This is a genomic window from Nostoc sp. FACHB-133, assembly GCF_014698055.1.
Classification (GTDB): Bacteria; Cyanobacteriota; Cyanobacteriia; order Cyanobacteriales; family Nostocaceae; genus Nostoc.
This window is the reverse complement of the sequence record NZ_JACJSH010000029.1, coordinates 1-57,671: the sequence shown is the minus strand read 5'-3', so window position 1 is coordinate 57,671 and position 57,671 is coordinate 1. Positions and strand designations below refer to the sequence as shown.

General features: G+C 42.2%; 47 protein-coding genes, 1 pseudogene and 1 riboswitch (1 of these 49 running past the window's edge). Of the genes and pseudogenes, 16 read left to right on the top strand and 32 right to left on the bottom strand.

Features of this window, described 5'->3' with window-relative positions:
- The 3 genes from H6G86_RS22405 to H6G86_RS22395 all read right to left on the bottom strand — a co-directional run.
- On the bottom strand, positions 1 to 972 hold the 5' portion of the coding sequence (locus H6G86_RS22405; protein ID WP_190936154.1) for a DEAD/DEAH box helicase. The gene continues 1,707 nt to the left of window position 1, outside the view; 972 of the gene's 2,679 nt are visible here — the first part of the coding sequence; it begins with the start codon at positions 970 to 972; its stop codon lies beyond the left edge, outside the window.
- A 199-nt stretch (positions 973 to 1,171) separates the two neighbouring features.
- Positions 1,172 to 1,990 carry a pyrroline-5-carboxylate reductase gene (proC, locus tag H6G86_RS22400; protein WP_190936153.1) on the bottom strand — a complete coding sequence of 273 codons (819 nt, stop codon included), beginning with the start codon at positions 1,988 to 1,990 and terminating at the stop codon, positions 1,172 to 1,174.
- A gap of 106 nt (positions 1,991 to 2,096) precedes the next feature.
- Positions 2,097 to 2,699, bottom strand: coding sequence for a cell division protein SepF (locus H6G86_RS22395; protein ID WP_012408387.1), 603 nt, complete (start codon positions 2,697 to 2,699; stop codon positions 2,097 to 2,099).
- Positions 2,700 to 2,767: 68 nt separating this feature from the next.
- Between H6G86_RS22395 and H6G86_RS22390 the strand changes: the two genes are divergently transcribed.
- On the top strand, positions 2,768 to 3,043 hold the full coding sequence (locus tag H6G86_RS22390; protein ID WP_190936152.1) for a hypothetical protein: 276 nt from the start codon (positions 2,768 to 2,770) through the stop codon (positions 3,041 to 3,043).
- A 134-nt stretch (positions 3,044 to 3,177) separates the two neighbouring features.
- Here the strand turns inward: H6G86_RS22390 and H6G86_RS22385 are convergent, their stop codons facing one another.
- The 6 genes from H6G86_RS22385 to psaK all read right to left on the bottom strand — a co-directional run bounded on the left by H6G86_RS22385 (position 3,178) and on the right by psaK (position 9,388).
- On the bottom strand, positions 3,178 to 3,846 hold the full coding sequence (locus H6G86_RS22385) for a YggS family pyridoxal phosphate-dependent enzyme (protein ID WP_190936151.1): 669 nt from the start codon (positions 3,844 to 3,846) through the stop codon (positions 3,178 to 3,180).
- On the bottom strand, positions 3,843 to 4,121 hold the full coding sequence (pipX, locus tag H6G86_RS22380) for a transcriptional coactivator PipX (RefSeq protein WP_012408389.1): 279 nt from the start codon (positions 4,119 to 4,121) through the stop codon (positions 3,843 to 3,845). Before pipX ends, H6G86_RS22385 begins: the two co-directional genes overlap by 4 nt.
- 798 nt (positions 4,122 to 4,919) lie before the next feature.
- The gene (locus tag H6G86_RS22375) at positions 4,920 to 5,840 is read right to left on the bottom strand and encodes an energy-coupling factor transporter transmembrane component T family protein (RefSeq protein WP_190936150.1); all 921 of its coding nucleotides are present in this window, start codon (positions 5,838 to 5,840) and stop codon (positions 4,920 to 4,922) included.
- A gap of 176 nt (positions 5,841 to 6,016) precedes the next feature.
- The gene (gene der / locus H6G86_RS22370) at positions 6,017 to 7,387 is read right to left on the bottom strand and encodes a ribosome biogenesis GTPase Der (RefSeq protein ID WP_190936149.1); all 1,371 of its coding nucleotides are present in this window, start codon (positions 7,385 to 7,387) and stop codon (positions 6,017 to 6,019) included.
- 248 nt (positions 7,388 to 7,635) lie between these two features.
- Positions 7,636 to 8,832, bottom strand: coding sequence for a site-2 protease family protein (locus H6G86_RS22365; RefSeq protein ID WP_190936148.1), 1,197 nt, complete (start codon positions 8,830 to 8,832; stop codon positions 7,636 to 7,638).
- A 301-nt stretch (positions 8,833 to 9,133) separates the two neighbouring features.
- Complete coding sequence (gene psaK, locus H6G86_RS22360; RefSeq protein WP_179071331.1) at positions 9,134 to 9,388, bottom strand: photosystem I reaction center subunit PsaK; 255 nt, start codon at positions 9,386 to 9,388, stop codon at positions 9,134 to 9,136.
- A 123-nt stretch (positions 9,389 to 9,511) separates the two neighbouring features.
- On the opposite strand from psaK, the gene H6G86_RS22355 reads away from it, so the two are divergent.
- A complete protein-coding gene (locus tag H6G86_RS22355) occupies positions 9,512 to 10,138 on the top strand; it encodes a phosphoribosylanthranilate isomerase (RefSeq protein ID WP_190936147.1) in 627 nt (208 codons plus the stop codon).
- A gap of 125 nt (positions 10,139 to 10,263) precedes the next feature.
- On the opposite strand, the gene folE is transcribed toward H6G86_RS22355, so the two are convergent.
- The 5 genes from folE to H6G86_RS22330 all read right to left on the bottom strand — a co-directional run bounded on the left by folE (position 10,264) and on the right by H6G86_RS22330 (position 15,093).
- Positions 10,264 to 10,971, bottom strand: a complete 708-nt coding sequence (folE, locus tag H6G86_RS22350; RefSeq protein ID WP_163930364.1) for a GTP cyclohydrolase I FolE — start codon at positions 10,969 to 10,971, stop codon at positions 10,264 to 10,266.
- Positions 10,972 to 11,070: 99 nt separating this feature from the next.
- The gene (locus tag H6G86_RS22345; RefSeq protein WP_190936146.1) at positions 11,071 to 11,796 is read right to left on the bottom strand and encodes an SDR family oxidoreductase; all 726 of its coding nucleotides are present in this window, start codon (positions 11,794 to 11,796) and stop codon (positions 11,071 to 11,073) included.
- 354 nt (positions 11,797 to 12,150) lie between these two features.
- Positions 12,151 to 13,131, bottom strand: coding sequence for an acetyl-CoA carboxylase carboxyltransferase subunit alpha (locus tag H6G86_RS22340; RefSeq protein ID WP_190936145.1), 981 nt, complete (start codon positions 13,129 to 13,131; stop codon positions 12,151 to 12,153).
- Positions 13,132 to 13,251: 120 nt separating this feature from the next.
- A complete protein-coding gene (locus H6G86_RS22335) occupies positions 13,252 to 14,271 on the bottom strand; it encodes a long-chain acyl-[acyl-carrier-protein] reductase (RefSeq protein ID WP_114080902.1) in 1,020 nt (339 codons plus the stop codon).
- Positions 14,272 to 14,394: 123 nt separating this feature from the next.
- Positions 14,395 to 15,093 (bottom strand): aldehyde oxygenase (deformylating), encoded by a 699-nt coding sequence (locus H6G86_RS22330; protein ID WP_163930369.1) that lies wholly within the window; start codon positions 15,091 to 15,093, stop codon positions 14,395 to 14,397.
- Between the two features lie 180 nt (positions 15,094 to 15,273).
- Here H6G86_RS22330 and H6G86_RS22325 point away from each other — a divergent pair, with 180 nt between their 5' ends.
- The 5 genes from H6G86_RS22325 to H6G86_RS22305 all read left to right on the top strand — a co-directional run bounded on the left by H6G86_RS22325 (position 15,274) and on the right by H6G86_RS22305 (position 22,626).
- A complete protein-coding gene (locus H6G86_RS22325; protein WP_190936144.1) occupies positions 15,274 to 16,101 on the top strand; it encodes a carbohydrate ABC transporter permease in 828 nt (275 codons plus the stop codon).
- 137 nt (positions 16,102 to 16,238) lie between these two features.
- Complete coding sequence (locus tag H6G86_RS22320) at positions 16,239 to 16,529, top strand: hypothetical protein (protein WP_190936143.1); 291 nt, start codon at positions 16,239 to 16,241, stop codon at positions 16,527 to 16,529.
- Positions 16,530 to 16,693: 164 nt separating this feature from the next.
- A complete protein-coding gene (locus H6G86_RS22315; protein ID WP_190936142.1) occupies positions 16,694 to 19,141 on the top strand; it encodes a filamentous hemagglutinin N-terminal domain-containing protein in 2,448 nt (815 codons plus the stop codon).
- A gap of 509 nt (positions 19,142 to 19,650) precedes the next feature.
- Positions 19,651 to 19,923 (top strand): hypothetical protein, encoded by a 273-nt coding sequence (locus H6G86_RS22310; protein ID WP_190936141.1) that lies wholly within the window; start codon positions 19,651 to 19,653, stop codon positions 19,921 to 19,923.
- Positions 19,924 to 20,271: 348 nt separating this feature from the next.
- Positions 20,272 to 22,626, top strand: coding sequence for a two-partner secretion domain-containing protein (locus tag H6G86_RS22305; protein ID WP_190936140.1), 2,355 nt, complete (start codon positions 20,272 to 20,274; stop codon positions 22,624 to 22,626).
- Between the two features lie 105 nt (positions 22,627 to 22,731).
- Here H6G86_RS22305 and H6G86_RS22300 read toward each other — a convergent pair whose 3' ends face one another.
- Positions 22,732 to 23,763, bottom strand: coding sequence for a hypothetical protein (locus H6G86_RS22300; RefSeq protein ID WP_163930380.1), 1,032 nt, complete (start codon positions 23,761 to 23,763; stop codon positions 22,732 to 22,734).
- Between the two features lie 161 nt (positions 23,764 to 23,924).
- Here H6G86_RS22300 and moaA point away from each other — a divergent pair, with 161 nt between their 5' ends.
- Complete coding sequence (gene moaA, locus H6G86_RS22295) at positions 23,925 to 24,911, top strand: GTP 3',8-cyclase MoaA (RefSeq protein WP_190936139.1); 987 nt, start codon at positions 23,925 to 23,927, stop codon at positions 24,909 to 24,911.
- A 120-nt stretch (positions 24,912 to 25,031) separates the two neighbouring features.
- Here the strand turns inward: moaA and rpsD are convergent, their stop codons facing one another.
- A complete protein-coding gene (rpsD, locus tag H6G86_RS22290) occupies positions 25,032 to 25,640 on the bottom strand; it encodes a 30S ribosomal protein S4 (protein ID WP_012408407.1) in 609 nt (202 codons plus the stop codon).
- A 456-nt stretch (positions 25,641 to 26,096) separates the two neighbouring features.
- Here rpsD and H6G86_RS22285 point away from each other — a divergent pair, with 456 nt between their 5' ends.
- Positions 26,097 to 26,768 (top strand): hypothetical protein, encoded by a 672-nt coding sequence (locus tag H6G86_RS22285; protein ID WP_190936138.1) that lies wholly within the window; start codon positions 26,097 to 26,099, stop codon positions 26,766 to 26,768.
- Between the two features lie 503 nt (positions 26,769 to 27,271).
- On the opposite strand, the gene hetR is transcribed toward H6G86_RS22285, so the two are convergent.
- The 6 genes from hetR to H6G86_RS22260 all read right to left on the bottom strand — a co-directional run bounded on the left by hetR (position 27,272) and on the right by H6G86_RS22260 (position 36,475).
- The gene (hetR, locus tag H6G86_RS22280; RefSeq protein ID WP_163930386.1) at positions 27,272 to 28,171 is read right to left on the bottom strand and encodes a heterocyst differentiation master regulator HetR; all 900 of its coding nucleotides are present in this window, start codon (positions 28,169 to 28,171) and stop codon (positions 27,272 to 27,274) included.
- A gap of 2,129 nt (positions 28,172 to 30,300) precedes the next feature.
- Positions 30,301 to 30,423 carry a hypothetical protein gene (locus tag H6G86_RS39625; RefSeq protein WP_275941784.1) on the bottom strand — a complete coding sequence of 41 codons (123 nt, stop codon included), beginning with the start codon at positions 30,421 to 30,423 and terminating at the stop codon, positions 30,301 to 30,303.
- Entirely contained in the window at positions 30,424 to 32,763 is a 2,340-nt protein-coding gene (locus tag H6G86_RS22275; protein WP_190936137.1) for an EamA family transporter, read from the bottom strand.
- Positions 32,764 to 33,623: 860 nt separating this feature from the next.
- Positions 33,624 to 34,916, bottom strand: a complete 1,293-nt coding sequence (locus tag H6G86_RS22270; protein ID WP_190936136.1) for an inorganic phosphate transporter — start codon at positions 34,914 to 34,916, stop codon at positions 33,624 to 33,626.
- Positions 34,917 to 34,967: 51 nt separating this feature from the next.
- Positions 34,968 to 35,354 carry a hypothetical protein gene (locus H6G86_RS22265; protein WP_190936135.1) on the bottom strand — a complete coding sequence of 129 codons (387 nt, stop codon included), beginning with the start codon at positions 35,352 to 35,354 and terminating at the stop codon, positions 34,968 to 34,970.
- 74 nt (positions 35,355 to 35,428) lie between these two features.
- Positions 35,429 to 36,475 carry a zinc-dependent dehydrogenase gene (locus tag H6G86_RS22260; RefSeq protein ID WP_190936134.1) on the bottom strand — a complete coding sequence of 349 codons (1,047 nt, stop codon included), beginning with the start codon at positions 36,473 to 36,475 and terminating at the stop codon, positions 35,429 to 35,431.
- A 228-nt stretch (positions 36,476 to 36,703) separates the two neighbouring features.
- On the opposite strand from H6G86_RS22260, the gene H6G86_RS22255 reads away from it, so the two are divergent.
- Positions 36,704 to 37,210: a GNAT family N-acetyltransferase gene (locus H6G86_RS22255; protein ID WP_190936133.1), complete on the top strand. Its 507-nt coding sequence runs from the start codon at positions 36,704 to 36,706 to the stop codon at positions 37,208 to 37,210.
- Positions 37,211 to 37,278: 68 nt separating this feature from the next.
- On the opposite strand, the gene H6G86_RS22250 is transcribed toward H6G86_RS22255, so the two are convergent.
- The 4 genes from H6G86_RS22250 to dacB all read right to left on the bottom strand — a co-directional run bounded on the left by H6G86_RS22250 (position 37,279) and on the right by dacB (position 42,130).
- Positions 37,279 to 38,697: a TerD family protein gene (locus H6G86_RS22250; RefSeq protein ID WP_190936132.1), complete on the bottom strand. Its 1,419-nt coding sequence runs from the start codon at positions 38,695 to 38,697 to the stop codon at positions 37,279 to 37,281.
- Positions 38,698 to 38,802: 105 nt separating this feature from the next.
- Entirely contained in the window at positions 38,803 to 39,375 is a 573-nt protein-coding gene (locus tag H6G86_RS22245) for a TerD family protein (RefSeq protein WP_163930402.1), read from the bottom strand.
- A gap of 70 nt (positions 39,376 to 39,445) precedes the next feature.
- Entirely contained in the window at positions 39,446 to 40,048 is a 603-nt protein-coding gene (locus tag H6G86_RS22240; protein WP_114080884.1) for a TerD family protein, read from the bottom strand.
- Positions 40,049 to 40,657: 609 nt separating this feature from the next.
- Positions 40,658 to 42,130 carry a D-alanyl-D-alanine carboxypeptidase/D-alanyl-D-alanine endopeptidase gene (gene dacB / locus H6G86_RS22235; protein ID WP_313931351.1) on the bottom strand — a complete coding sequence of 491 codons (1,473 nt, stop codon included), beginning with the start codon at positions 42,128 to 42,130 and terminating at the stop codon, positions 40,658 to 40,660.
- Between the two features lie 237 nt (positions 42,131 to 42,367).
- On the opposite strand from dacB, the gene H6G86_RS22230 reads away from it, so the two are divergent.
- Positions 42,368 to 42,964 carry a hypothetical protein gene (locus H6G86_RS22230; RefSeq protein ID WP_190936131.1) on the top strand — a complete coding sequence of 199 codons (597 nt, stop codon included), beginning with the start codon at positions 42,368 to 42,370 and terminating at the stop codon, positions 42,962 to 42,964.
- A gap of 240 nt (positions 42,965 to 43,204) precedes the next feature.
- Here H6G86_RS22230 and H6G86_RS22225 read toward each other — a convergent pair whose 3' ends face one another.
- From H6G86_RS22225 to H6G86_RS22205, 5 genes are all read right to left on the bottom strand, one after another.
- Complete coding sequence (locus tag H6G86_RS22225; RefSeq protein WP_190936130.1) at positions 43,205 to 43,663, bottom strand: tellurite resistance TerB family protein; 459 nt, start codon at positions 43,661 to 43,663, stop codon at positions 43,205 to 43,207.
- Between the two features lie 261 nt (positions 43,664 to 43,924).
- On the bottom strand, positions 43,925 to 44,089 hold the full coding sequence (locus H6G86_RS22220; protein WP_190936129.1) for a hypothetical protein: 165 nt from the start codon (positions 44,087 to 44,089) through the stop codon (positions 43,925 to 43,927).
- 393 nt (positions 44,090 to 44,482) lie between these two features.
- Positions 44,483 to 46,396 (bottom strand): biosynthetic-type acetolactate synthase large subunit, encoded by a 1,914-nt coding sequence (ilvB, locus tag H6G86_RS22215; RefSeq protein WP_190936128.1) that lies wholly within the window; start codon positions 46,394 to 46,396, stop codon positions 44,483 to 44,485.
- 132 nt (positions 46,397 to 46,528) lie between these two features.
- Positions 46,529 to 47,791, bottom strand: coding sequence for an MFS transporter (locus H6G86_RS22210; protein WP_190936127.1), 1,263 nt, complete (start codon positions 47,789 to 47,791; stop codon positions 46,529 to 46,531).
- A gap of 155 nt (positions 47,792 to 47,946) precedes the next feature.
- On the bottom strand, positions 47,947 to 48,561 hold the full coding sequence (locus tag H6G86_RS22205; RefSeq protein ID WP_190936126.1) for a hypothetical protein: 615 nt from the start codon (positions 48,559 to 48,561) through the stop codon (positions 47,947 to 47,949).
- A gap of 388 nt (positions 48,562 to 48,949) precedes the next feature.
- Positions 48,950 to 49,025, top strand: a riboswitch (Fluoride riboswitch).
- Between the two features lie 420 nt (positions 49,026 to 49,445).
- On the opposite strand from H6G86_RS22205, the gene H6G86_RS22200 reads away from it, so the two are divergent.
- Together H6G86_RS22200 and H6G86_RS22195 are read left to right on the top strand one after the other, a co-directional pair.
- Positions 49,446 to 50,783 carry a chloride channel protein gene (locus tag H6G86_RS22200; RefSeq protein ID WP_190936125.1) on the top strand — a complete coding sequence of 446 codons (1,338 nt, stop codon included), beginning with the start codon at positions 49,446 to 49,448 and terminating at the stop codon, positions 50,781 to 50,783.
- 148 nt (positions 50,784 to 50,931) lie between these two features.
- Entirely contained in the window at positions 50,932 to 52,050 is a 1,119-nt protein-coding gene (locus tag H6G86_RS22195; RefSeq protein WP_190936124.1) for a ferrochelatase, read from the top strand.
- A gap of 44 nt (positions 52,051 to 52,094) precedes the next feature.
- On the opposite strand, the gene H6G86_RS22190 is transcribed toward H6G86_RS22195, so the two are convergent.
- Positions 52,095 to 52,640, bottom strand: coding sequence for an NADPH-dependent FMN reductase (locus tag H6G86_RS22190; RefSeq protein WP_190936123.1), 546 nt, complete (start codon positions 52,638 to 52,640; stop codon positions 52,095 to 52,097).
- Positions 52,641 to 52,970: 330 nt separating this feature from the next.
- Here H6G86_RS22190 and ftsH point away from each other — a divergent pair, with 330 nt between their 5' ends.
- The 3 genes and pseudogenes from ftsH to H6G86_RS22175 form a co-directional block, all read left to right on the top strand.
- On the top strand, positions 52,971 to 54,899 hold the full coding sequence (gene ftsH / locus H6G86_RS22185; RefSeq protein WP_190936122.1) for an ATP-dependent zinc metalloprotease FtsH: 1,929 nt from the start codon (positions 52,971 to 52,973) through the stop codon (positions 54,897 to 54,899).
- A gap of 432 nt (positions 54,900 to 55,331) precedes the next feature.
- Positions 55,332 to 56,246, top strand: coding sequence for a DUF928 domain-containing protein (locus H6G86_RS22180; protein WP_199338390.1), 915 nt, complete (start codon positions 55,332 to 55,334; stop codon positions 56,244 to 56,246).
- A gap of 776 nt (positions 56,247 to 57,022) precedes the next feature.
- Positions 57,023 to 57,571, top strand: a pseudogene (locus H6G86_RS22175) (LLM class flavin-dependent oxidoreductase); the annotation flags it as partial.
- Positions 57,572 to 57,671: the final 100 nt, after the last annotated feature.

Genomic DNA, 57,671 nt, shown 5'->3' with positions numbered 1-57,671 from the left:
AATTCCTCGGTATAGGGGTGCAATTTGTCCAGAACGCCCAGCTTCGGGATTGCGGGCTAAAAAGTCATCAATCTGTTGCCGTAAAATCTGGGATTCTTCATTATTTACCAGCCATAAATCACCCACTTCCGCCACCGCTTTATCACATCCCCGGCGACTGAAGATAAAGTAAATTGCTGGTAGCATATCTCGTTGCTCTAACTGGCTCAAAGTATAAATTATGCCAGGAGCTTCCGGTCTACCACTTCTTCCCCTGTCCCTTTCTCCCCCTCTCCCCTTCTTCTTCTGAAGAAGGCGGGGGTTAATTTTGGTTTTGCTATCATTCAACAGAGGAAATAACCCTTTGGGATTGCAAAAGTGAAATTCTAAGGGAACTGGGCGAAAATCGGAGTAAATCAGGTCTGTTGGGCCGTGAACGCGATTTAACCAATCGGTGAGTTGATCGCTGTTGGCAACCGTTGCTGAGAGGGCTGCTAGTTGCACTTCCCGGGGACAATAGATGATGGATTCTTCCCAAACTGTACCGCGCTGGCGATCATTCATGTAGTGGCACTCATCAAGTATCACTGCTTCCACGTCTACTAATGAGATGCCGACTTGCCCGATGGGCGTGCCATAGAGCATATTTCGGAAAATTTCTGTGGTCATCACCAAAATCGGTGCATCCCTGTGAATGGAGGCATCTCCAGTTAACAGCCCGACTTGATCAAACCCGAATTTTTCTCGAAAGTCACGTAATTTTTGATTCGACAGCGCCTTTAGGGGAGTAGTATAAAATACACGTTTTCCTCGCGACAGGGCGCGATAAATGGCGTATTCCCCAACTAATGTTTTGCCCGAACCTGTGGGCGCACACACGACTACGGAGCGTCCAGCGTTTAGGGACGCGATCGCTTCTTTTTGAAACTGATCCAGATCAAAGGGAAATATAGACCCTAAGTCAAGTTCTGGAGACGGCGCAGGATAATTCACTCAATCACATTTGCAACCAGATTGTTTACTATACTAACGAGTCTTTTGTCAACTTCGTTAGGGGGAAGTGGGAATTGGGGATTGGGCATAAGAAAGACTTATTCAAATTCTCACTCAAGTTACCTTGTCCCCCTGCTCCCTAGCTTCTTCCCATTCCCCATTCCCCATTCCCCATTCCCCATTCCCCATTCCCCATTTTTTATTTTCCCAGTTCTTGCGATCGCTCTGTGGCAGCTTTCACTGCTTCAATTAAAGCTGAACGAAATCCTGCCTGTTCTAGCTTGGCAATTCCCGCAATGGTTGTACCACCGGGACTGGTAACGCGATCTTTAAGTTCTGCTGGGTGCATTTTGGTTTCATACAACAGTTTCGCTGTTCCCAGTACGGTTTGCAATGCTAATTGATTGGCAATTGCTCTAGGTAAACCTACGGATACTCCGCCATCAGCAAGTGATTCTACTAGCAGCGCCACGTAAGCGGGGCCGCTACCAGATAGCCCTGTAACTGCATCCATCAGCCCTTCTGAGACTTCCACAACTTCGCCCACAGCAGAAAAAACTTGTTGTGCTATTTGGTGATGCTTGGTATTGGTATATGCACCTAAACAAATGGCGGTAATTCCTGCTCCCACAGTGGCTGGGGTGTTGGGCATTGCTCTGATAACTGGCAATTGCACAAATGCAGCTTCTAGCTGACTTAAGGGCACACCCGCCAATATGGAAATTATTAGGGGTGATTGTTCTCTATTAATAATATCAATATCTGCTAATTCTTGAGCGATCGCGCTGAACACCTGCGGTTTCACTGCCAAAAATACAACTTCTTTAGCTTGGGTGAAAACCTCACTATTATCTGTCGTCACAGCAACACCGTATTGCTGTTGCAAAAAATCTAGGCGTGAAGGTAGCGGTTCGCTAACTATGACTTCTGATGATTGATAAATTCCACGCGCGATAAGGCGGGATAAGAGCGCTTCTCCCATTACCCCACCACCAATTAAACCAAATTTTATAGTCATTGATCGTTAGTCATTTGTCATTAGTCCTCTGTCGTTTGTCATTTGTCACTACGATCAAAACCCGAGATAAATGACAAAGGACAAAGGACTAACAACTAATTTAACTCTATTGTGCCATCCGGTTAGTTTCGTTGCCCCAGGTTTGATTTGGAGAACCTGTAGGCCGAGAAGGACGTGCTGGCGGTTGTGGTACTTCATGAAGAACGCCACCTTGGGTGCTAACTTGGACACAGCTTGGTGTAAACAAGAAGATGCTCTCACCGATGCGCTCTTGATGTCCATCTAGTGCGTAAGTACCACCTGCAACAAAATCTACTGCTCGTTGAGCTTGGTCTGGGTCCATGATTGTCAGATTTAATACCACTGACTTCCGTTCTCGCAACGCTTGAATTGCCTGGGGCATTTCTTCAAAGGTGCGTGGTTCGAGGACTAAAACTTCCGAAATTCCGTTAATTGCTCCTGGCATACCAATCACATTCCCCATTGGCTTTGAACCTGCTGCGATATCATCTCCCATTGTAGGCACTGGTTCCCGCCAGCGTCGATTCTGAGCGGTTGCGCTCTCTTGTGGGGCTGGGGGTTGGGGATTTTCTTGCTGATACAGATTTTGGTAATTATTATCTGTTTCTGGTTCTTCTTCGTAATATTCGTATTCCACTTGCTCATTTAGACCTACAAAGTCTCTGAGTTTAGAAAAGATGTTGTTCATTGTCTGTGTACTCTCCTGGTGCGAATAGCCTATATTGACTTGGCTTAGGATTTATTGAGATAGAAGCGATGCCTACGGCCGCAAACTACGCTACATCGGTGGATACTTCAGCAAGTATATTGCTATTTGTAGCCCATACTACGGGTTTTGGCGATGAACCGACACTTATTGGAAAGGTCTGTGCATCGCCTAAACATAATAATGAGTCAAGATTATATCCTAAGGTTTGTCCGAAGGAAAGTTCTTTATACCCCATTTTCCCTTGGCGATTGCTCTTGTCAATACTATATCCTTTGTTTCTAATTGCACCAGTCCCTTACAAAATTCTTGTCATCAAATCCTGATCTCTATTAATACTGACCTGGAAACCTGACGTTCAAGGGCTAAGAGCGATCGCCAAACAATATTGTTACTAATCACACCCTCATTGCTCCTGTTTGTACTTGATACTCAACCGGAAGAGGGATGTGTAATATGCTTAAGAGCGATCGCCAAACAATATTGTTCCTAATCGTACCATCGTTGCGCCTGCTTGCACTGCTAGCTCGTAGTCGCCTGACATACCCATAGATAGTTGCTGCATTTTAATGTGCGACCAGTTTTGCTCCTGGATTTTCTTTGCTAGCTCACGATTGAGATTAAACACATTCAAAATTTCCGGATCGCTTAATCCTGAAGGTGGAATTGTCATCAAACCTTGAATTTGTAAATTTTTGTATTGATCGAGTATGGGTAAATCAGCCAAAAGTTCTGACACACTCCAACCAGACTTGTTGGGATCGGGGAGAATTTTGACTTGCAGGCAAACCTTGGGACTCACTCCTAGCTGTTGGGCTAATTGATCTAAGCGCTGTGCCAGCTTCAAATTGTCCACGGAGTGAATCCAAGAAAATTGTTCGATGGCTTTTTTGGCTTTATTGCTTTGCAAATGTCCAATAAAGTGCCAGGTAATATCCGGTAAGTCTTGCAACTCGGCTTGTTTGCTGGCGGCTTCTTGGATGCGACTCTCTGCAAAATCACGAATCCCTGCGGAGTATGCAGATCGAATGGCCTGGGCAGAAACTTGTTTGCTAACAGCAATCAATTTGACTGAAGTTGGTAGGGAGGAACGAATGGAAACAATACGTTCGGAAATCGAACTGTTCATTGGAAGGTGCGTTGGAAAACACTTTGAAGTTGATCGTACTCCTGAGAATGTCCACTGCGCCGCAGAGTACGTAAGCGATTTTCCAACATCATTCTAGCCTCAGTTCGTCCTATTGGCTGGAATTTGACACCTTTAACGTCATTTGCGACCAAAAAAAACAGGCGCTGGGCATAAAGTGTGGTGAACAAATCCTGGGTCTCATCAACCATACAGATTTTGTAGAGTAAACCCCAAGTTGGATGGTTTATGTAAGTTTCTGCGTTTTCTGGATTCATTTAAGAGTCAAGGTGTAGTCAAGGTGGGAGTATATATATCTTTTCGCAGTGAATTACAAACATTCAGACGATAATACCAACATTCGTCAGAATATTTGCTTAAAATGCAAAACTGCGGTTACGAAGACCTTGATCTAGTTTCTAATTGGCAGATGAAGCTAGTGGTAGTGAAGCGAAATGGTACAACAGAAGCCGCAAAGCGTGGATTCAGAGAGTAGAGGCTGGTTGAGAAACATCACCATCTGCTTTGGTGACTTCAATTTACCAATCTGTCGGAACAAGGTACAAGATAGTCCTGATCCTCTGGTTAAAAGTTCGACGTAGCAAGGGAAAACACCCTTTGAAGCTCCCAACGGCAACAGCGAACTTTTCAACTTCTTTCCATACTGCCACAACTATTGCTAAATGGCACAAAATAGCTAACTTAAGTGGGGATTGGGAATTGGGGAATGGGGAATGGGGAATGGGGACTAGAAAAAAACTATTCCCAATTCAGCATTGTCAATTGTGCCTGGGCTTTGTGCAGAGATTCATACCATTCTTTTGCGACACTTCTCGCAGCCACTTGCACACTGGGCGGCTAGCCAAAAACTTGTTGCACGCAATCTAAAACAGGAAAACAATCTGATTCAAACTAAAAAGCTACGTAAAATGGTATGGGATCAATTTTTTGGTGGGATAACTGTTCAATTTCCCATACCACATTGTAGTCTAGACAACCGAATCAAGCGCATGTGAAGGGGAGATGGGAAAGCGCGAAAAGAAAATACTACCTTTTACCATTTTCTCGGTACAAAATTAGACCTGAGTTCCTATAGCTAGCCGTATTCCCCAGAATACAATTAAAGTTGCAATAGCAAGCCAGTCACGCCCTTTGAATCGTAAGTCGTGCCACTGCACTCGATGCTCGTTGGGACTGGTAAAACCCCGCACCATCATTGCATTCGCCATTTGATCGGCTCGTAAAAGCAGATTTTCTAACAATCTCTCTGCGACTGTCATCCAAACTTTGAAGCCTCCTTTCAATCCCAGCTTTTTCCAGTTAATTGCCCTTGTCATCACAGAGCGAAATAAGTTTTGCACTTCTTCTAAAACTAGAGGAATAAAGCGCAAGGACAAGGTTAAAGTTAAAGCAATTTCTGTGACAGGCAACTTGAAGCGTCGTAGGGGTTGCATTAAGCTTTCTATGCCAGATGTGATTTCTTCTGGTGCGGTTGTTAGCAGATAGAGGTTGGTGCTGTAAATTACGGTAAATATAATTGTACTCAGCCGTACTGCCAAATCCAAGGAGCGGCGAGTTACTTTGATTGGGCCTTTCTGCAATAGCACATAGTTGTATTTTTTGTTATTACTTGCTTGCTCTGGAACAATATTCTTGGAGAATGCTTGCTGGGTTAATATTTGTTCATTAGCTGGCAGGCGTGGCTGATAATCTACACCCATTCCATCAGGACTGATGGCTCCGATCGCTAAGACAAAAAACGATAGCATTAATAGCCAGCCCATTTGTTGCTGCCATACTCGCCGGGGAATCCTAGCAATCAAGGTGGCAATAATCAACAGTACTACCAGCAGCACCCGCCAAAAGTTGTTAGCCAAAACATAGCTTGTTAAAAAGCTCATCAACCAGGCGAACTTGACTCGCGGATCGATTTTATGCAGCCAAGTTTGGGGTTGTTCTAAATAAAGTCCAAGTGGCAGCGATCGCAATAAATCCATTTTAGAGTTAAGAGTTAAAAGTAAGGAGTTAGGAGTAAGGAGTTATGAGTTTTGACTTAAACTCATAACTTTCTACCTTCTGCCGCTATCAAACTCTAGTCGATAGGGTTCTATAGTTAGCAAGCAATTTTGACTTTAACTCATAACTCTTGTACAGACGCGATTCATCGCGTCTCCTAACTTAATTTGACGCGAGTTGCTCTATTAACATTACCAATTTCGGCATCACGGACTTTTTTACTGCGCCACAGTAAAATAATTGGCGTGCCTTTAAATCCTAGCTGTTGACGGAATTGACGTTCAATGTACCGCCGATAGTTGTCATTGAAGCGTTTGGAATCATTGACAAATAGTGCGATCGTTGGTGGCTGGCTACTTACTTGTGTACCATAATAAATCTTGCCCTGACGACCACCACGGGATGCTGGCGGTGAATGCCAGCTAACGGCATCTGTCAAGACTTCGTTAATAACTGATGTGCTGACACGCCGTTTGTGTGATTCAGCCGCCGTTTTTACCAACTCTAGAATTTTTTCTACCCGTTGCCCTGACAAAGCACTCACAAAAATTGTTTCTGCCCATTCGGTAAAATGTAACCGTGATTGTAGAGTTTTTTCGTAGTCGTAGATTGTGTAAGAGTCTTTTTCGACAGCATCCCACTTATTAACGACGATGATGCAAGCTCGACCTTCTTCGATAATCCGCCCAGCTAATTTTTGGTCTTGCTCTGTGACTCCATCTACAGCATCTAGTACTAATAAAACCACGTCAGCGCGACGAATCGCTTTGAAAGCACGGTTAATACTAAAGAATTCTGTACCGTATTCTATGTGTTTCTTTTTGCGAATGCCGGCGGTGTCAATTAAGCGGTAGGTTTGTCCGTCTCGTTCAATGACGGTATCAATAGCATCGCGGGTTGTGCCGGAAATTGGGCTGACAATTGCCCTTTCTTCGCCGACAAAAGAATTGAGTAAGCTTGATTTGCCCACATTTGGGCGACCCACAATTGCTACTTTGATTTCATTAGTTTCTGGGATGTCTTCAACAGCAGGTATGTGATTAACTAACTCGTCGAGTAACTCTCCTGTGCCACTACCATGAATCGCGGAGATGGGGTATGGTTCACCCAAACCCAATTCCCAAAACTCGGCAGCTTGCATTAAGCCTTGGTCAGGAGATTCACATTTATTTACAGTTAGTAGCACAGGTACGCGTTGTTGACGCATCCATTCGGCGATTTCTTGGTCTGCCGATGTGGGGCCTGTTTGGCCATCTACGACAAAAACTGCGGCACAGGCTTCTGCCAGGGCTGTCATTGCCTGCTGGCGAATCAGTGGTAGAAATTCGGTATCATCATTAAAGACTAATCCACCAGTGTCTACGACTAAAAATTCGCGACCATTCCAGAAAGCTGGCATGTAAGTGCGATCGCGTGTCACTCCCGGTTCATCATGGACAATCGCCGTTTGTTCCCCGGCGAGTCGATTAACCAGGGTGGATTTGCCCACATTTGGGCGTCCGATAATTGCAACAATTGGCAGTGCCATAAAACCAGGGTAAGTGAGAGACGTAGTATATCATGTACTTACATTTTACTCACTTTAAGTTTTAATTTAATTTTCCCATAATCTGAAGTGATGGGAGAGGTTTGTCGAATTCAAGTTAGTTGAAAAAATAAAAAAGGTAGGAAATCCTACCTCTTACCCAAAAAAAGCATTTTGTAACCAAATACCAAATTCAATATCACACAAGCTTTTGACAAATCTATTGCAAAACTATGACGAGGATATGACGTTTAATTTGCAATTGACTTCGCTATTACTCCCAGTTGCAATCCAGGCGGATAGCTACCTTCTTCTTTTATCCGCTTGATTTCTGCGTCTGTGAGCCGTAAATTTAACTTTTGGGCCAATGTTCGCACAATATCTCCCCGGTCAATTACACCGGCTACAGCACCAGCAGGAGAAAGTACGGTAATTCGAGGTAACTGCTCATTTTCCAGCTTGTTAATTACCTCAGCTATGGTTGTTGCTTCAGTAACAGTGGGTATTTCTGTTAGGGGATGCACAATGCTGTGTAAGGTTTGGGTTTCCCATTCACTCCTTTGGGTTAAACGAAAATCGTCAATGGAAACCAAACCCCGGTAACGTCCATCAGAAGCAGCAAAATAAACCTGTGAAGGAGCGGTTTCCAACAAGTATAAATCGGCAAAGGAGCGCAGTGTCTGGTCAGCATCGATAACCCGAAAGTCACGAGTCATGGCATCAGCCGCCACCACTTTAAGTAGGCTTTCCTGCAACGTAGTCATGTTGTCATAGGTGTTAGCGTTGCGGACAGCAAACCAACCTAACAGTGCAATCCACAAACCAAGTGCTAATTCCCTTGTCAAGAAATCTACAACAAATCCTAAAGCGATCGCACCATAACCCAAAATTTGCCCAGCCCTTGCAGCCCAGTGTACGGCTTGAAAACGATTACCTGTTATTTGCCATAGTGCTGCTTTTAACACCTGCCCTCCATCTAGAGGTAAACCAGGAATCATGTTAAATAGTGCTACCACCAAGTTAATTCTCGCCAAATCTCCAACCATGACACTGAGTGGACTAGTATCAGGGATGACAATAACTCCCAGACTGAGCAGGAAAAATAGGATGATACTCACCAATGGCCCAGCGATCGCTACTTGAAAGGCTTTGAAAGGAGTTTTAGATTCTTCTTCAATAGCAGCAATCCCGCCAAACAGAAACAGAGTAATTGAATTAACTTTAATACCTTGCGATCGGGCTACCAAGCTGTGACCCAACTCATGTAGCAACACCGAACCAAATAGCAGTAGTGCCATAACTATTCCAGCACTCCAAGCTATAGCAGTCCCCCATTCCTGGTAAGCTACCCCAAAGTTAAGGGTTGCCAACCCTAAAATCACAAACCATAATGGGTCTAAAAACAGGGGAATTCCAAATAAAGACCCAATTTTCCAATTTGTTTGCATTACATTGTCCTAAAACTAGATATCGCCAGTAGTTCCTATACTGCAATATTTGCGTATATACTTATACGTGTATTTCTGAGCATCAATTCGGTAGTGCCGAGTTCCGAAATGCTCTTATTTCTAGAATAGACAATTAATGCCTGTGAGCAAAACTCTGAAATTGGGAATTGGGAAGTGGAAATTGTTTATTTCCTCTTTTACTATTTTACTGCCCTTCTTGAGCGTGGGAAATGGAAAAAACCAAATTAACTAATTTTGTGTTTATCGCGGCGTTATAGGTAACGCCGCGATAAATACAAAGTTATAGACGACCGATGTTAGTCAGTCCTAAAACGATACCAATGCCAACAATATGACCAAAAGCCATCGCACCAACAAATGTTGGAATACTAATCGGCAGGATGGGGAACTTGGGGCCAACTAAGGGTTTTTCGATCCTAGTACTTAGTAAAACCATTACTAAGCTGCTGATGCTGATGATGATGCCTACTGTAGGATTCCACGCAGGTGTGGCGGGAACAGTTGCAGCTGCTGCTAGTAAAATAGAGGAAATCAAGCTTTTGTCTCCTAAACAGAAAGTTAATCGTAGACCTCAAGATTATAAAATTACAAGGCCCAAAAGTTTTTGAGATAGTTTAGACTTTTCAAATGATTATTCTAAATATTTTGTTATATTTTCATGCGCGTTAAAATTTGCGGCATTACTCAACCACAGCAATCTATAGCGATCGCTTCTTTAGGCGCAACAGCACTAGGATTTATTTGTGTACCAAACTCACCTCGCTACGTGACTACATCCCAAATTCGGGCCGCCGTGGCAGAACTCCCGGCAAATATTGACACAATTGGAGTTTTTGCCAACGCTAGTATTCTTGAAATCAGCCAGATAGTTGTTGATTCTGGGTTGACGGGAGTTCAGTTACACGGGGATGAGTTACCAGATTTTTGCTACCAATTACGTCAAGCTTTACCAAATGTCGAAATTATTAAAGCACTTAGAATTCGCAGTCTTGAGCATCTGGGCACGGCAGATGATTACACAAAATATGTAGATACTTTACTACTGGATGCCTATCATCCCGAACAACTTGGTGGTACAGGCAAAACCTTAGATTGGAAAATATTAGAGCAATTTAACCCCAATTGCCCTTGGTTTTTAGCTGGGGGATTAACAGCAGATAATATTGTGGAAGCTTTAAGTCAGGTTAGTCCTAGTGGCGTTGATTTATCTAGTGGTGTGGAACGCGCACCTGGAGATAAGGATTTAGATAAAGTAAGCAAGTTGTTTGAGAAATTGGGGAGATGAGGGAGTAGGGAGTAAGGAGCAGGGGACAAGGGGACAAGGGGACAAGGGGACAAGAGGTGAGAACTTGAAACAAGTCTTTCCCCTTGTCTCCAATTCCCAATTCCCCATTCCCCATTCCCCATTCCCTAAAAGAATGCTGGTTGATGGCGAATCAAGTTAAAAAATTCTTCGCGGGTTTTATGCTCTTCTTGGAACACGCCAACCATTGCGCTAGTGACAGTCCAAGAACCTGGTTTCTGTACGCCCCGCATTACCATACACATGTGGCTAGCTTCCATCACAACGGCTACGCCTCGAGGTTCTAGAATGGTCTGAATTGCTTCGGCAATTTGGCGGGTTAACCTCTCCTGGACTTGCAAGCGACGGGAATACATTTCAACAATGCGGGCCAGTTTGCTTAGTCCTACAACTTTTTGGTTGGGGATATAAGCAACGTGCGCTCTACCCATAAATGGCAGCATGTGGTGTTCGCACAGACTAAAAAAATTAATATCTCGGACTAGTACCATCTCGTTATGCCCTTCATCAAAGATGGCATCGTTAACGAGTTCTTCAAGGGATTGGTTGTAGCCACTGGTAAGAAACCGCATTGCTTCGGCCACTCGCTTTGGTGTTTTGAGGAGTCCTTCGCGTTCAGGATCTTCGCCAACGCCCAATATTATTTTCCGCACTGCATCCTTCATTTCCTCTATCTGTTCCTCCTTTGGCGGGAACACATCAGCTTGTCGCCCGTTATTCGTATTGCGATCGGGTCTAGGAGTTATGGCTTCTGCCAAGTCGGGAATCAGAGGCGATTGAGAGTAATTGGAACCGTTGGAACTAGCGATAGTCATGATTCAGTCTTGGTTATGGTTTGAAAGTTGGTCATTAGTCATTAGTCATTAGTCATTAGTACATTGGTCATTTGCAAAGGACTGATGACAAAGGATAAATTAAAGTGCGCCAGCACTGGGCATCAGGGTCAATTCGTCAATAACTGCCTGTTGTGGTAACAGAACTGTGTGGAGAATTGACTGAGCCACTATTTCCGGGGTTAACATCTTAGAACGGTCTAAGTTGACATGGACTGTTTCTGTGTCCCAAAGTTCGGTATTGACTGCGCCAGGAGAGATCGCTGTGACACGAATGCCGTGGGTGCGTTCTTCTTGTGCGAAGGTTTGAGAGAGGGCAATCAAACCAGCTTTGCTGACGCTGTATGCTCCCCAACCGGGAAACGGTTGCTTGGCGGCAATTGAAGCGACGTTGATAATTGTGCCTGTGCCCCGATCGCGCATTGAAGGTAAAATCCCTAAAATGCACTGAAACACGCTGGTAAGATTCAAGTCAATTACCTGCTGCCATCCTTCTAGGGGAGTTTCGCTCAAAGTGGCTGTATAGGCAAGGCCCGCACTGTTTACCAGAATGTCTATATCACCAAAGTCAAGGGCGATCGCTTGGATTTTTTCTTTTACTTCAAAGATCCGCGCTAAATCTACAGCGTAAGCTTTCGCTTCCACCCCAGTATGCTGTACAGCTTCTGCCACCGCCTCTAACTTATTCAAAGAACGGCTGACTAAGGCGACATCTATTCCGGCTTTGGCAAAGGCTAAAGCCGTTGCTTTCCCAATTCCACTACTGGCCCCAGTAATCAGGGCGCGTCGTTTTTGCTCAACATTCATGATGTCTCCCAATTTTTTGGCAGTTCCCAAAGCCTAGTACCACCCAATTATTCACATTGATCGGTTTAGATAGATTAAAGGAATCTAAAAATCTGATGATTTCTATTAAGCAACTGCTATGATGCAGTGCAATAGTGGGCATATTGTGGGTTTTATCAGTCAAGACAGCAAATCGTCGCCTGGAAAACCACGCCGTACACTCAAATTAGATTACTCAATAACACAAAAGCTACTCAATTTGATTGAGTAGATTTGCCAAACATACAAATGCCTATGGCCAGATTGTTAAAAATCTTTAAGCACATAGGCAATTATAGCATTGCTGCTTTACTAATCCATCATTAGGCAGTGGTTTTAGTGGGCAACTTCTGTAAAAACACCAATTTTACGGAATTTTTCATAACGTAGTTGGCGGCGTTCTGGAGCGGTTAAATGGTTAAGTTCGTCCAAATTTTCTAGCAGCACTTGCTTGAGCGTGGTAGCAGCTTTTAAAGGATCGGAATGAGCGCCACCAGTTGGTTCAGGCAGTATTTGGTCGATAATTCCCAATCTTTTCAGGTCGTGGGAAATAATTTTCAGCGCAACGGCGGCTTGAGGAGCTTTACCAGCATCTTTCCACAAAATGGCGGCGCAGGCTTCGGGGGTGGCGACGGTATAAACGGAGTGTTCAAACATGAGCAGGCGATCGCCTACACCAATACCAAGTGCGCCACCAGAACCACCTTCACCAATAACTGTGCAGATAATTGGCACATCTAAGCAAAACATTTCCCGCAAGTTGTAAGCGATCGCTTCTCCTTGACCTTGGTGTTCTGCTTCCACTCCAGACCAAGCCCCTGGTGTGTCGATAAAAGTTAGTATGGGCATACCAAACTTATTAGCGTGTTCCATCAACCGCATAGCTTTGCGGTAGCCGCCAGGATAAGGCATTCCAAAGTTACGGGCAATATTGTCTTTGGTATCACGACCTTTTTGATGACCTAACATCACCACAGGTTGCCCACTCAGACGACCGACTCCACCAACTAAAGCCGGATCGTCACCACCACAGCGATCGCCATGCAATTCCATCCATTCATCGCTAATAGCCTGAATGTAATCGAGAGTACTGGGACGACGCGGATGACGAGCGACTTGTAATCGCTGGGAAGGCGATAGACTAGTAAAAATTTCCTCACGTAGTTGCATGGCGCGTGCTTCTAGTTGACGAATTTGACCAGAAACATCAACGCCATTTTCTTCTGCAAGTTGCCGAATTTGATCGATTCGGGTTGCAAGTTCTGCTAGGGGCTTTTCAAAATCTAACAGTAGCGGTTTACGCTCGGTAGTTGCCATCGTAGGGTTTATCAATTACGAGTTATAAGTTATCTATCTTTTGTCCTTTGTCCTTTATCCTTTGTCCTTTGCAAATAACAAATGACCAATGACTAAGGACAAATGACTAATGACCAATGACTAAACCAACAACGGTCTAAATCCATGTTTTACTGACACCCGGCCAATCTGCTCCATTTTATCTACGGTAATCTGATTCCGTCCCCACGAAAAGTTCGTGTATAACTTCTCAAATTCCAGCAGCATTGATTCGGCAAAACAGGCAAACAACTGACGGGCTGGCACGTCCATATTGACTATTTTCATAATTTTCCAGTCAATATCCAGGGAATGCTCTACAATCCCACCATTTAACACGTGTACGCCAGGATATTGAATTTTTGTCGCTAAGTTTTTAGGATAGCCACCATCAATCAACAAACAGGGTTGTTTCAAAGTGGTAGGGTCAATTTCCACGCCTCTGGGCATACTAGCAACCCAAACTACAACATCGGCTTGGGGTAGTGCTTCTGTCAAACCCATGATTTTCCCCCGCCCCAGTTCGCCTTGCAACTCTTTGAGACGTTCTTGATCGCGGGCGATTAGCAGGAGTTCTTGGACATCTGTTCTCGCATCTAGCCAGCGTGTAACGGCACTACCAATATCCCCAGTTGCTCCACATACCGCAACAGTCGCGTTGGATAGATTAATTCCCAGTTGTTTGGATGCTTCTTCCACCTGCTTACAAATAATGTAAGCAGTATGCGTGTTTCCTGTGGTGAAGCGTTCAAACTCTAGTTTGATATTGCGGACTTGGCTAAATTGCTCTAACTTAAAGTTTTCAAAAATAATCGAGGAAAATCCGCCTAAAGCTGTGATGTTAATGCCGTGCTTCTGTGCATGGGCCATAGCGTTGAGGATTTTCCGTGTAGCGGCTTTGATGCGGCGACTAGCTAGCATTTCTGGCAAAAAGCAAGATTCTACATACCGTCCTTCAATTTGTTGCCCAGTAACACTGGTGACAATAATAGTATCGACAATTTGCGGCGGGGCGCTGCACCAAAAGTCTAGCCCTTGATCGGCATATTCTGGGTATCCCAATTCTTGGGCTACCGCTTGAGCGTGTTCTAAACTAGTCAGATGTCCAATTAGACCAAACATGTAGTGATTATTAGGCTTATGCTGTCTTGAGGGGGGGAATTTAGGAGAGTTAGGAGTTGTGGGTTAGGAGTTCTGAGTTCTGAATAACTACTCAGCACTCAGCACTCGTTATTCAGCACTTTTTTAAGCACCTATGAGTCCGTAGGCTGACAAGCGCATAATATCGCGAGTCGTAAAACCAATGTTACTCAATGCTTCACCATACTGAATCATGAAGTCTTCTACCAAAGCATCTTTTTCCATTGCCATTGTGTGGGCATCACCTTCTACTTGGTTGAGCATTTTCCAGACTATGGGTAGGTTCTGGCGATTTGCAAGTTCAAGTTCAGCTTTGGATTCTGCAAAGTGTTCTTTCAACCAAACTTCTCCAAAATTGAGGTGACTGTATTCTTCTTTAACTACTCCTTCAGTAATTTTACGGGCGAAATCGTCGGCAACGGGGATGTAAATGTTATATGCTGCGATCGCAAAACATTCAATAATTAAAGACTGAATCAACAGACAAGTAACCACTTTTCCTTCTGCGGCAGCTGTTTGGAAATTTTGGTGTAGTCCGGAGAAAAACTCTTTGGCAAATTGCAAATCTGGGGTAACAGCCAAATTGCGCCCACAAGCTTCAAATCCTTTCTTGTGGCGGCTTTCCATTTTGGATAGGCGAATCAATTCATCATGAGATTCTGGCAGCAGTTGGGCTAGTGTGATGTAATTTTCATGGGCTTCTTGTTCCCCTTCAATCACGATCGCATTAATCCGGCTATAAGCATCTTTGTATGTTTCGCTTTTGAAATCTAATTCTTTAAATTGGTCTGTAAGCTGCTGCATGGTTATGTTTACTCCCGTAAAACTGAATTATTTGACACCAGGATTCGATTTACCCTATGAACTGAGGGTAACAATCACTGTGGTTTAATTTAACTTAACAAGTAGACTATGTTTATAGATTAATGGTTGCTGGGGGCAATGCTCTAGTACTAGCGAAATAAATGCTTTGCGGCTTAAGTTATGTCTAAACCAAACCCGAATCTGAAATCTGGTGATTTTTTGAGCCTAGTAGTCTTACTGCTAGGGGCATTTATCGTTCTACTACCGCTATTTGTGGTTTTTCTCACCTCCTTTGCACCGACAGCCGCCAGCCCAGAAAATTTGTCTAAAAATAACTGGTCTTTAGCTAATTACCGCGTTGCATGGCAACAGGGAAAATTTTTGCTGGCGTTTGCTAATTCTACCTTGGTAGCGATCGCTGTGACGGCGTTTCAGATTGTCACTTCTGCTTTAGCTGGTTACGCCTTAGCACGGCTGAAGTTTCGGGGACGGCAAGCACTGCTATTGGTTGTCTTAGCAACTTTGGTAATTCCTTTTCAGTTATTGGTGATTCCCATCTTTTTGGTTTTGAAGTGGGGACACCTGATAAATACATACTGGGCGCTCATTTTACCAACTGCTGTCAATGGGTTTGGGATTTTCTTATTACGTCAGTATTTCCAGACAATTCCTGTGGAATTAGAGGAAGCCGCAGCCATAGATGGGGCAACCAGACTACAAATATTGTGGCGGGTAATGTTACCTTTAGCCCGTCCGGCATTGGTGACGCTGTTTTTGTTCACTTTCATTGGCGAATGGAATGATTTGTTTAAACCTCTGGTATTTACAACCCGTCCCGAATTAAGAACAGTGCAACTGGCGTTGGCTGAATTTCAAGAACAATTTACGAATAATTGGCCTTTGATGATGGCGGCGGTGACAATAGCGACAGTTCCAGTGATGGTATTATTTTTCATCGGTCAGCGTCAGTTTATTCAAGGTATTGCTGCAACGGGAATTAAGAATTAGCAAAGGAAGCTGTCTGAATTTTAGATTTTTGTGAAGCGCGAGATAAGTAAAATATTAATTTTTATGATGCTACGCGTAATTGTCCTGATCCAAGCCGAAACAGAATTATACAGATTCTGTAGGAAATGGAAACAGTCATGAATTCTGAAACATTACAACAGTTACAAGCTGAGATTGAGCAAAAACTGCTTGAAAGTGTTAATAACGCTGACTTATACAGTGTGCTTGAGAAGTACGGTGTATTAGATGATAGAGCTTTAATCGTTCAATGGCAGTGTAATCTTGACCCAAATAAAATCAAATCTGGTGATGCAGTTGATGAACAGCAACCTAATGAATCATTGGCAGAACAGGAAATTGTGCTAATGCAAAATTCATGGTGTATCCCTTGTCCGTCAACTGGCGACCCTTTCGGCTGTAACTGCTAAATAATTTAGTTTTTGTACTGTAAAGAGTTTATTCTAGTAAGTATAAAAATGCTGAACTTTGTATTTACTAATTAGGCTACAGAGATAATACTAAGTATCACCATACCTAATTAGCAAGGAGAAGTATTTCAATATACTCTTAATTTTTTGGGTGCAAGTTTGTCATGTCTCGATACCGAAGTAGTTGGTACTGGGAGTTAGGGATAGTGAGTACATTAGCAATTGCTGGAGTCCTCACTTTCTTTGAGAGTTTTGCCTTAGCTCAAATACAAAAAGATGGCACACTTGGATCTGAAAGTTCAATCATTACACCAAAGCTAATCGATGGTCAGCCTATAGACCAGATTGATGGTGGGGCAGTTCGTGGTACAAACTTATTCCACAGCTTTGAACAGTTTTCTGTCTCTGCGGAAAGGACAGCCTACTTTAACAATGCAATAGATATTCAGAACATTATCAGTCGGGTGACAGGTAACTCTATTTCTAAGATAGATGGGATTCTGAAAGCTAACGGCACAGCGAACCTGTTTCTGATTAACCCTAACGGCATTATGTTTGGGCCCAATGCTTCTTTAAATATTGGCGGTTCATTTGTGGCAAGTACGGCGAGTAGCTTGAACTTTGCTGATGGTACAAAGTTTAGTGCTACATCTCCTCAAGCTAAACCTCTACTGACATTAAGTGTTCCCATTGGCTTACAATTTGGAGCAACTGCGGCTCCCATCCGCAATCAATCCCAAGCCAAACCAGATGGCGCAGTTAATATCTTTAGGCAAGGTGTTGGTCTACAGGTGCAGCAAGGCAAAACTTTGGCACTTATAGGCGGTGATATAACGTTAGAGGGGGGAAATATAACTGCAAAAGACGGAAGAGTTGAGTTAGGAAGCGTCGCTGGTAATAGTCTGGTCAGTTTAAGCCCAACGAACCAAGGTTGGGCATTGGGATATGAAGGTGTTCAAAATTTCCAGAATATCGAACTAATTAAGTTAAATAAAATTCGATCTATTGTAGATACTCATGGAGAGGGTAAGAGTAATATCAACGTGCAAGGCAGGCTCATGCGGGTAGCTGGCAGTTTCCTAATTCTAATTGATCTCTTTGGAGGGCAATCAGGAGGGGATTTGACAGTGAACGCCTCAGAGTCTGTAGTAGTTGAACAAGATGCACAACTGTTTACTCAGAGTGTATCCAACGGAAACTCTGGAAACATAAATGTCAATACTAAGAAGTTGGTGGTCAAAAGTGGAGCGCAATTGCAGGGACAATTGACCATAAATGCTTCGGATTCCGTAGAACTAATCAGTGGCACTTCCATTCCTCTCTTCCGAGATGGTAGTGATTTAATATCCAGTGGATTATTTAGTGCAACTTCTAGCGATAAAAACGCTGGTAACATCACAATTAATACTGGAAAATTGCGTATCGAAGGAGGAGCAAGAATATCAACAAGCTCTGAGGGCATATATAGGTTTATCCCTAACCAACTTACACCAGCGACGGGAAATGCAGGAAACTTGATAGTGAATGCTTCCGAGTCGGTAGAATTAATTGGAACTTCACCAAATGGTTCTAAGCTCAGTAGCTTGTTTTCTGGGACTCAAGGGCCTGGAGATGGTGGAAACTTGACCCTAACTACAGGGCAATTGATTATTAAGGATGGGGCTGCAATAACTGTGAGCAGCCAAGCTCGAAAAAATGTAATCTATATCGGAGATCCAAATAATCTTGGAAAAGCAGGCTATTTAAATATAACCGCTCGCTCCATACTTCTCGACAACAAAGGAAAACTCATATCTAATAGTGAGTCAGGTAAAGGTGGGAATATTACGCTACAGGTGCAGAACTTATTATTGATGCGCCGCGAAAGTCAAATTACCACTAACGCAGGTACAACAGGACTGGGTGGAGATGGCGGTAATATCATCATCAATGCACCTAATGGTTTCATTGTCGCTACTCCCTTGGGAAATAACGATATCACTGCCAATGCCTTCTCTGACTCTGGTGGTAAAATCACAATCACCGCTAAGAACATTTTTGGATTTGTGCCCCGCACTCGTGCAGACGTAGAAAAACTTGATCCAGAAGAAATCAATCCGAATAACGTGCGAACAAGTGACATCACGGCGTTTTCTCAGCAAAACCCTTCATTAAATGGCACGGTACGAATCAACTCACCAGATGTTGACCCTAGTCAAGGATTAGTGGAATTGCCTGTAAATTTGGTTGATGCTTCCCAACAAATTGTTGCTGGTTGTAATTCTGGTGGAAAAATAGCCAGAAGTTCATTTATTACAACTGGGCGTGGAGGAATAGCGCCCAATCCCACGGAGCCATTGATAGCTGATGATGCGGTGCTAGCAGATTGGATCACACTCTCTCCAGAGAGTCAGAATCGTGCTGAGGGTATCCAGAAGAGAGTGGTTGTTCACAAGCAGAGAAAGACAGAAGAAAACTCACAGAAGGTTAATTCTGTCAATGAACCTACTCAAATTGTGGAAGCTCAAGGATGGGTAGTGGATGCCAATGGGAACGTGGTTTTGGTTGCTCAAGTACCCACTGCGTCGCCTCATAATTCTTCACTCATGGCTACATCTTGCGCTGGTAATTAAAATTTGAGATTCTCGTAAATTTTGTTGGTGCGCTGGCGTAGCCCGTCGTAGACATCGCTTTTTCGCAATGACCATCATGTAAGCGATCGCCCTTTGTAATAAATTAAGCTGTGGGTGCGATCGCTGTTTCGCTATGACCTTTATACAAGCGATCGCTCTCTCTACTCAACTCATCTGTCGGTGCGTTGGTGTAGCTCACCGTTCACGTAGGGTCTTGTAGAGAAGGTATGGCTTCTTTGTCAGGTTGGTAGCCAGATTCATGAAGGCTTTAAGGAAATCCAGCAGAAATATATGAAGTTTTGTTACACAATGCGTAATTATAACTAGCCAAGCTGAAGTCATAATTATGGGAGTTCGCAAGAGCGTTAGAAGCCTAATCCTGTCGTGCCACTCTAGACTCTGTATCCTTAATTTCTTCGTCGCCAAACTGTACTAATCGAAGTCACGTTAATTTAGTACATCACAAGATAAGTTCACACATCTACCAGTCTGCAAGGAGAGCAAAAATTATGAATTCTCAAAACACACAACAGCTAACAGATGAGATTCAAAAGGAAACTAGTCAGAGCTTGAATAACTCTGAATCTGGTGGTGTAAGTGCAAATGATGGTACATCAGGAGATAATCATCATGACTTGCATAGCAATATAGACCTTAATAAAACTGAATTTAATGATGGTAGTGCAGAGAAAGAGCTTCAGAATTTTCCCCAAGGAATTCCACCTAAGAATAAAAATCTAGAAAGTTGCGTTTTGACTGATGACGGTATGATATGTCATTAAAGTTTAGCCTTAACAGTATTCTCAAATTAATTGGTATCATTTCAATTTTCTGAGAGTAAAGATAATAACATTGTCAACTTAATTGCTCATCTCAATTTAGTTGAGAGTAAAGTTAATAACGTCATTTTTAATTGCGTGAAATACAGTTTTTTAGAAGGGGCACAACAGTGTTATGCCCCTATCATATACTGTCTGCAAATGATAAACACTATAAGGTTTGGTAAGGAACGAAAGGCAGATTACGGATTCCATTCTGATGTAATCTAATTATCGTACTCACTTTAATACAGATTTAGCGTCACTATTGTTAAGCAATTAATGCTTTTTTAGAGCAGTATAATATCAAGTATGAGTAATCTGTGGGTCTGGTTTAAAAGTCTAGGATTTGCAGTATGTGGTGCAATAGCTTTCTGCGGAAACTCCGCTATTGCCCAAATTATCCAGGATGGTACTCTACCTACTAATTCTCAGGTTACACCACAGGGTAATATCACAATTATTGAAGGTGGAACCAGAGCAGGAAACAATCTTTTCCACAGTTTTGAGAAATTTTCTGTACCTACAGGGATTACTGCTCACTTTCAAAATCCTACAGATATTCAAAATATTATTAGCCGGGTAACAGGTAAGTCTATTTCTAATATTGATGGCATCCTGAAAGCAGACGGCACAGCTAACCTATTTCTAATTAATCCCAACGGGATTATTTTTGGTAACAATGCTTCTTTACAAATTAATGGTTCATTTGTGGCGAGTACCGCAAGTAGTTTGAACTTTGCCGATGGTACAAAGTTTAGTGCCATAGATCCCCGAACCACACCCTTGCTAACAGTAAGTGTACCCACTGGTTTACAATTCGGAGCTACTGCGGCTCCCATCCGCAATCAATCCCAAGCAAGACCAAATAATAGCACAACTGTTAGACCTGGTGGCTTACAAGTACAGTCAGGCAAAACCTTGGCACTTGTAGGTGGTGATATAACCCTGGAGGGCGGAAATTTAACCGCAACATCTGGACGAATTGAGCTGGGAAGTGTCGCTGCCAATAGTCTGGTTAGTCTCAAACCAACGATTCAAGGTTGGGTTTTGGGATATGAAGGTGTCCAGAATTTCCAAAATATTCAACTAATCACGCGAACTGTTAATGGTTCTGAGATTCCATCTCAGGTAAGAGCTAATAACACAGATGGTAGTGGAGGTAATATCGAAGTGCATGGTAACACAGTGGAAATAATAGGTTACCCTGTAATACTGACAACTCAGACTACTGGTATCGGAAATGCCGGAGACTTAACGATTAACACTAGGAAATTAATTGTGCGGGATGGCGCACAAGTTTTCACTTCTACTAGAGGCGGGGGTCAAGGAGGAAAGTTAACTGTGAACGCCTCTGAGTCTGTGGAAGTAAGTGGTAGCTTTCCCATACCAAATAGTGATTTTGTTCAATCTGGTGCATTGTATAGTTCAACCGGCGGTAGTGGAAAGGCGGGTGACCTTATAATCAATACTGGAAAGTTGCGTATTATGAGTGGGGGACGGATATCAACGGAATCTACTGCATCATTACGGAATTCACAATTGATACCAGGTACAGGAGCAGGAGGCAATTTGACTGTGAACGCCTCTGAGTCTGTTGAACTAATTGGAAGATCAACAAGCAATTTAAATGTTACTAGCGGCTTGTTTGCTTCAACTAACACTTCTGGAGATGCCGGAAAAGTGACAATTACTACAGGAAAATTGATCATCCAGAATGGGGCTAATGTCACTGTAAGTAGTCAATTTGGCCAGGATTATATTTACCCAGGAGATGCATATATATTAGGTTCAGCAGGGGATCTAAATGTAACTGCTGGCTCCATACTTCTAGATAATGAGGGAAAACTCACATCTAATAGTGAGTCAGGGCGCGGCGGTAATATTTCGTTACAGGTGCGGGACTTATTACTGATGCGCCGCAATAGTCAAATATCCACTAATGCAGAGGGTGATGGAGATGGCGGCAATATTGCCATCAAAGCACCTAATGGGTTCATCATCGCCACTCCTTTTGGAAATAACGATATCACTGCCAATGCCAACTCTGGCTCAGGTGGTAAAATCACAATCACCGCTAAAAAAATCTTTGGATTTGTGCCACGCACTCGTGCAGACGTAGAAAAGCTTGATCCAACAGGCTCAATCAACCCGAATAACCTCCAAACAAGTGACATCACCGCATTTTCTCGACAAGACCCTACATTAAATGGCACTGTACAAATCAACTCACCAGATGCTGACCCCAGCAAAGGATTAGTGGAATTGCCCGTAAATCTGGTTGATGCTTCTGAGCAAATTGCTGCTGGTTGTAATTCTGGTGCAAAAATAGGAAGCAGTTCCTTTATTGCTACTGGGCGTGGAGGACTAGTAGCCGATCCCACGCAGCCATTGATAGCTGATGATGCGGTGCTGGCAGATTGGATCACACTAGAGCCAGAGAGTAAAAATCGTGCTGCTGGTATTCAGAAAAGAGCGGTTCTTCAGGCGCAGCAAAATATAGAAGAAAAATCACAGAAAGTTAATTCTGTCAATGAACCTACCCAAATTGTAGAAGCCCAAGGATGGGTAATGGATGCCGATGGTAATGTGGTTTTGGTTGCTCAAGTACCCACTGCGTCGCCTCATAACTCGTCACTCACCGCTACATCTTGCGCTGCTCGTTAGACTTTGAGACAAGTTAAACAATCTCTGGATTAAGGTTCAATTTCTGTAACTTGGCAGTAATTACGATCGCAATTACTGCCTACAAGTTCACCTATTACCTATTCCCTAACTCGTCTCCTGAATTTGCAAACGAACAGTGTGTTCAGTCGCACCACTAAGTTGCAATTCCATAATTTCACCACCCAGAGGTTCCAAGCAAGTGAGGAGCGATCGCAAGTTGGGTGTACTTGCACCAGTATCTACATATAATCTATCTGCCAAATTGCCGATTCGTTTCCACGTCATGTAGAGTTTAGCGATCGTTTGTTCAATCTGCGATGCTTGATTGACCAAATCAGCAGCTATGCTCAAACAGCCGACTCTTTGCGCTTCTTCTAAGGCTGTTTCAATATCAACATTTTCCTGCGTCAGCGCTTGGACTTGAGCCGCCCCTTTGAGATATTTGGCCAAGTTACGCGCTTCGCTTGTTACCTGTTTCAGGGTATCCACATCAGGATTGGCAGCAATTTCTTTCTGGATAAACTTTTGGTGCGATTCTGGCAGTTTTTCCATTTCCTTCACCAATGGGGCGATGTAGCGCGGCGGAAGGGTGTTATCTGCGGCTTTTTCCTTGACTGATTCAGGTAATAAATCTGAGGACATGGCTGTCCATTCATCGCTGAGTTGACGCACTTCGCGCCTGGTGATGCGATCGCCTTTTTGGGCGGCTTCACTCACCATCTGTTGCACTTCTGGCGATGCTTTGGAGGTTTCAACAAATGCCCGTTTACTGAAGTTGTTTACAGAACCGGGGTCGAGTTTACCGTCTTCAATGAGAGTATCGGCACTATTGGCCAGTTGAATCCAGGAGTATGCTTGACTTTTGCTGATTTCCCGCTCTTTTAGCCATCGCAGAAAGCCAGTACCGCGCCCATCACCACCCACTTTCTCTCTGTCGCGGATCGCCCGTAAAATTCGCCCCCGCCAGATTTCAGTTTGCAAATCAAAGCGATCGCACACCTGCCAAGCTATTTCTAGCTGCTGTTGAAAATCAGACTCTAGAATCTGTTCATCTTCTGGATCGGGCAGTTCAAAGCTGATATCTGCTGGCTGTAGTAAAGCAGCAGCAAGGTCGTTGATGGAGTCGGTGTCTTGCACGATTGATGATAACTAGTGGATGCGATCGGCTTATTATGCCATAATCTGCGGACTCTCACTTAAGGGGGAGTACGGTATTTTGAATTACAACAAATATAGTAGGAAGGGGTAAACCACCCCAGTGAGGTCTTTAATTGATCAGAGAGAATAAAAATAAAACGATGAACCAGGTAGACTACCTCCGCATTAGTTTAATAGATCGCTGTAATTTTCGTTGTCAATACTGTATGCCAGAGGGAGTAGAACTGGACTATATTCTCAAGCAACAGCTGTTAACTGATGAGGAGTTGCTCACCTTAATTAAAGAGGTATTTATTCCAGTAGGCTTTAATCGGTTTCGTTTGACAGGGGGTGAACCCTTATTGCGTCCGCGTGTGGTGGATTTGGTAAGTGCGATCGCAACTTTACCCCAAACTCAAGACCTCTCAATGACCACCAACGGGTTTTTGCTGGCTCCGATGGCACAAAACCTCTACAATGCTGGTCTGCGACGAATTAATATCAGTCTAGACTCTCTTGATCCTGACACTTTTAACCAAATTATCGGTAATCAGGGGCGTTCTCGTTGGCAACAAGTTTGGCATGGCATTCAAGCTGCCCACCACGTCGGATTCAACCCACTGAAGCTGAATGTGGTAGTGATTCCTGGTGTTAATGACCACGAAATTCTAGATTTAGCTGCTCTGACAATTGATAAACAGTGGCACGTTCGATTTATTGAGTTCATGCCTATTGGTAATGTGGATTTGTTTGGCGTTCGCGGTTGGGTATCTTCAGCCGATTTACGGCAACAAATCCGCGATCGCTGGGGCTTGACAGAATCTCAAGTTCGTGGTTTTGGCCCTGCTGAGGTCTTTAAAATTCCTGGTGCGAAGGGGACACTAGGATTTATTAGTCAGATGTCAGAATGTTTTTGTGATCGCTGTAACCGGATGCGCCTGAGTGCTGATGGCTGGCTGCGTCCCTGTTTATTGAATGAAACTGGTCAAATAGATTTAAAAACTGCTCTGCGTTCTGGCACTAGCACCACTCAATTACAAGAACAGGTGAGGCATTTGCTTGCAATGAAGCCAGAAATTAACTTTAAAGGGCGCGATTCTGGGATTGTCGGTACATATACCCGCACCATGTCACAAATTGGTGGTTAGTCATTTGTCCTTTGTCCTTTGTCATTTGTCCTTCGTCATTTGCTTAGACTAGTAGATTATGCGTATAGTCCTAAACTAATGACCAATGACCAATGACTAATGACTAAGGACAAATTACTATTACGCTTGTCGTGAGTAGTATTCCACCACAAGTAGTTCATTAACTTGTAGTGCCACCCATTCGCGCTCAATAACACTGTTGACTTTACCAACCAACTTATTTTTGTCAAACTCCAAATGACTGGGGAGGTTTGCCAAACCGGGATATTGCAAGTTAGCTTCCACCAACTTCCGTGATTGTGCCCGATCCCTGACTGCAATTACTTCTCCAGGACGGCATTGGTAGCTGGCAATATTCACCACGCGACCATTAACAGTTACGTGACCGTGATTTACCAGTTGACGAGCGGCTGGGATAGTCGGGGCTATACCCAAGCGGAAAACGGTATTATCCAAGCGCATTTCTAACAATTGCAGCAGCACTTGTCCGGTAGAACCGGTAACACGTCTGGCTTTCCGCACATAGCGGAGCAATTGTTTTTCAGTCAAACCGTAGTTGAAGCGGAGCTTTTGCTTTTCTTCTAGACGGATGGCATACTCAGAGCGTTTCTTACGGTTCTGACCATGCTGACCAGGTGGGTAAGCGCGTCTGGCGCTTTTACGAGTCAATCCTGGTAGGTCGCCTAAGCGACGGACAATTCTGAGGCGGGGCCCTCTATATCGGGACATGAGTTTCCTTAATCTAATCCTGTTTAAACTTTACCGAAACATTCCATTTTGACACTCCCCTAATTTTTAATCAGGGGATTCTTGGTTTTTTGAAGCTGCTTACCGAGATAAGACGTATCTCACCAAGGTAGACGCATCGATTTTTGCGCCAGTTGCTTTTAATCGGTAAAACCGACAAACTAGCCTCCAAGCCTGAATTCCGACCTGTCACGCCGTACTCCTGCCCATAAGTTTTTTGTTTTTATTTAGTTTCGTAGGCTACTCAATCATTAGATTGGTATACGCAGTATTCTTACTCTGAAATACTTTTTACGTTGCCTACTTATCTTTCAAACAGTTATAGTAACACAATTTTTGGCATAATTAATTATGTCTAAACTTTGCTCACGCTGAAATTATTGAATTACAGAGGATTTTTAAAATATTTGAGTTAGCATAACTTTGGGTGTTTGGAGAATGGCAATGTCAATGAGCAATAAAGCGGTTAATAGAGGTAAGAACAAACAAGCCAGTTCCACCTCCAGAAGTTTAATAGTACCAGTTTTGGCTATAGCTGGATGGTTGACAACGATCTTACCCAATCCAGCGATCGCTGCTTCCTACAGCAATGATTATAGTAACTGTGCAGGTCGTCTCCTAAAAGTGGGCGTAACGGCAGAAGCGGCATCACAAGCTTGTGCAGCTGCACTGCGTCCAACGGATTTGGCTGCTTGCGTGGTTAAAATTGATAAGGAAACCCAAATTGCTGCGACAGATGCACTTTCTTCTTGTAGGAAGGCCCGGCGACCTGAAGAGTTAGCAACTTGTGTAGTCGGTGTCAGTTTAAGTACTAAAGAAGAAGCTAATCCGGCAGTTTTAAATTACTGTGGACGTAGTTTGTTACCCGTGCGCTTTGGGCAGTGTGTGGTTGGCTTGCGTAGTCAAATCGATGTTCCTCCTGCTCAAGTCTTAGATACTTGTATTAGTGCTGATGATAGTGTTATCGGTGCTTCATCTTCAACACCACCAACCATCGTTCCTGCGGGATCAAGTATCGAGACTGTTCCATTTCCAACGCAACAGACTGTTCCTGCACAACCGACTATTCCAACGCAACCGACCGTTCCAACGCAACCCGGCGCTAATTAAACTACAGTGCTTTGTAATTGCTGAGAATATAGGTTAATTAGTAGGGTGGGCATTAGAACGCCCACCTTATTAGTCTGTCAAGTTTAAATTTATAGGTAAGCAAGTTCGTAGAGGGCTTACACAAAAAATAGTCCAAACCTATATTTTCTGGTAGACGAAACCTATATTTTCTGGTAGACGCAAAGCTTAGTCTACGAGTTCTACAATAGAGTACTTGTAGGATATTGCCCCTAGGTGTAGTTTTGAGTAAGTCCTATTGGAGTCAAAACTAGCTTGACTGAAGCAACAATATCTATATAATAAAATCCGTCATAATTGCTTTACGCTTGCAAATTATGCAAACTAAATACTTACAATACAAAAGTCACAAGCAGTTTTGTGACTTTTATACTATTAGTACAGTATGACAATGTAAATAAACCAATCATCCCCCTACTTTTAAGTAAGGGACACAAGCGGTGAAAAGCTTAGAAAGTAAGCTTTTTGAGTTTTGCGTAGTGCTATTAGTCTTCTTTTTCACCAAAAACCGTCTGTAAGACCACTGCAATCCCACCGTCTTGATGATATTTATCTGCCCAAGCACGGATAACTTCATCCAATTCTTCCATAGCTTGCTCCATTTTTTCTGGGAGAATATCAAGTTCTTCTAATAAGCGCATGGCATTTCGTCGCCGTTCTGCCCAATTTTTCATCATGCGGAAATACCGAGCGGTATCTTCTACCATGATGTAAGTGCGTTCTTGATCGTCTGCTGGGGCGTAAAAAGGACGAGTAAGTGCGTAGAAGGGCATTCCCCAAGGAGAATCTATGCGTGTTACTGTGCCTGAGTAGAGTAGACGACGCTTGATATGCTCACCCAAAGCTTCACTCAAAGGCATTTGGTGTTCGGTTGGCAAGTCTTCTTGCGATCGCCTGTGCAAAAACTCGATCAAATCCAGAAACTCAAAAGAGCTAACTAACTGGGCATCTGGTAAGTTACTTGGCAGTTTTTGCTCAATTTGTCTTTTTTCTTCACTTGTCAGACTTGTACCAGGTACGCGCGATCGCCCCGGTTGCCAAGGATACTTTTCTAGCCAGACGTAAGGCAATTGAATCAAATAGCGAGGTTCCTGAGAACCCAACATTTTTAACAGTTTGCCTTCTGTTAGCGCCTGTCTGACTTCTTCTACAATAATTTTTACTCGTTTCGGCTCTAAGTGGTGCAGATGCCCTGTCATCCGCAGGTTTTGTCCCTGCTCTAGATAGGTCATGTAAATTGCACACTTTGCTGCTGTTGCGGCTGCGTCTAAAAATGCCCCATGCCTGTGCCCACTCGTCCGCATGGCACTAAAAGCCAGATAAAGCATGATCTGATCCATCGCACTGGGGTCAAGACGTTTGATCAGATCTATGTCGTTACTCATATTACAGACAATTGAATAGCACGTTTACAGAGTTTTTAATCGATTGAGAATAAGGTAGTATACACCTGGCTGAAGCCGATTTTTCACTTCAGACTATATTAGTATGCGATAACCATGAAATCGGCGGTAGTGCAAACTACCATTTTCGCATATTTTCTAGTACACAGGCAGATTTAGTCGTTGTTACCATAACTGTCTCTGCATCTGACTGGAAAATTATAGATATCACTAAGTCCAGCTTGACGGCGGTTGACTTCCCAAAAGTTAACTGTGTTGCAAATAATCTACAAAGCTTTTAACTTCTCTGGGATTATTCTCATCTTTCAAGAGTAACAAGATCAAACTGCTTATACCTAATTATGGCACTATGCCGACTCGGAGTAAAAACTAGTTTGCGCAGTTCATCTGGGGTATTTGTTACTCGAAAAAGATGCTTTATATTCAGCTTTGGTGAATTATTTGTAGTACACAGGTGGTCGGAGATAGTTGGGAGTAATCTCAAAAGCAACCGCTTACCAGGTGTAGCAACATTCAGAGGTTGAGCCAAACGGCTCGTTGGGAACTATCATTTCGTTCACAACCTCCTATGATGTCTCGGCAGTATAAGCCGTTGGCTTGAGGGAAGATAGTAGACATCAAGTAGATCAATTAATTCCAATTTTAAAGTACCTATTGTTCTTTCAAATATCGCTTTTTATCATACCATTGTTTTTTGATTTTGGAATAAAATTATGCATTTTAAAGTTTATAAAATATGAGTATTTAAATATTTTATATTCTGACTAAATCAAGGTTTGATGATATTTCTCTTTTGACTCTTAAATATAAATCTGATTGATCTTTTGGTGTTGATGATTTGACACAGAAAGCTGCGATTGATTCAGACTGAATCGCATAGCCATGAGGCTTTTTGGCTCGTGTTAATCAACGGAAAATTAGTTAATAGGCATATATATAATAAAACATATTGGATTCACTCTGATGATTATTTAGAAATTGTTTTTCAATGGAATTATATTTTTTTCATGAAAGAATTTTAAAATTCCATGATTTAACTAATTCATCGGCTACTTGAAAGTAGCTTTTGATGTCGCTGTTTTATATGCTTGAGAGACTGTAATTGCGTAGATAGTTGTTACTAAAAAAAGACAAGAATCCGCATAAGACTACGATATCAGCCTTTTTCTCTAAGTATCTAGGCGATACCTACGGTGGGCTACGCCTACGCAGACTAAGTTGACGAGGACACAAAGGCATTAATAAAGATACCATCTCGTCAACCTCAAAAACATACAAACGAGGCATTTTGAATTCTGCCTTACTCGCAGGGCTTTTCGTAGGATAAAAGGACTGGCTGTTTTATGAGCGCGATCGCTCCATATATTCATGTACCTTAAAAAACGGGTTACTCTCAACCCTTCTACTACTTTTTCATCTTCTAGTTCCAAAATATGCTGCAATGGTCTTCACTCCTTGCAAATTTCCTGTTTGAGCAAGTACTTGCGCTCAATTGCTTGAGTCAGTACTACTCGTACTGCTTATATATACGTGTTTTCCCTATCTGTATCAGGCTAAATTGCTAAAAATATATTACAAGTCAAGTTATTTTGATTACTCTTCGCTCAACTAGAGCGGTTCTCAATTGCATGGAATACATACTTAATCACCGGATTTTGTAAATTTTGTAGGTTGGTTGAGCGTAAGCATTACCCGACAAAGCCTTAATAATGTTGGGTTTCGTTCCTCAACCCAACCTACCGGTGTCCCATTAAATTTGAGAGATAAGAGAACAAACCGCGATCGCGCAACGTCTCGCAGAGAAGGAAGAAGGGAAGAAGAGAAATTGAAAAATTTATCTACTCATCAAAATTAATGACATGAACCACTACGCCAGTTTTACTTTTTAGCCTTAACCCAAGCGTATTGTATTAAGTATTATCTGCAATACTGCTCGGGTTTTGGATTTTTAACTCGGAATTGGGTTTGGGGAAAAGGTTAAAGGTTTTTTCTTTCCCCTTTCCCCCGCCCCTTATCCCCAGAGGGGGCCCCACCTTCCCCATTTTCCCCTTAACCGACAAGTATTGGTATTATCTGCACCTATCCGGCAGTCCTAAATCAACCGTGAAAACTTAAAGATCCCCGAATTCTAAAAAGAATTCGGGGATCTTGGGCGGATTAGCGTCAGGATTGATGGTGAAAGTGATAGAAGGTAAACTAGCACCCATTACACCCAAACTGATTAAACTCGCCATTTAATTCGTGTTACTGGAGGGTTTAACCTGATTTCGCATCGTTTCTAGGCTGAAAGCAGCAGCGCCAAAGGTTACTAACAACACTCCCAGAATTTGCACAATCTCTAAATTTTCTTGAATGATTAACCCAGCAAAAATCACGGTTAAAACTGGGATGCTACCACCGATAATTGCCGATCGCGAAGCACCTAATTTACTGATACCAACATTGTTCAGCAAATAACCAGCAAGAGTCAGCACACCCAAGATAAATGCGCTTAAAACCAGTTCTAGCATCTTAGAGGAGTCAAAAACTATCAAGTTCCAATTGCTTGGCAAAGGTAGCATCAAGCAGATAAAACTCAACAACAACATGGTAGCGAAGTTAATTAAGGTAAAAGTCACGGGATGCAGCTTGCTAGCACATACCCGCGTCAGAATTATGTAGGCAGCAAAAGCTACGCCCGAAAGAATTGCGGTGCTGCCTCCTAGTGAAGGATTACCGATACTGCTGTTGGGAGAACCTCCTAAAACTAACAATTCACCGCAGCAAATGACAGCGATCGCACCGAAACGGAATGTGGTGGGGCGATCGCGGAACAGAAACCACGACAATAACCCACTAACCATCGGGTAGATAAAGAACAGTGCGATCGCCATTCCAGTTGTGACTTGAGCGATCGCAATGTAGATTAGCACCTGAGACAAGAACAAAAAGCACCCACTCACAACCGACAATAGCAAAATCCGCTTGGTAGCTGTATTAGCAGCTGTGGGATTTCCTCGCACTGAAGCGGCCAAGTTTTCTAAATCTTGCCATAATGTTGGATGCAACATAGGAGATAGCAATACCATCAGTGGTACCACTACCATAAACCGGAGCGTCAAAATCAACAGAGTATTGCCCAAAGTCGGCGGTAGCAAGCGTTCTACATCTACTACTCCAAAAATTTGGGAACCTTCGTGGAAAATCACCTTGATGGCTATGTTATAAAGCGACGATATCACTGCCGATGAGACAATCAACAAGAAACCGACTTGCAACTGCGAAAAACCGGAGGAATTACGCGATCGCGATTCTGGGGGTTTTGCTTCCGGTTGCGGCTCTAGTGCAGTCAAAGGTGGTGATTTGGGTTTGCTCTGCGACACTCTGCGGATCACAGAATTTGGTTCAGTAGCGTTTCTTCTTCGTAAAGGTTGAGGTTGTATTGCTTCCGGCTTTGGCACAGATACAATAGGAGGCTCTGATGTTGTTTCGCTTTCTGACAAATCCTTATTGAAGACAGAAATGGGTTCAGCAGCGTTTTCCTGCGATGGCGGAACTACAGGAGCAGTAGGCTCTGATGTCGTTTCTCTTTCCGACAAGTCTTTGATAGGAACAGAAATCGGGTTTGAGGTGTTTTCTCTAACAACAGGAGACTCTGATGTTGTTTCTCTTTCCGACAAGTCATTGCTAGGGATAGAAATCGGGTTCGCAGCGCTTTCTCTAACAATGGGAGGCTCTGATGTTATTTCTCTTTCCAACAAGTCTTTGATGGAGACAGAAATTGTGTTCGCAGTGTTTTCTCTAACAACGGGAGGCTCTAATGTGGTTTCTCTTTCTTCTAAAAATTGATCCGGGATCGCGGAAATTGGCTCAGAGGAATTTTTTACTACTTCGCTAAAGGTTGGCGGGGATGTTTCAGAAGGATTGTTTTTTTCTGGCTCAGTAAACTGCAAAACAGTAGGCGTACCTGCTGCTGGTTTGCGTGAAGTTTCTTCTATAGTTTTTTCTAGTTCTCCATGCAGGCGGTTAACAAACTCCGCCAAAATCGTTTCCCCTTGCTGTTGCTGGCTATACATCCGTGACAACTGTTGGGAAAGATTACTTTGATAGTTTTTTAGCTCCTGTTGTAGTGAGTTAAAAGTAACAGTAACGGTATCATCCAGGCTGTCAAACATGTGTTCGACTTTTTCGTTGATTTCACCTACTACATTGCTGCTCACTTCAGCGGACTTCAGCGCAGCTTGTTCGTAAGACTTACCCTCTATGCTTTGGTTCGCTAAATTTGCCAGAGAGGATTGCAGTTGTGAAGATATATGTTTTGCCAGAACTTCTGCCAGTTGACGAATTAAGACTTGCTGTTCGGTGATTTGGCGCACTTGTTGTAAATGCTCTTTTTCCTCTACCAAGCCTTGAATCTCATCGGATAACCGATTTTTTTCTGACTGAAGTCGCTTTACATCTTCCTGCAACGCTCTGAGGACATTCTGCTGAAGATTTTCTAAGTCTTCAACTACAGCCCAAAGAGCATTTTCTGCTGCTCTAGATAGCTCGCCTCTGACTCTTGGGTTTTCTGGTTGCTTCTCGAATCGCCCCATTAGCTTCTAACCTCTAACACCTTGACGATAAAGCTGCTTCCGGTACGCTTTATTGGCGCTCATCCTAATTTCCTGTATTTTGTCAGATAAATTAAAAATTTTAACAGCACTTCCGCATTTCAACGTAATTCTGTCATACTGAACACAACTTGGCAAAGCACCAAATATACCTTACTGCTTAATAATCAGTATTTTTTCAGCATTGATTAAGTATTTAGCCATTCGATTTTGGACTCCGGTTTTCCTCAGTCGAACGATTTTAGATTGTCGTATGGCTGTAACTAGCTTGAAATGACACCTTTTTTATTTTTGATCCGTTTCATGTACATCAATATAATATTTGCCAATGAGATTTTTACTTTTAAATAAATCTCACTCCAAATAAATATTTATTGTTTTGCTACCAATAGTAATTCTCAAAGACTTGTAGATGCGTGTGCTTAGAGGATGTTTAAAAAATCCTCTTCTTGCTAGCAAAACGTTTTAGATCCTCCTAAATCCCCCTTAAAAAGGGGGACTTTGATTCCGGTTTCCCTCCTTTTAAGGGGGGTTAGGGGGGATCAATAAGTGCCTAAAATCACAACTAACCACTTTTCAAACAACCTCTTAGGCGGAAAGTTATCTGCCTTGCGAAACTATTTGTAAATTTCTGTGGAATGTAACTTGTGTGACAGTTTATATCTCTAAATGGAGATTAAAGTATCTTTCTGTGGAAATTCAAAGTTACGCTATCCCCTGCACAACATTCTAATGAATGAGCAGCAATTCTGCAAAAACACGCTTTTTTGCTGTTCTTGCAGTCTAGGTTCTACTTTAAGTAGATTTAGTAGATGAAAAAGTTAGGAAAATATTAATAATTCTTAGAGAAATAAAATTCGGGCGATGCTAAAAATGGCAGCGCTAAGTAAAGCACTCACAGGGATTGTAATTAGCCACGCAGCAGCAATACCTTTTAGTGTTTGGAACTTAATCGACTTAATATTTTGCACTAGTCCAATACCAACTACACCGCCGACGAGAGCGTGGGATGTGGAGACTGGTAAACCTAGCCGGGAGGCGATGAGGATGGTGGTAGCAGTAGCAAGTTCGGCACAAAATCCACTACTAGGTTGCAAGGCAATGATGTTTTCGCCAATGGTGGCAATGACTTTTTTTCCCCAGACAGCTAAACCACCAACAATACCAGCACCACCAAGGATTAAAATCCAAAGGGGGATGGTAAGACCATCTGTAGGTACGCTGCCAGTGCGATTGATGTAAACGATCGCAGCTAAAGGAGCGATCGCATTTCCCACATCATTAGAACCATGAGCAAAGGCAACAAAGCAAGCACTTAGTAGCTGAAATCGACCGAATAATCTTTCTACGGGATTAGGAATTGGGGACTGGGGACTGGGGACTGGGGATTGGGGATTGGGAAACACTTCTTCAGTTTTTTGTAACTGTCGCCAACTAATGATTGTGAGTCCAACTGCTGTGATCGCACCCGTTAACAGTGGGATGTCGTAAGCGGGGATATTGAAACCAACTTGCTCAATTACAAAATTAGTTAGCGGTTCAGTCAGCGATGGCAATACAATCACGCCGAATACACCTAGCAGCGCAGTACTCAACCACGGAATCCATTCTTGTAATTGCACTACTTGATTGGGTTGATCTAAAATCCAGTGCTTGATTTGACTGTAAAATAAAGCAGCGATCGCACCACTAATTAACGGCGTTAAAACCCAGCCAATGCTAATTAAGCCAATTGATGCCCAATCAATTGCACCTACTCCTAAAGCTACCCAACTAAATCCTGCGATCGCACCAACAACGGCATGAGAAGATGAGACTGGTAAACCGCGTGATGTGGCAATTTGCAACCACACACCACAGGATATTAGTACCGTTACCATCCCAGTAACTAATATTTGGGGTGTAGCTGCGAAGAAGGCGGGATTAGCAATTTTCGTTGCGAGAGTTTCCGTTACCTCATGTCCAAACAACACAGCACCCGTAAACTCTAATACCCCAGCAATTATTAGCGCTTGTTTGAGAGTGACAGCTTTGGAACCGACAGAGGTTCCCATCGCATTAGCAACATCGTTTGCTCCGAGATTCCAGGCGACGTAGAAAGCTAGTAGAGCAACGAAAAGTAGGGTAATAAGCATTTTGTTGGGGACAAGAGGAAAGTGAGAGGGATGAGGATGAAACTTGAGTTTTTAGGGATTTCCAAGAAATAAATTATCCAAATAAACAAACCACAGAGACACAGAGAACACAGAGGAATAAGGAGGAGAGAGTTTTTTCGCCAGTTTTCTGAGTATTTTTTTATTTGGAAGTCCCTTAAGGGTAAACTTTGAACCTTTTAGCTTCGTCGTTGAACCTTTTAGCTTCGTCGTTGAACCTTTTAGCTTCATCGTCGAACCTTTTAGCTTCATCGTTGAACCTCTGAGCTTCGTCGTTGAACCTTTGAGCTTCGTCGTTGAACCTTTGAGCTTCGTCGTTGAACCTTTGAGCTTCGTCGTTGAACCTTTGAGCTTCATCGCTGAACCTTTGAGCTTCGTCGTTGAACCTTTGAGCTTCATCGTTGAACCTTTGAGCTTCATCGCTGAACCTCTGAGCTTCATCGTTGAACCTCTGAGCTTTAAAATTCTAGTTTTAACACTCCCCCATCTTCCTTTTACGGATAAATTAAGATTTTATAAGTATCCGGTGTGGGTGCGATCGCTTGCTCAACAGCTGCTGATAAATCTTTTAATGGATAGCGATCGCTAATCAACGCTTGTACGTCAATCCGCTGATTAAATACAATGTCAGCCGAAAGATTCTGAAGTCGATAAGATGAGCTATAACTGCCTATCAAGTCGATTTCCCGACGGTAGAGGATATTCGGGTTAATGGGAATTTCCACCTCATCAGGAAATTCGGCGAAAAATAAGATTTTACCGCCTTTGCGGGTACTATCAAGTGCTTGAAAGAAGGCTTTTTCACTGGGAACAGCCAGCAAAGTAACATCAACACCTAGCCCCCCAGTTAAGGCAGAGATTTTGGCAGGTAAATCGGGATCGCGTGCATCAAAAGCCGCCTCTGCACCGACACTCAAGGCTTTATCAATTCTAGAGGGTAGTAAATCGGTAGCGATCGCTTTTGCTCCGAAATACTTCACCAACATGATAAACATTAACCCAATTGGCCCCGCACCAGTAACTAATACAGTTTGTCCTGGAGCAACTTGAGCTTTTCTCACCGCCTTCAAGCAGCAGTTAGTTGGTTCTACAAAACTCGCTTCTTCAAAACTGATATTATCCGGGATGGGAATCAACCCACCATTTTCCACAATATGTCCAGGAACTTTGACATAATCGGCAAAACCGCCACCACTGGCGTTAAAGCCTGCGGTTGTGGAGATGTTTTTGTAAACATCGCACATAGAGAAATTATCATTTAGGCAGTAGGCGCAACGCATACAAGGGATGTGGTGCATCACTGCTACCCGTTGTCCAACTTGCCAATCTTTGACATTATTGCCTATAGCTGCGATCATGCCGGCAGTTTCATGTCCAAAAATGCGCGGCGGTTCATACAGTGGATAACGAATTTTCTTAATATCTGACTGACACAATCCCACAACCCGCACCTGTACCAGCACTTCATCTGGTTCCACAGTTGGAACTGGGATATCTTCGTAAGAAAGTTGATTAACGCCTCTAAATACCTGTGCTTTCACGCTAGTTTTTCCCCACTCAACGATACTAGATGTAACATTAGTGGTGAACTTTAAGCTATCAGATTTGAGATTTCTGTGTTTTAGCTCGATAGAATTTTACAGGCGTATATCAGTATTTCTTTGCTGAGTAAATCAAATAGCTTTCTAAGAGATAAGGGTGTATTAGGGCTTGCGTAACGCTGTATTATTTTTAAATATTTTCTCAATATTTTCTTCGAGACGCTAGCAATGACTATTCGCCATGCGACTGAAACTGACTTACCTGCAATTGTGGCAATTTATAATGCTGCAATTCCTAGCCGCATGGCAACTGCTGATTTAGAGCCAATATCTGTAGAAAGTCGCCTTCTTTGGTTTAAGGCGCGATCACCTTCACAACGCCCACTTTGGGTAATCGAAGTGGAGGAAGTAATTGCTGGATGGCTTAGTTTCCAACCCTTTTATGGGCGGCCCGCCTATAATAAGACTGCCGAAATTAGTATTTATATAGCCCCTCAATTTCATCGCTGTGGTTTGGGAAGACAACTATTAGGACAAGCAATTAGCGAAAGCCGTAGTTTGGGTTTAAATACCCTGTTGGGCTTTATTTTTGCCCACAATCAGCCTAGTTTAAACCTTTTTAAAACATTTGGTTTTCAACCTTGGGGACATTTACCTAAAGTTGCCGAAATTGACAGCCTTGAACGAGATTTAGTAATCATGGGACTTAGAATTCTTGACATTCCCACAGATTAAAAACGTAACCTGTCAATGATTGTGATTGAGTTTTCGTAAAGAGACATTTATTTTATAATCAGGAGTTTTTATTGTAATAAATTCTTTGTTTTAGCTAGTTTTAGCCAGTTGGGATATTCAGTCATTAGTAAATCATAAAGTTCTTGATCTGCTATACTTTCTGGATCTTGTAAACTGAAGAAATCTGAATTATCAACATAGCGATCGCTCATTTCATCCAACCGTTCTAAGAAGGTAAAATCACTTGTCTTTGCTTGAGATAACCAGCCTAAAATACCTTTACCCTTAGCATCCTTACGTGACTTGCCAATAGCCATAAATTGCCAAAAAATAGGTTCATAGGAAGACTCTTTAAGATACTGTTCTGTTTGTGGTTCGTCAGATGTTGCTCCATCTGTAACAAACATGATATAAACTGGTTGACTTAAGGGCGTAGTATTTTCTTGACCCGCTTTTTTAGATACTGGAAAATAAACTTTTCGAATCATATTGATAGCTTTACCATAGTAAGTACCACCTTCGAGCGGATACTGTTTTAGTAGATTTGGAATAAAATTTTTAAAATTTTCAATAGTCATTGCACCTACATTATGGGTTTCAACTCCGAATAGAAATATATCAATAGAGGCATTTTCATCAAAACGACATCCTAAAGCAAGAATTTTTTCAGCGAACCTCTGGATTTTACCTGTGCAATAGAGCGAACTCATTGAACCAGAGATATCAAGACAAAGTACAACCTTAGCTTTATGATTGGTCAGATTTACTTTTTGAAGTGATATATCTGCTTTTTTAGTAAGATTAAAAATATGTGGTGCTTCACGTTCAAGCTTTTTATCTAATACTATATTTTCTTGATTTTTATAGGCTTTTTTATCACTTTCTACTTTCGGATATTCTTGACTTTTTTCTTGTTTAGTCTCTCCAATATATTTATCTACAAAACGTTGTAGCCCAGAACTATATCCTTCTCCTACTGCTTGAAATCTCCATTCATTGTCCTTTTTATACAAGCGTCCAAATTCCAAAGATGTCTCTTGAGAAAAAGCCTCCCTTAAGTTATAACGAGCCAGAGAACTTTTGCTTTCGTGATTGTAAATCTTGATAAAGGCATTTTTTATTTGGCTAAAGTTTTGATTTTTTTCTTGCCCTTCATGAATAGTGACAACAAAAACTATTTCCTGAATAGCTGGGTTGACTTTTTCCAAATCAACATAAATAGTCTCGTCATCTCCATTACCCTCTCCAGTTCTATTATCTCCTGAGTGTTTTAAAGAACCATCGAGTGATTGCAGATTGTTGTAGAAAATGAAGTATTTTTCATCGGGTATTTTAGCATTCGCTTCTAACATAAATACGGAAGCATCAATATCATAATTTTGTCCAGCTTGATTTGTTTGCCAACCCAAGCCAATAGCTACTTTTTTTAAATTAGGAGCTTCTTTAGAAAGATTAAATCTACCACCTTTGCTTAATTCAATTTCCATTTCATATACATCCTATAAATTTAATTTTTGTTAATTAATTTACACAAAAAAGGGGGTATTCATGACTCTTACCCCCTTTTTACTGATTACTTTTTGAGATAGCTACTAAGCAGCATATCGTTCTACAAAACTTTGTAGCCCTGATTTATAACCAGCACCGACAGCTTGGAATCTCCATTCCCCATCTTTTCGATAAAGCTTACCAAATTCAATTGCAGTTTCTGCGGAAGCATCTTCATCTAATTCATACTTAGCAATTTGTTTTTCTGTGGCGTTGTCATAAATTCTGATAAATGAGTTTCTGACTTGTCCAAAATTTTGCTTTCTTTGCTCTGCTTCATGAATGGTAACGACAAAAACTATTTCTTGAACCGAAGCATCAACTTTGCTCAAATCAATTTGAATTGTTTCATCATCTCCAAGCCCTTCTCCGGTTCTGCTGTCTCCTTCATGTTTTACAGAACCATCTGGTGATTGGGAGTTGTTATAGAAAACAAAGTATTTTTCATTAGGAATTTTTCCGTTAGCACCTAACATAAAGATAGAAGCATCAAGGTCAAAAACTGTACCTGTATCTGTAACGTTGATATCCCATCCTAAACCAATACCAGCATTTTTTAAGCTTGGTACTTCTTTTGAAAGATTGATTCTTTCGCCTTTGCTGAGGTTTATTGACATAATTACTCCCTATTTTTTCAAAACGAATTTTATGCAGAGTTGTTATTGAGTTGGGTAACTCAATAAGTAGTTAGGCATAGACTTTCATAAGTCCCTGCAAACCATTAACATTAATGCCGTTACCAATAGCTGCCATTTTCCACTCGTTATTGTGATTGTAAATTTCAGCCATGATCATCCCGGTCATTCCTTTGTATTCAGAACCAGATAAATGATATTTGGCCAGTTCTTGATTGTTAGATGTATTTACCAAGCGCACAAAGGCATTTTGTACCTGTGCAAATTCTTGCTTACGAGCAATACAGTCGTAAATATTAACCGTAAAAACTAATTTGACGATCTCTTTTGGTAGTCGAGCTAAATCTACAATAATTTGCTCGTCATCACCTGTACCTGCACCAGTGAGATTATCACCCAAATGGGTAATAGCTCCTGATTTGTGCAATAAATTTCCAAAGTAAAGAACGTTACCGATATCTGTTATTTTGTCATTTTTATCTAAACAGATTACAGAAGCATCCAAGTCGCAGTTTTGAGTATTACCGAAAGCCCCAAAAAAACTGCCACCAGAACGTTTTGCTATATCCCAGCCTAGTCCACACATCAGCTTTGTTAGCCCAGGTGCTTCTTTAGAAAGTGAGATACGTTGCCCTTTTTGTAGGTTGATTACCATGTGATAATTTTGAATATATTCAAACTGCGAATGTTTTTAAGTATTTGATTAGGTAGCTATTCGTATTAGTCTTTATTAAAAATTACTTCTAGCTTTTTAACTTTGTTAATTTCCACTAATTTTTGTAACTTAAAATTGGCAGACAAAATCATGCTCCATTAAAGTAATGAACAATAAAGCTACAAATTTTTATTGTATGATTCCGTTTTTATGTCGGAGTTAGCTAAGGCGTTTATCTATTTGAGTTGAATAATAATACGCTGCATAATTGAAGACATATCATATTGTTATGCGCTCTATCGTAGTCACATTTAAAAGCAGTGTAATCAGGAAAAACACGTAATGTCCAAGATTTTTGTATTTATACAACATATTTTTTGCCAGTATTACTGATCTAATTGCCGTTATAAAGTAGACTATAACTGCGCTAAACTATTAAAAATTATTGTCTTTATGTTTGAATCCAAGTGAAAGTTCGGAGTCTAGGACTTTATTGTCAATAAGTTATAGCAGTACCAATGTTCTGATCGTTTGATACTGCGATCGCTACAATTATTTATCAGAGCAAGCAAATGTAGAGACACAAAATTTTGCATCTTTAAATATTTATTAACAACGCTGCAACTGCGTTAACAACACAACAATTTCATCAATAGCCTGACGCAGAATGGTTGCAGGTTGCTCCGATTGATTCACAATAATACTAAAAACTATCGGCTCATATTTAGGCGCATTTATATATCCAGATAGAGAGACTACACCTGTTAATGTACCTGTTTTTGCTTGCACAATGCCCTCAGCAGATGTGTTTTGAAAGCGCCCTTTTAAGGTTCCAATTTTACCTGCTACGGGTAAAGATGCGCGATACACATATCCTGCTGGTGTTCTTGCCATCCCTCGCAAAGTTTGTACAAAAGCTTCTGGTGTCGCTAAGTTCCGACGTGATAAACCCGAACCATCTACTAAAATATAATTTGCTGGATCAACTCCCAATTGAGTTAAACTAGCTTTGACAGCTTCTAAACCAACATCAACGCTAGTTTTAGTTTTCACTCTGGGTTTTTCCCCAGCTAATGCTCTCAATAGTGCCTCAGCATAAAGATTATTACTATTTTGAAGAGTTTCCATTAATAATTCAGATAAAGGTGGTGACTCTACAAAAGCTATTTCTTCTTGATTAACACCACCATTTACTACTAATGTTTGTCCCAAAGTAATTTTCTCTGTTGCCAAAGCAGTACGGAAGCGCCGTAAGAAGTAATAATTAGGATCAACTACAGGCAAATCTATTAAAGACGGTTCTGAATTCGTTGTTAGTTGTCCTTGAATTCGCAATACTGTTCCTGATAATTCACGGGTAACATTGATGTAGCTTGGTTGATTTTGGGCAACGGTTACGGACTGATTAATTGTCCGCCACTGTTTCGCCTCGCCAACATCAGTCCATACCACTTGTAAAGATTTACCTACAGCCTGCGGTACAAGTTTTAAACTAAAAATATTTTGATTCAGAATAAAGCTGTTAACTGGTGCGCCATAGTCTGACTGCACATCTTCCCATTGCCAGGTTGGGTTAACAATATCCCCTTGAATATAACTATCATCAGCTATCAACCTCTGAATTTGAGTAATACCTTTCTGTTTTAGCTGCTGTGCTAATGTTTGCAGTTGAGTATCACTTAAGCTGGGATCTCCCCTACCGACAACACGTAAAACACCATTGCCATTCTGATAAATAGAGGTGCGAATCCGAAAATTAGCACCCAATTGCTGCAATGCAGCTGCTGTTGTCAGCAATTTGAGGTTAGAAGCAGGAATAAAATATTTCTGAGCATCCCGACTATAAAGAGTTTGCCCACTTGACAGGGGTTGTACCAAAATTCCCCAGCGCACCCGACTAAATAAAGGACGATTGATTACAGCATCTATAGCTGTTCCCAGTTGGGTAGAGCAAATTGATTTTGTACTGGTTGTTGGCGCGACTTGGGTTTGTGCTTTCGCAACTCTAGAACTAAATCCTATCTGGCTAGTCAAGAATATTAACAAAACACCCAGTGGTTGATTGAAAATCTTAAGTCTCACCAATTTTCCTTATCCCAAAGATAGATATTTTTAGTTTGCCAACAACTTCTTTCCGGAGAGAGAAGAATTGGCTCAGTAAAGTTACTTAACTAGTATAGGGAAGATGTTCACATGTTTCATACGTGGCCGATGTCTACGACGGGCTGCGCCTACGCACAAACATAATTTATGGGACTACAAAATAGAAACGTAAGTCAACCTGCACATACTACAGAAATACGAAATCGAGGCAACAGTGTGAGTACATTTTTATCTGGAGTAGCTGTATTACTCTCTACTTTGGCTTTGGGATGTAGCGGCTATGTAGCTTATGAAGTTTTCACGTTACGGCAGACACTAAATGCTAGTAATACAGTCAGTAGCACCATTCCCACTCAAGTGCCAAGTCCTACAGCTACAACTTCTCCACAAGCAACAGCCTCACCATCTCCAGCCAGTGCTACAACTTCAGCAATTAGCCCTGGTCAATTTGTGCAGCCTGCTTTTGGCAAAAAGGCAGAAGTTGAGTTACTTTCAGCAAAGCGAATTAAAGATCCAGAAACTGGAAACCGTGATGTGGTAAATCTGCAAATGCGGATTCGTCGCCTTGCCACAGACGCAGTTGTTGGTGATATTATATCGGTGGCTAGTACAACAGCCCGTAATCCTGAGACTAGCGTAACCTACAAAGGAATTGCTCTCAATCGTTCAACAGGAAGCGTTTCTTTGTTTCAAGTACGCCCACAAGCCTCCGCAGATGCTTATATCTGGCTAAGAGTTCCCGATGGTGTTAATAACTTGGACATTTTTGTGCCAGATACAGCCGCATTTAAAAATGTACCAATTTCTAATTAGTCCTCTATCGGACAATACGGTTCAAAAGACGCGATAAATTGCGTCTCTACAATAAGGGTTTTGTTGCTCATTCTAAACTGTATTGCTCTATCGGATTAATTTTGATAACATGCAAAATTCCCAACTTCTTTATGAAGTCGGGAATCGGAACAACTTAACTCAAACAAAATTATTTCATACTCTAAATTAGCAACCCCAAATTAAAGATGGTAGATCACTAAGGTTGCAATTCAATAAAGATTACTCCTCTTCTTCTTCGTCTTCTCCGAACACTGCATCTATAAGTTCTTGTGCGCGTTCGTCTGAAATTTTTAAGGCTTCTTGAAGTTCAGAGATATAATCTTGTTCAGCTTCGGGTACTTCTTCGTCAATTCCCACAACTAAGATAGCTGTGATGTATGCAGCTTCACGATAACCTCTATTGGGCAAGGATTCGATGGACTGGGCGATTAAATCTTCTGGTTCTTCTTCTTCAATCAAGCTGACGACTTTTTCGGTCAATTCTTCAAAGTCTTCTTCAGAGTAATCTTCAAATAAGTCAACCCGACCGAGAAATTCACTTAAAGCATATTCTTCTGTGGAAGAAATACCTTCACCATCGGCTGCTGCGGAAAAAAGTCCAAGGAGTGCGATCGCAACTTCTGGTTCTAGAGCAACTGAACTAACACTACGGCCTTTGGGCAACTTGCGTTTAGACATAATTATCCTCTAAAAGTTACGTGATATTTTAGGAAGTCATATTTTGCGGTTTATAATGCTTCCTCGATTTATGATTCCCAAAATAATGCGGAAATATACATTGGGATGAATCTTTTTTTCATAAAAAATACGCAGAGAATATATTTATCTGCGTATAAAAACGGTTAAATTGCCTTAACGATCGAAGTTTTTAGTACTTGTGTGTACACCATAGCTTATAAAGGGGAGGGAATTAGATGTTCTAGTTTCCCCTTTCTAATGTTATTTTGGCGATCGCATTTGTTGATTTGGCGTTCGCATTTGCTGATTTGGCGTTCGCATTTGTTGATTGGGCGTTCGCATTTGCTGATTTGGCGTTCGCATTTGCTGATTTGGCGTTCGCATTTGTTGATTCAGCGTTTGCATTTGCTGATTTAGCGTTTGCATTTGCTGATTTAGCGTTCGCAGTTGCTAATTGCACTTATTCTCAAACAGCAAAAACAATCTGCTCAAATGCGATTCTCTAATAGAGAACCCAATACTACTCGGGTTTTGGATTTTGAACTCAGAATTGGGTTTGGCGAAAAGGTGAAAGGGGAAGGGTTAAAGGTTTTTTCTTTCCCTTTTCCCCTTCCCCTTTTCCCCTTAACCGACAAGTATTGATAGAGAACCAATTAAACACTTATTGATTGGTTCTTCGAAAGCCGTCACCAGTACAATTCACTATAAGATTAAGCTATCTCTACGCAAAAGGAAAGGGAGCAGAATTAAGAGAATTCCTGTATCTTTCTCCCCTTCTCCTTGCTCCCCTACCTCTCTAGTCTGAATTATCAAAAAGCGTTACAGCTTCGTCCCACACTCAGCACAGAAGTTGTGGTTAGGAGCATTTTTGGCATTGCAGTTACTACAATAAACTGGCTCTGCTGCTGCTTTGGGCGGTTGCTTCTGCAAGCCGACCATTTGAGCGTTGCTCTTACCAGGGGCTACCATTGGATAGCAGTTTTCGTCTCTGGTGACGTGGACATTTAAGATTACTGGGCCTTTGTGTGCCAGCATTTCGGCGATCGCATCTTTTAATTGACTGCGATCGCTAATTACCATACCTTTAATGCCATAAGCTTTTGCTAACAACTCTACGTCTGGCATCCCTACTTCCATGTTGGAGCATGAGTAACGCTCACCATAGAAGGCTTGCTGCCACTGGCGCACCATTCCTTGCCAGCCGTTATTGATAATTATTGTCTTGACATTTATTCCATACTGTGCAAGTGTACCAAGTTCCTGCAAACACATTTGGAAACTGGCATCACCGCTAATACAGATGACTTCTTCATCAGGAAATGCCACTTTCGCGCCCATTGCAGCAGGTAAGCCAAAACCCATTGTTCCCAAACCAGCGCTAGAAATCCAGCGCCTTGGGCCATTCTTGAGGAATTGTGCTGCCCACATTTGATGTTGTCCCACATCTGTGGTGTAGAAAGCCTGGGGTGCCTGGCTACTAACTTCTACAATCACTTCTTGGGGTGAAATGCTGTCGGCATGATGCGGCACTATTAGAGGATACTCATCGCGCCAACGATTAACTAAATTTAACCACTCTTGGTTTTGATTAGGTGTAGCCTTAACGCCTGTTTCTTTGCAGCGACGCAACAAGTCTACTAAGACGTTCCGCACATCGCCGACGATGGGCACTTCGGGAACGCGGTTTTTGCCGACTTCAGCAGGATCGATGTCGATGTGAATGACTTTAGCGCGGGAGGCGAATTCGTCTAATTTGCCTGTAACGCGATCGTCAAATCTAGCACCGACGCAAATCAGCAAGTCACAATCACTTACAGCAAAGTTAGCGTAAGCTGTGCCGTGCATCCCCAACATTCCCAAAGCTAGAGGATGATGTTCGTCAAAGGCACCGATCCCCATTAAGGTTGTGGTGACAGGGATATTGAATAATTCAGCTAGTTCTTTGATTTCTTCATGGGCACCAGCTGCGATCGCACCACCACCGATATACAGTAGAGGACGGCGACTTTCAGTAATCAACTGAATTGCAGCATTAATTTGCCGGGGATTTCCCTTCACCGTGGGACGATAACCGCGTAACTTTACTGAACCTGGTTTTACAGGTACATAGTCAAATTCTTCTAAAGCTACATCCTTGGGGACATCAATTAAAACTGGCCCTGGTCGTCCAGTGCTAGCGATGTGGAAAGCTTCGGCGACAATTCGCGCCATATCTTTGGGATCACGCACTACATAAGAGTGCTTCACGATGGGTAGCGTAATGCCGTAAATATCGGTTTCCTGAAAGGCATCTGTACCAATGGACGGACGTGCTACCTGCCCCGTAACCACAATCATTGGGATTGAATCCATGTAGGCGGTGGCGATCCCTGTCACCAAGTTGGTTGCTCCTGGCCCAGAAGTGCCAAAACATACTCCTACCTTCCCAGTTGCACGGGCGTAACCATCTGCGGCGTGGGCTGCGCCTTGTTCGTGTCTCACAAGAATGTGCTTAATAGCACCAGTTGCTTCCACCTTATACAGGTCGTCATAAATTGGTAGAATTGCCCCACCAGGATAACCAAAAATATAATCAACGCCGTGGCGATGAAGGCTGTCAAGTAGAGCAAAACCGCCAGATGCACGTTTGGGCAAGATTGGCGGGCTAGAAGCACGAGACTGTTTGTGATTCTCAGTTTGTGGGAGACTAATTTGGGAGAGCGATTCTCCTGCGGAGACACTTCGTGAACGCACGGTCAAACCTCAGACTATAGCTAAAGTTAATGCTGAATTCTGTAGTTAAGATTTCATTTTAGTTGAAAACTTCAATGAAAACCTGATTAATTTTTATATTAGATATAAAGATAGATTATTAGCCTACATTAATTAAATTACGTCTTGCAAGACATTGCGGGTATTTTTCCAAGCCCAGACACCGACAACAACAACAACAACACTCATTGCTACCAGCACAGTTCGCAAGCCCAAAACATCAGTTAATGGCCCAGTAATTGCTAAGGGTAACGCCAGAGCGATGTTTACGGCATGATTTTGAAAGCCAAATACTTTACCGTGCATGGTAGATGGTGTTTGCTGTTGAATTAAAGTTTGCATGGGTACGCCAATTAGGGCAGCACCTATACCCAAAAATGCACAGAGTACTAGCGCCAGTAATAAGTTGTGCGTAAAAGTGAACACCCCTAAAACTAGTGCCATCATCAAAAATCCAATTAAAGGTAAGGGTTTGTGATGCAATTTATCACCCCAGTGACCTAAAATCGCTGCACCAGATACCATACCCACCCCTGCTGCTGCTAAGAAAAAGCCAAACTGTTTTTCTTTTAAACCAAACTCTTCAGCTAATCGGATTGTCAGCACTGTTAACGCTGCAAACACACAATATAAAGTTGTCAGTTGCAGCATAGCGTTCAAGATCAAAGGGTTTTTCTTGAGATAGCGTAGGCTTTCAGTGAATTCAGCCCAAGGGTTATTTGATGCCCGATGTTCCCTCAGTCGTTTGGGTTCTTTAAATTTAATCGGTTGCATGATTGCAGCCGACAATATGTATAATCCACCAACCACAAGCTCTTGACCGTATTCTTCTCCCATCCAGCTTTTCGCCAAACTCAAAATAGGCTCTCCTATAGCAAAGCCAACAATTAAAGCTCCCATCATCGTGCTGGTAAACAGCGCATTGGCTGCTAACAAATTCTCTCGCTTCACCAACAGAGGAATGGCTGCTTGTTCAGCGGGTGCAAAAAACTGCGTCACCGTAGAGATGGCAAAAGTCAGGATTAATAGAATCAGAAACTGTCTTGGTAACAAGGGAAGACACAGCGTTAATATTCCCCGGACAACATCTGAGCCAACCATAATTAGCTTTTTTGGCAAGCGGTCAACAAAGATACCACCAGCAGATCCGAACAAAATTGCTGGTATTGTAAAGGACAGCATCAAAGTTGAGTACATCGAGTTTTGTGCCAACCCAGGAAGCGGTGAATAGTTCTCCAAGAGAGCAATCATCAAAACGAAGAAAACCTTATCTGCTAACTGGGACACTAGTTGTCCAATCCACAGGAGCATAAAACCACGGTTTTTTAGCAGTGCGCCAAACCCGTTATTAACAGCAGCTGGTTCAGTTGGAAACATTTAGATACTTTCTTTCTTTGGGTAGATGGGACATGGGGAATGGGATATTGGGCATTGGGTATGGGCTATGGGCTATGGGCTATGGGGTATAGTTTTTCTTGACTGTCCCCTGTACGCTATCACCTGTAACCTTTTCCCTTCCCCACTCCTAACTCCTAACTCATAATTCTATTGTCCGGACTATTTGCTTCATAGCGCTTTAACAGCATAAGCAAAAACTCAGCTGCTGTCAGATAACCTTTGGGTGGAGAAATTTCAATGGATGAATCTACCCAACAGCCTTTTACAGTTTGGGGAGATTTCCAAATGGATAAATGGTCGACTGCTGGCTCTGCATAAAAGTTATTTTGCCCACTGCCTAGTAAAGATGAACTCCAATGGGTGAAATAATCATGGCTCATCCGATGAATAGGGAAATTACCCTTTAGTGGTACTCCCCATCCATCTATAGCAATAAAAGCTTTGACACTACCACCCAAGAGTTGCCACAAATGCGCTGCCCCTATTGCCCCAACTACGCCAGCACTAAAGCTTATGAATATAATTGGTGATTTTAAAGAGTCGGTCAAGCAATACCTGCGGTAAGCTACGCTAACGCGCAAAAACTGCAAAATGTGCAATGCTGATAAAACCGAAATATCTTTACCTGGAAAAACCAGTATATTAGATTGATTTTTCGCAATTGAACCATTAGGAATATTTAAGCATTCCGATATAAAGGATTCAGTGAAGGCTGGGTCGTGGATTCCAGGGCAAATAATGATGCTCATCTCTCTGTGCGTGGCAGCTTTCAAAATTATGAATAACTTAAACCTACTACAAGGGTCTATTAACTGTTCACGTTTACTAAAAAATGATGGGAGATGAAGGGAGTATTTTCACTAAATTGTTACAAGTAAAACTTAATTAATAGTATAATTACTTAATATCATCCAAAAATATTCAACGGTTTGTGCGATCGCTATAGGTTGTGTTCTCTTGCAAAAAAGCATAAATTTAATACAGCAGTTTGTAAGTAAATGAGGTACAGAGTGCCCGACTCAAAATCAGATATAAACAGTTTTTACATCTACCTCCTGCCTCCAAACGAGTATCTTTGTACTTCATACAAAAGAAAACTGCTGTATCTTGACAACTTAAGGTAGACTTTGGTATTACAAGAGCAGTGGTGATGAAACTCGCCTTCTGGAACAACCAGAGAACCGCCCATGTGGCTAATAGTTTCTAGTTCAATACTGCATTAACCTACTGTCAACAAGTAGGTGGTAAGAGCTAAAAATTATCGGTCAAGTTGGATTAGATAAAATGGGCGAAATTTTTTTTACAATTTTCAAAACAAGCTTCATAAAAATCAAGCTGCGATTTTTAGAACCTACCGAAATATTTAAGACAATTCAATCAATAGCGAGTATTGCTACTCAAAAAGCTACATTCTTTAATGTGACTAATACTTCTACTGATTTATTAATTTTCAAAATATTGAATAAACTTTTTGTAAATTCAGAAAGGCTCAATTTGATTGATATAACTCTGGCTTGTTATCAATCGAAAATATTTACATAAAAGTTTGTAACCGAATGCATATTACCGATAAGAAGACACTTCCACCCAAATACATTAATATAAACCATTCAGAAATAAAAGCAATTTGGATATGAAGAAATTACGCTATTTAGAACAGTTAATTGTCTTACCACAACTCAGCAAATGGTTAATCATATCCTTTGTGATTGGTATTCTTTCTGGTATAGGTTCTGCTACTCTTTTAGCATCATTGGAATGGTCAACTGATTGGCGAGAATCTCATCTTTGGATAATTGCATTATTACCACTGGGTGGCTTCTTAAGCGGTTGGATTTATCATCGGTTTGGCGAACGGGTAGAGGCAGGGAACAATCTTTTACTTGAAGAGATTCATAATCCCAAAGATATTATTCCTTTGCAAATGGCTCCTTTAGTTTTGCTAGGGACAGACCTAACTCATTTATTTGGAGGTTCAGCTGGTCGTGAAGGTACAGCCCTGCAAATAGCTACTTCACTTGCAGATCGGTTGACAAAGATATTCCACTTCAAACACACAGATCGACGAATTTTATTAATGGCTGGTTTAAGTGGGGGATTTGCTTCAGTTTTCGGGACTCCCTTAGCTGGAACCATCTTTAGTTTAGAAGTTTTAGCTATTGGTAAAATCCAACATGATGCGCTTTTTCCCTCTTTAGTTGCAGCAATTGTAGGCGATCGCGTTACCTTAATGTTGGGTTTGCACCATACGGCATATCGTCATGCCCCCGTTGTCCCAACAGTCACCGTCATGGGGCTAATTTCTGCAATTATCGCTGGCGCAATCTTTGGAACTGTAGCAATGATTTTTGCCAAGCTGACTCATAAAATCAGCCACATTTTTAAAGAAAAAATCTCCTACCCTCCTTTACGTCCTGCCATCGGTGGGGTGATTGTGGCGCTGGCTGTTTGGGCAGTCGGAACTACAAAATACATTGGACTGGGTATTCCTACAATTGTTGATGCTTTTAACACCCAATTATCACCCTGGGATTTTGCTGCGAAAATAGCTTTCACTGCTTTGACCTTGGGAGCAGGTTTTAAAGGAGGAGAAGTAACCCCTTTATTTTATATCGGTGCAACATTAGGCAATGCTTTGTCTTTAATATTGGCTTTACCTGCACCACTACTTGCAGGTATGGGGTTTGTTGCTGTCTTTGGTGGTGCAGCCAATACCCCTATCGCTTCAACTTTAATGGGAATTGAACTGTTTGGTTTAGAATCCGGAGTCTTTATTGCTATCGCTTGTGTAGTCAGCTATCTTTTTTCTGGTCATGCTGGCATCTATAAGGCACAACGTATTGGCTCAGGCAAATACCATTTTTTGCCTGTTAAAGAAGGACGAAGTTTAACTAGCCAGTCCCTACCCGGATTTCTCTCAAAGGGCGATGGGGTTTCCCCCGAAGTTCAGATATCTGACGACAAACCCTGACACTCAAAGTATGTCTTTTGATGTATTTTCGATTTTTCCACCTATCCTATCCCCCTGGGTGGGATAATAAGTTACTAGTAGGGAAAATGTGTAAGCTATTCCCTAACTTTATATTTCTCTGCACTCTGGTTATATTGAGGAACTAATTGTGGTTGCCACGCCGGAAAAAGTACAACACACCCACGAGCATCTATCAGGTAAAGACCGTGTAGCCGTACTGCTTATGGGCTACGGCGAAGTCGAAAGCTACGAAGATTTCGCCAACTATAATGAACAGGCTTTAAATCTACTGACAGCAAAATTCGCACCGGTACCAACCTGGATTTATCCGCCTCTGGCAAAGCTTTTGGCGCTATTTGACCGCCACGAGTGGGGACACACACACCACGATTTTATTTCCCCACACAACGCCATCTTTGAACAGCAGCGTGCTGGGATCGAGAAGAATTTACAAGAAAAATGGGGCGATAAGGTTCAAGTTTTCAAGGCATTTAACTTTTGTGCCCCTTTTCTACCCAATCAAGTCTTGGCAGAAATCAAAAACCAAGGCTTCGAGAAGCTGCTGATTTACCCACTGCTAGTTGTTGATTCTATCTTTACCAGTGGGATTGCGATCGAGCAAGTTAACAATGCTCTCGTTGAGTTGACTGATGGTGAGGAACACTGGGTTAAAGCACAGCGGTACATTCCTTCTTTCTTCAACGAACCAGCTTACATCAATTTGATGGCTCATCTGGTTGATGAGAAAATTGCTGAATTAGCAGGAGCTTATCTCCCTTCTCAAATCGGCATTGTGCTAATGAATCATGGCTGTCCCCATAAAGCTAAAGGCTTTACTTCTGGGATTGCCGAAAGTGAAGCAATGTACGATTTAGTTCGGGATAAGTTGATTAACCGCTATCCGTTAATCTCGGTGGGTTGGCTCAATCATGACACGCCCTTAATTGATTGGACACAGCCAAACGCCGAACAAGCTGCAAATAACCTGATTCAGTTGGGTGCAAAAGTGGTAATTTTTATGCCAATTGGCTTTGCCACAGAAAACCACGAAACGCTATTGGATGTACACCATATCATCCATGCTTTAGAGAAACAGCATCCTGGTACGAACTACGTACAAATGGCTTGCGTTAACGATCGCCCAGAATTTTTGGCAATGGTGGCTCAATGGGCTGATGATCATATTGCAGAGTTGTTGTCAGAGCAACCTTTGGCAGTTAATCCCCAACTCGCTGGAGATCACCATCACCACCACCATCATCATTAAGCTTTGAGTTTACGAGGGTGGGTCTAGCTTTGCCCACCCTACAACTAATTTACGCCTCGCAGCTTGCGAGTATTATCAACTAAACTCTGAGCAAATTCATCAAATCTTTGAGAAAGCTTCTCATCTACTAGCTTGCCTTCAGGACTGAATGCGCCCCAAGCTTGTCCGATCGCAATTTGTTCTGGAATTACCCAACCATGCACCCATCTGACAATTAGCCGTAGGTCATTTAATGCGTTACTATTTGACTGACCGCCCAATACGCTGATTAGTCCTGTCACTTTATCAGACAGTTGCTCAAAGCTCATCAAATCTAGAGCATTTTTCAGGACACCACTAACCCCACCATGATACTCAGGTGTGGCTAAAATTAATCCATCTGACTGGCTGACAGTATCCTGTAACCGCTTAACATCTGGGTATTCTAGATACTCTTTTGCGCCAGTACAAAACGGTAACTGCAACTGTCTTAAATCAAGAATTTCTACCTCTGCACCAAGGGCTTCTATCCTTTGCACTGCTACTTGTAAAGCAAGCTGCGTATAGGAGTTTGGTCTTAAACTACCACCAATACCAACAATTCTCACCATAATTAACCTACAAACTATTAACTAGCTACTATCACCAGATTTCTTAAAAAGCGGAATCGTTATGACTATGTTTATCTTAGCGATTTGTGTCCGAATGTGTCAAATTAATCTCTGCTGGAAAATTTGAGGATGAAAAAGTTAGGAGTTAGGAGCCAGAATAATTATCCAGGTTGCTCAAATTTATGTAATAACCGGAGAAACATGGGAATGCTTTTGTGTGGAAGTTAGACTAGATAAGAAAAGTGTAATTTCCAGTTATTACAATTTTTGGTAGAAGAATAGGCATAAAACCATAGCTCAACTTGTGCCAGCAGACAAAGGGTAATTATTATGACAAATTTGGGAAAAAAAGCATTGGTAAAAAGGCAGTCATCAAAGCGAGTTGCTTGGGTTGGTGCGAAGGCATTGCCCGCCGTAGGCATCGCAGCTAGCTTGATTATGTTACCAGGAATTTTCGGGAGTACCCCCGTCTTGGCACAAAAAGCAGAGAGTACTTCTAATACTTCTAGTACCTCTCTAAACTATGGTGATTTGCTCAAGAAAGCGAAGGCGGGAGAAGTCCAAAAAGTAGAGCTTGACGAAACCGAACAGCTAGCCAGAGTTTATCTCAAAGGGCAAAAGGAAAATACGCCACCGCAACAGGTGAGACTTCTGGCGCAAAACACAGAGTTAATTAACATACTCAAAGATAAGAATGTTGAGTTTGGCGAGGTTTCCTCTGCTAACAGTCGAGCCGCTGTTGGGCTGTTGATTAATCTTATGTGGATTTTGCCACTGCTAGCTTTAATGCTATTGTTCCTCCGACGCTCTACAAATGCTTCTAGCCAAGCGATGAATTTCGGCAAATCCAAAGCTCGTTTCCAAATGGAAGCCAAAACGGGAGTGAAATTTGAAGATGTCGCCGGGGTTGAAGAAGCTAAAGAAGACCTTGAAGAAGTTGTTACTTTCCTAAAACAGCCAGAAAGATTTACGGCTGTAGGCGCACGGATTCCCAAAGGAGTGCTGTTAATTGGCCCTCCTGGTACTGGTAAAACTTTACTAGCAAAAGCGATCGCAGGTGAAGCAGGTGTACCATTCTTCAGTATTTCCGGTTCAGAATTCGTGGAAATGTTCGTTGGTGTGGGTGCATCTCGCGTGCGTGACCTCTTCAAGAAAGCCAAAGAAAATGCCCCATGTCTAATATTTATCGATGAAATTGACGCAGTAGGTAGACAACGGGGTGCTGGAATCGGTGGCGGTAACGATGAGCGCGAACAAACCCTCAACCAACTGCTCACCGAAATGGATGGTTTTGAAGGCAACACAGGCATTATTATTATTGCTGCCACTAACCGCCCAGATGTCTTAGATGCAGCGCTGCTCAGACCAGGACGCTTTGACAGACAAGTGATGGTGGATGCACCGGATCTCAAAGGGCGACTGGAAATTTTGAAAGTCCACGCCCGGAATAAGAAAATTGACCCTAGCGTATCATTAGAAGCGATCGCTCGTCGCACTCCTGGATTTACCGGTGCAGACTTAGCCAACCTACTCAACGAAGCTGCTATTCTCACTGCTCGGAGACGCAAAGAAGCTGTCACAATTTTAGAAATTGATGCTGCTGTGGATAGAGTCGTTGCAGGTATGGAAGGTACTGCATTAGTAGACAGCAAGAGCAAACGCTTGATTGCCTATCATGAAGTTGGACACGCTTTAGTAGGCACATTGCTCAAAGACCATGACCCTGTGCAGAAAGTTACATTAATTCCACGGGGACAAGCACTCGGATTAACTTGGTTTACTCCTAACGAAGAACAGGGGTTAGTTTCCCGTTCCCAACTCAAATCCCGGATTACTGCTACTCTGGGTGGTCGCGCCGCCGAGGAAATCGTTTTTGGTAAGCCAGAAGTTACCACAGGTGCAAGCAATGACTTGCAACAGGTGACAGGGATGGCGCGGCAGATGGTGACACGCTTCGGGATGTCAGAATTAGGCCCATTGTCTCTGGAAAATCAGAGTGGAGAGGTATTTTTAGGACGCGACTGGATGAATAAATCTGACTATTCTGAAGAAATTGCCGCCAAAATTGATTCACAGGTGCGTGAAATTGTCAATAGCTCTTATATCAAGGCAAAAGAACTGTTGGAAGAAAATCGCATAGTTTTGGAACGTTTAGTAGATTTGTTAATAGAGGAAGAAACAATTGAAGGCGATTCATTCCGCCAAATCGTTGTTGATAATGCCCAAGTAGCTGATGCACAATTAGCTGTACCTCATTAGATATCTGATGACAGATAATGTAGAGATGTAGCGCTGCTATGTCTCTACAAGTGTTGTTGATAAAGCATAATAAACAGGTCGTTTCAGGTTTTTATTAATCATTCTTTGATAGAAAATAGAGCCACGGTGTAGGGGCAATTCATGAATTGCCCCTACACCGTATAGTTTTGTGTAAGTCCTAAAATAAGTTGGGAATCTTCTTGTGCAAAAGTAGAAGGCTACCCAATACGGTATCGTGGGTTTTGAGACGCGATAAATCGCCGTCTCTACAAGTGTTTTGGTCTTATATGAACTGTATTGCGCTTTAGCCAACCGTATTAGAAGGCTACCTCAGCATTTCCACAAACTGGTACATAAAGCCTTACTACTGTAAAGCTTAAGGTATTGTATTATATAGACCCAATCAACGTACTACAAGTGGAAATAGACATTATGAAACATAGATTTTGGGCAAGCTATTTGCTTGCGGCTTTAGCATTTCTTCCTTTAGAACCTGTAATGACTACACAGGTTTTGGCAACAGAGTCAGTTTTGCAACTGGCACAAGCCAAATCTGCTTATACGCAATATATGCAACTCGGCTATAACGAAACCAAACGGAGAAACTATCGAAAAGCTTTATTGAATTTTCAGCAAGCAGAACGGCTACGTCCTGGAGATAGATATGCTACTTCTGCAATTAGAAATGTTACAAGTTACATCCAACGCGGTAGAAATCGTATTGCCTTTGTCCCAGGTAGACCTGGTAGGGTAAGGTCAGCAGGAACACGAGGAAGTTGCTTTCAAACTGGACAGAATATCATTCCCTTGACACCGACAGATAAGGAAGCTCAACGAACCACAGCAGAGCGTCCCACATTATTTTTCTATGTTCCTCAAACCTCGACAACAGTGCAAGCACTAGAATTTGTTTTGCGGGATGATGATAGCTCCGACCCATTGTATAAAGGAACTTTCAAACCTGTTGGACAGAATGGTATTGTTAGTGTAAATGTACCTGCTAATCAGCCATCTCTACAAATCGGTAAAGAGTATAGTTGGACTTTTTCAATGATTTGTGATACTAACAACCGCGATAAAGACTCTTATGTAGAAGGTACAATAGTGCGATCGCAAGATGAAAATCTATCTCTTCAATTAAACCAACCAAACACAGACTTGGATCGTGCAGTTCTATTTGCAACTGCTGGATTTTGGGAAGATTCTCTCAGAACTTTAGCTAATTTACGCCGCCAGCGTCCTAATGATCCCGAAGTTCAGAAATATTGGGAAGATTTGTTGAATTCAGTAGAGATTAAAGAAGTTGTAAACAAGCCTTTATTGCCCTGTTGTACTGTTCAAAAATAAATTAAAAATTACTTAAAAACCCGGTTTTGATAGAGAAGCCGGGTTTTTACCATGAGACGCGATAAATCGCCGTCTCTACAAGTATTTTGGTCTTATCTGAGAAGTATTAACGTTGCGTATTACGCGATTTTATGTTAAAAAACGACGCTCATTTTTAAGTGTGCTGCGATCGCGTACCCGCCCGCCAGAGGCGATGGTCTCCGACCGACCGGAGGTCATCGCAAACGAGACAGTTAATCTGAGATATTGAACAATTAGTTTGCAATACTTAATATTAGATTACCTAATAATTAGTTTTTCATGATATTGTGTTCATCAGTACATATTTTTTTGTATGCATCGTGTAGAGTCTATTTGCGGAGTAAGATTGCTACATAAATTTATGGTAATTCGAGCGCCAAGCAGCAGCAACCCTAGTTTTGCTGTGGTATTAACCTGACTTACAGTTTGGTTATTTCATTCCATATAGAGCAACTGAAGTCTACATTTTAGTTGCTTTGAAAGCATTCCATTATTAAATTCAGTGTGGAGTTAGCAGTAAATGCTAGCCCAAAGCTTTGTATGAAAAGATTTTTATCAATCTGCCATCTGAGTATCTTTTGGGTGGATGTCAGCAGTTGAAAGCAAACATATTGTTGTCTACTCATCAGACACTTGCCACGTAGTTATAAGGATTTTACAAACAGTTAGGAATTAGCGATCGCACACTGACGTTAGACGAAAAGCCATTAGCTACACCCAAATCAGCAATCACACTAGAGAAAACAAAAAAGCTTATGAATACAACACGCAAGTTTCGTTTAGGTGCATTCGTTCAAGCCACCGGTCATCATATATCCTCTTGGCGACACCCCGATGCACAAGCAGATGCTGGATTGAATTTCGAGCATTACAAGGAAATTACCCAGACTGCCGAACGCGGCTTGTTTGATGCAGTTTTTCTAGCAGATAGCCCAGGAGTTTGGGGTGGCGCTCCAGAAAGTCAGTATCGCAACGGTAAAATCGCCCATTTCGAGCCGGTCACTCTTTTCTCAGCCTTGTCCTCTGTTACCAAAAACATTGGCTTCATTTCCACCGCCTCGACTACTTATGAAGAACCCTACAGCTTGGCCCGGAAGTTTGCCTCCCTGGACTACTTGAGTAACGGCCGCGCAGGGTGGAATGTAGTCACTACAGGCAATGAGAACGCCGCTCGTAATTTCGGGCTTGAGCATCACCCAGAACATAGCCAGCGTTATGAACGCGCGGAAGAGTTTGTGGAAGTAGTGAAAGGACTGTGGGATAGCTGGGAAGATGATGCTTTTATCCGTGACAAAGAATCTGGGGGAGCTATGCGGTTTCGTCAGATCCAGTAAAAAACAAGCGATCACTAAATCATTTTCCCAGTAGTATAAATTTATTTATACTTTTTAAGCAGTATTAACA

Excerpts from the sequence above, each read along its gene's own strand:
- H6G86_RS22325 (WP_190936144.1), top strand. The coding sequence starts at position 15,274 with ATGTCTAAACCAAACCCGAATCTGAAATCTGGTGATTTTTTGAGCCTA.
- rpsD (WP_012408407.1), bottom strand. The coding sequence starts at position 25,640 with ATGTCCCGATATAGAGGGCCCCGCCTCAGAATTGTCCGTCGCTTAGGC.
- H6G86_RS22340 (WP_190936145.1), bottom strand. The coding sequence starts at position 13,131 with ATGGCAACTACCGAGCGTAAACCGCTACTGTTAGATTTTGAAAAGCCC.
- H6G86_RS22345 (WP_190936146.1), bottom strand. The coding sequence starts at position 11,796 with ATGAATGTTGAGCAAAAACGACGCGCCCTGATTACTGGGGCCAGTAGT.
- folE (WP_163930364.1), bottom strand. The coding sequence starts at position 10,971 with ATGACTATCGCTAGTTCCAACGGTTCCAATTACTCTCAATCGCCTCTG.
- H6G86_RS22305 (WP_190936140.1), top strand. The coding sequence starts at position 20,272 with ATGAGTAATCTGTGGGTCTGGTTTAAAAGTCTAGGATTTGCAGTATGT.
- der (WP_190936149.1), bottom strand. The coding sequence starts at position 7,387 with ATGGCACTGCCAATTGTTGCAATTATCGGACGCCCAAATGTGGGCAAA.
- H6G86_RS22385 (WP_190936151.1), bottom strand. The coding sequence starts at position 3,846 with ATGAACAGTTCGATTTCCGAACGTATTGTTTCCATTCGTTCCTCCCTA.
- H6G86_RS22320 (WP_190936143.1), top strand. The coding sequence starts at position 16,239 with ATGAATTCTGAAACATTACAACAGTTACAAGCTGAGATTGAGCAAAAA.
- H6G86_RS22240 (WP_114080884.1), bottom strand. The coding sequence starts at position 40,048 with ATGGTAATCAACCTACAAAAAGGGCAACGTATCTCACTTTCTAAAGAA.
- H6G86_RS22210 (WP_190936127.1), bottom strand. The coding sequence starts at position 47,791 with ATGTTTCCAACTGAACCAGCTGCTGTTAATAACGGGTTTGGCGCACTG.
- H6G86_RS22265 (WP_190936135.1), bottom strand. The coding sequence starts at position 35,354 with ATGAAGCTCAAAGGTTCAACGATGAAGCTCAAAGGTTCAACGACGAAG.
- H6G86_RS22315 (WP_190936142.1), top strand. The coding sequence starts at position 16,694 with ATGTCTCGATACCGAAGTAGTTGGTACTGGGAGTTAGGGATAGTGAGT.
- H6G86_RS22335 (WP_114080902.1), bottom strand. The coding sequence starts at position 14,271 with ATGTTTGGTCTAATTGGACATCTGACTAGTTTAGAACACGCTCAAGCG.
- H6G86_RS22250 (WP_190936132.1), bottom strand. The coding sequence starts at position 38,697 with ATGGAAATTGAATTAAGCAAAGGTGGTAGATTTAATCTTTCTAAAGAA.
- ftsH (WP_190936122.1), top strand. The coding sequence starts at position 52,971 with ATGACAAATTTGGGAAAAAAAGCATTGGTAAAAAGGCAGTCATCAAAG.
- H6G86_RS22330 (WP_163930369.1), bottom strand. The coding sequence starts at position 15,093 with ATGCAGCAGCTTACAGACCAATTTAAAGAATTAGATTTCAAAAGCGAA.
- H6G86_RS39625 (WP_275941784.1), bottom strand. The coding sequence starts at position 30,423 with ATGGCGAGTTTAATCAGTTTGGGTGTAATGGGTGCTAGTTTACCTTCT.
- H6G86_RS22310 (WP_190936141.1), top strand. The coding sequence starts at position 19,651 with ATGAATTCTCAAAACACACAACAGCTAACAGATGAGATTCAAAAGGAA.
- moaA (WP_190936139.1), top strand. The coding sequence starts at position 23,925 with ATGAACCAGGTAGACTACCTCCGCATTAGTTTAATAGATCGCTGTAAT.
- H6G86_RS22275 (WP_190936137.1), bottom strand. The coding sequence starts at position 32,763 with ATGGGGCGATTCGAGAAGCAACCAGAAAACCCAAGAGTCAGAGGCGAG.
- hetR (WP_163930386.1), bottom strand. The coding sequence starts at position 28,171 with ATGAGTAACGACATAGATCTGATCAAACGTCTTGACCCCAGTGCGATG.
- H6G86_RS22355 (WP_190936147.1), top strand. The coding sequence starts at position 9,512 with ATGCGCGTTAAAATTTGCGGCATTACTCAACCACAGCAATCTATAGCG.
- H6G86_RS22285 (WP_190936138.1), top strand. The coding sequence starts at position 26,097 with ATGGCAATGTCAATGAGCAATAAAGCGGTTAATAGAGGTAAGAACAAA.
- H6G86_RS22190 (WP_190936123.1), bottom strand. The coding sequence starts at position 52,640 with ATGGTGAGAATTGTTGGTATTGGTGGTAGTTTAAGACCAAACTCCTAT.
- H6G86_RS22220 (WP_190936129.1), bottom strand. The coding sequence starts at position 44,089 with ATGCAAACGCTAAATCAGCAAATGCAAACGCTGAATCAACAAATGCGA.
- H6G86_RS22375 (WP_190936150.1), bottom strand. The coding sequence starts at position 5,840 with ATGGATTTATTGCGATCGCTGCCACTTGGACTTTATTTAGAACAACCC.
- proC (WP_190936153.1), bottom strand. The coding sequence starts at position 1,990 with ATGACTATAAAATTTGGTTTAATTGGTGGTGGGGTAATGGGAGAAGCG.
- H6G86_RS22270 (WP_190936136.1), bottom strand. The coding sequence starts at position 34,916 with ATGCTTATTACCCTACTTTTCGTTGCTCTACTAGCTTTCTACGTCGCC.
- H6G86_RS22225 (WP_190936130.1), bottom strand. The coding sequence starts at position 43,663 with ATGTCTAAACGCAAGTTGCCCAAAGGCCGTAGTGTTAGTTCAGTTGCT.
- H6G86_RS22180 (WP_199338390.1), top strand. The coding sequence starts at position 55,332 with ATGAAACATAGATTTTGGGCAAGCTATTTGCTTGCGGCTTTAGCATTT.
- H6G86_RS22365 (WP_190936148.1), bottom strand. The coding sequence starts at position 8,832 with ATGCAAACAAATTGGAAAATTGGGTCTTTATTTGGAATTCCCCTGTTT.
- H6G86_RS22245 (WP_163930402.1), bottom strand. The coding sequence starts at position 39,375 with ATGTCAATAAACCTCAGCAAAGGCGAAAGAATCAATCTTTCAAAAGAA.
- H6G86_RS22200 (WP_190936125.1), top strand. The coding sequence starts at position 49,446 with ATGAAGAAATTACGCTATTTAGAACAGTTAATTGTCTTACCACAACTC.
- H6G86_RS22390 (WP_190936152.1), top strand. The coding sequence starts at position 2,768 with ATGCCTACGGCCGCAAACTACGCTACATCGGTGGATACTTCAGCAAGT.
- pipX (WP_012408389.1), bottom strand. The coding sequence starts at position 4,121 with ATGAATCCAGAAAACGCAGAAACTTACATAAACCATCCAACTTGGGGT.
- H6G86_RS22255 (WP_190936133.1), top strand. The coding sequence starts at position 36,704 with ATGACTATTCGCCATGCGACTGAAACTGACTTACCTGCAATTGTGGCA.
- H6G86_RS22205 (WP_190936126.1), bottom strand. The coding sequence starts at position 48,561 with ATGAGCATCATTATTTGCCCTGGAATCCACGACCCAGCCTTCACTGAA.
- H6G86_RS22395 (WP_012408387.1), bottom strand. The coding sequence starts at position 2,699 with ATGAACAACATCTTTTCTAAACTCAGAGACTTTGTAGGTCTAAATGAG.